The sequence below is a fragment of the Streptomyces sp. SP18BB07 genome, from assembly GCF_036322545.1.
Lineage (GTDB): Bacteria > Actinomycetota > Actinomycetes > Streptomycetales > Streptomycetaceae > Streptomyces > Streptomyces deccanensis.
This window is the reverse complement of the sequence record NZ_JAQYWT010000274.1, coordinates 1-57,671: the sequence shown is the minus strand read 5'-3', so window position 1 is coordinate 57,671 and position 57,671 is coordinate 1. Positions and strand designations below refer to the sequence as shown.

45 protein-coding genes and 2 tRNA genes are annotated in these 57,671 nt (G+C 71.4%); 17 read left to right on the top strand and 30 right to left on the bottom strand.

Annotated features, from left to right (window positions below; genetic code table 11):
* Window positions 1–96 precede the first annotated feature (96 nt).
* The 3 genes from hisN (at window position 97) to PUR53_RS13115 (ending at window position 2,018) form a co-directional block, all read left to right on the top strand.
* Window positions 97–897 carry a histidinol-phosphatase gene (gene hisN / locus PUR53_RS13125; RefSeq protein WP_329898298.1) on the top strand — a complete coding sequence of 267 codons (801 nt, stop codon included), beginning with the start codon at window positions 97–99 and terminating at the stop codon, window positions 895–897.
* A gap of 152 nt (window positions 898–1,049) precedes the next feature.
* Complete coding sequence (locus PUR53_RS13120) at window positions 1,050–1,442, top strand: CBS domain-containing protein (RefSeq protein WP_329898297.1); 393 nt, start codon at window positions 1,050–1,052, stop codon at window positions 1,440–1,442.
* Window positions 1,443–1,601: 159 nt separating this feature from the next.
* Entirely contained in the window at window positions 1,602–2,018 is a 417-nt protein-coding gene (locus tag PUR53_RS13115; protein ID WP_329898296.1) for a Fur family transcriptional regulator, read from the top strand.
* A 115-nt stretch (window positions 2,019–2,133) separates the two neighbouring features.
* Here the strand turns inward: PUR53_RS13115 and PUR53_RS13110 are convergent.
* The 4 genes from PUR53_RS13110 to PUR53_RS13095 form a co-directional block, all read right to left on the bottom strand.
* Window positions 2,134–2,207, bottom strand: a tRNA-Met gene (locus PUR53_RS13110).
* Window positions 2,208–2,472: 265 nt separating this feature from the next.
* The gene (locus PUR53_RS13105) at window positions 2,473–4,485 is read right to left on the bottom strand and encodes a tetratricopeptide repeat protein (protein WP_329908398.1); all 2,013 of its coding nucleotides are present in this window, start codon (window positions 4,483–4,485) and stop codon (window positions 2,473–2,475) included.
* Window positions 4,486–4,656: 171 nt separating this feature from the next.
* Window positions 4,657–4,730: transfer RNA gene (locus PUR53_RS13100), tRNA-Met, on the bottom strand.
* Window positions 4,731–4,774: 44 nt separating this feature from the next.
* The gene (locus tag PUR53_RS13095; protein WP_329898470.1) at window positions 4,775–7,711 is read right to left on the bottom strand and encodes a UPF0182 family membrane protein; all 2,937 of its coding nucleotides are present in this window, start codon (window positions 7,709–7,711) and stop codon (window positions 4,775–4,777) included.
* Window positions 7,712–7,874: 163 nt separating this feature from the next.
* On the opposite strand from PUR53_RS13095, the gene PUR53_RS13090 reads away from it, so the two are divergent.
* Window positions 7,875–8,417, top strand: a complete 543-nt coding sequence (locus PUR53_RS13090; protein WP_329898294.1) for a PPA1309 family protein — start codon at window positions 7,875–7,877, stop codon at window positions 8,415–8,417.
* Window positions 8,418–8,526: 109 nt separating this feature from the next.
* Here PUR53_RS13090 and PUR53_RS13085 read toward each other — a convergent pair whose 3' ends face one another.
* The 4 genes from PUR53_RS13085 to PUR53_RS13070 form a co-directional block, all read right to left on the bottom strand.
* Window positions 8,527–9,624, bottom strand: a complete 1,098-nt coding sequence (locus tag PUR53_RS13085) for a YlbL family protein (protein ID WP_329898293.1) — start codon at window positions 9,622–9,624, stop codon at window positions 8,527–8,529.
* 71 nt (window positions 9,625–9,695) lie between these two features.
* The gene (locus PUR53_RS13080) at window positions 9,696–9,860 is read right to left on the bottom strand and encodes a hypothetical protein (RefSeq protein WP_220646633.1); all 165 of its coding nucleotides are present in this window, start codon (window positions 9,858–9,860) and stop codon (window positions 9,696–9,698) included.
* A 130-nt stretch (window positions 9,861–9,990) separates the two neighbouring features.
* Window positions 9,991–10,452, bottom strand: a complete 462-nt coding sequence (locus tag PUR53_RS13075) for a molybdenum cofactor biosynthesis protein MoaE (RefSeq protein WP_329908397.1) — start codon at window positions 10,450–10,452, stop codon at window positions 9,991–9,993.
* Between the two features lie 45 nt (window positions 10,453–10,497).
* Window positions 10,498–11,610: an SDR family oxidoreductase gene (locus tag PUR53_RS13070; RefSeq protein ID WP_329898291.1), complete on the bottom strand. Its 1,113-nt coding sequence runs from the start codon at window positions 11,608–11,610 to the stop codon at window positions 10,498–10,500.
* 190 nt (window positions 11,611–11,800) lie between these two features.
* Here PUR53_RS13070 and PUR53_RS13065 point away from each other — a divergent pair, with 190 nt between their 5' ends.
* Window positions 11,801–13,237, top strand: coding sequence for a zinc-dependent metalloprotease (locus PUR53_RS13065; RefSeq protein ID WP_329908396.1), 1,437 nt, complete (start codon window positions 11,801–11,803; stop codon window positions 13,235–13,237).
* Window positions 13,234–13,749, top strand: coding sequence for an NUDIX hydrolase (locus PUR53_RS13060; RefSeq protein ID WP_329898289.1), 516 nt, complete (start codon window positions 13,234–13,236; stop codon window positions 13,747–13,749). Before PUR53_RS13065 ends, PUR53_RS13060 begins: the two co-directional genes overlap by 4 nt.
* Before the next feature lie 176 nt (window positions 13,750–13,925).
* Here the strand turns inward: PUR53_RS13060 and PUR53_RS13055 are convergent, their stop codons facing one another.
* The 4 genes from PUR53_RS13055 to PUR53_RS13040 all read right to left on the bottom strand — a co-directional run bounded on the left by PUR53_RS13055 (window position 13,926) and on the right by PUR53_RS13040 (window position 17,849).
* Window positions 13,926–14,678 (bottom strand): AIM24 family protein, encoded by a 753-nt coding sequence (locus PUR53_RS13055; RefSeq protein WP_239757116.1) that lies wholly within the window; start codon window positions 14,676–14,678, stop codon window positions 13,926–13,928.
* A 27-nt stretch (window positions 14,679–14,705) separates the two neighbouring features.
* Window positions 14,706–15,383: an AIM24 family protein gene (locus tag PUR53_RS13050; protein WP_239757115.1), complete on the bottom strand. Its 678-nt coding sequence runs from the start codon at window positions 15,381–15,383 to the stop codon at window positions 14,706–14,708.
* Between the two features lie 8 nt (window positions 15,384–15,391).
* Complete coding sequence (locus PUR53_RS13045) at window positions 15,392–16,999, bottom strand: TerD family protein (RefSeq protein WP_329908395.1); 1,608 nt, start codon at window positions 16,997–16,999, stop codon at window positions 15,392–15,394.
* 253 nt (window positions 17,000–17,252) lie between these two features.
* Window positions 17,253–17,849 (bottom strand): M48 metallopeptidase family protein, encoded by a 597-nt coding sequence (locus PUR53_RS13040; RefSeq protein ID WP_319236687.1) that lies wholly within the window; start codon window positions 17,847–17,849, stop codon window positions 17,253–17,255.
* 218 nt (window positions 17,850–18,067) lie between these two features.
* Here PUR53_RS13040 and PUR53_RS13035 point away from each other — a divergent pair, with 218 nt between their 5' ends.
* A complete protein-coding gene (locus tag PUR53_RS13035) occupies window positions 18,068–19,333 on the top strand; it encodes a TOMM precursor leader peptide-binding protein (RefSeq protein WP_329898287.1) in 1,266 nt (421 codons plus the stop codon).
* On the top strand, window positions 19,326–20,681 hold the full coding sequence (locus PUR53_RS13030) for an ABC1 kinase family protein (protein ID WP_239757108.1): 1,356 nt from the start codon (window positions 19,326–19,328) through the stop codon (window positions 20,679–20,681). Before PUR53_RS13035 ends, PUR53_RS13030 begins: the two co-directional genes overlap by 8 nt.
* Before the next feature lie 34 nt (window positions 20,682–20,715).
* Here the strand turns inward: PUR53_RS13030 and PUR53_RS13025 are convergent, their stop codons facing one another.
* From PUR53_RS13025 to PUR53_RS13005, 5 genes are all read right to left on the bottom strand, one after another.
* Complete coding sequence (locus PUR53_RS13025; RefSeq protein WP_329898286.1) at window positions 20,716–20,925, bottom strand: hypothetical protein; 210 nt, start codon at window positions 20,923–20,925, stop codon at window positions 20,716–20,718.
* A gap of 147 nt (window positions 20,926–21,072) precedes the next feature.
* Complete coding sequence (locus PUR53_RS13020; protein ID WP_033525476.1) at window positions 21,073–21,396, bottom strand: hypothetical protein; 324 nt, start codon at window positions 21,394–21,396, stop codon at window positions 21,073–21,075.
* Window positions 21,393–21,761, bottom strand: coding sequence for a WhiB family transcriptional regulator (locus PUR53_RS13015; RefSeq protein WP_005480495.1), 369 nt, complete (start codon window positions 21,759–21,761; stop codon window positions 21,393–21,395). Before PUR53_RS13015 ends, PUR53_RS13020 begins: the two co-directional genes overlap by 4 nt.
* A 173-nt stretch (window positions 21,762–21,934) precedes the next feature.
* A complete protein-coding gene (locus PUR53_RS13010) occupies window positions 21,935–22,258 on the bottom strand; it encodes a hypothetical protein (protein WP_045559069.1) in 324 nt (107 codons plus the stop codon).
* Window positions 22,259–22,422: 164 nt separating this feature from the next.
* The gene (locus PUR53_RS13005) at window positions 22,423–24,645 is read right to left on the bottom strand and encodes an ATP-dependent DNA helicase UvrD2 (protein ID WP_329908394.1); all 2,223 of its coding nucleotides are present in this window, start codon (window positions 24,643–24,645) and stop codon (window positions 22,423–22,425) included.
* 215 nt (window positions 24,646–24,860) lie between these two features.
* On the opposite strand from PUR53_RS13005, the gene PUR53_RS13000 reads away from it, so the two are divergent.
* Window positions 24,861–25,103, top strand: a complete 243-nt coding sequence (locus PUR53_RS13000) for a mycoredoxin (protein WP_329898283.1) — start codon at window positions 24,861–24,863, stop codon at window positions 25,101–25,103.
* Window positions 25,104–25,116: 13 nt separating this feature from the next.
* Here the strand turns inward: PUR53_RS13000 and nudC are convergent, their stop codons facing one another.
* The 5 genes from nudC to PUR53_RS12975 form a co-directional block, all read right to left on the bottom strand.
* Window positions 25,117–26,064: an NAD(+) diphosphatase gene (nudC, locus tag PUR53_RS12995; protein ID WP_329898282.1), complete on the bottom strand. Its 948-nt coding sequence runs from the start codon at window positions 26,062–26,064 to the stop codon at window positions 25,117–25,119.
* Window positions 26,065–26,159: 95 nt separating this feature from the next.
* The gene (locus PUR53_RS12990; protein ID WP_329908393.1) at window positions 26,160–27,572 is read right to left on the bottom strand and encodes a dipeptidase; all 1,413 of its coding nucleotides are present in this window, start codon (window positions 27,570–27,572) and stop codon (window positions 26,160–26,162) included.
* 10 nt (window positions 27,573–27,582) lie between these two features.
* The gene (locus PUR53_RS12985) at window positions 27,583–31,044 is read right to left on the bottom strand and encodes an ATP-dependent helicase (protein ID WP_329908392.1); all 3,462 of its coding nucleotides are present in this window, start codon (window positions 31,042–31,044) and stop codon (window positions 27,583–27,585) included.
* Window positions 31,045–31,102: 58 nt separating this feature from the next.
* On the bottom strand, window positions 31,103–34,438 hold the full coding sequence (locus PUR53_RS12980) for an ATP-dependent helicase (protein WP_329908391.1): 3,336 nt from the start codon (window positions 34,436–34,438) through the stop codon (window positions 31,103–31,105).
* A gap of 311 nt (window positions 34,439–34,749) precedes the next feature.
* Window positions 34,750–35,115, bottom strand: a complete 366-nt coding sequence (locus PUR53_RS12975; RefSeq protein WP_329898278.1) for an MGMT family protein — start codon at window positions 35,113–35,115, stop codon at window positions 34,750–34,752.
* Window positions 35,116–35,300: 185 nt separating this feature from the next.
* Between PUR53_RS12975 and PUR53_RS12970 the strand changes: the two genes are divergently transcribed.
* The 3 genes from PUR53_RS12970 (at window position 35,301) to PUR53_RS12960 (ending at window position 41,454) form a co-directional block, all read left to right on the top strand.
* A complete protein-coding gene (locus tag PUR53_RS12970) occupies window positions 35,301–38,129 on the top strand; it encodes a lysylphosphatidylglycerol synthase transmembrane domain-containing protein (protein ID WP_329908390.1) in 2,829 nt (942 codons plus the stop codon).
* 128 nt (window positions 38,130–38,257) lie between these two features.
* The gene (locus tag PUR53_RS12965; RefSeq protein ID WP_329908389.1) at window positions 38,258–39,808 is read left to right on the top strand and encodes an alpha/beta hydrolase; all 1,551 of its coding nucleotides are present in this window, start codon (window positions 38,258–38,260) and stop codon (window positions 39,806–39,808) included.
* Between the two features lie 119 nt (window positions 39,809–39,927).
* Window positions 39,928–41,454 carry an alpha/beta hydrolase gene (locus PUR53_RS12960; RefSeq protein ID WP_329908388.1) on the top strand — a complete coding sequence of 509 codons (1,527 nt, stop codon included), beginning with the start codon at window positions 39,928–39,930 and terminating at the stop codon, window positions 41,452–41,454.
* A 113-nt stretch (window positions 41,455–41,567) separates the two neighbouring features.
* Here the strand turns inward: PUR53_RS12960 and moeZ are convergent, their stop codons facing one another.
* The 7 genes from moeZ to PUR53_RS12925 all read right to left on the bottom strand — a co-directional run bounded on the left by moeZ (window position 41,568) and on the right by PUR53_RS12925 (window position 51,320).
* The gene (gene moeZ / locus PUR53_RS12955; protein WP_329898274.1) at window positions 41,568–42,746 is read right to left on the bottom strand and encodes an adenylyltransferase/sulfurtransferase MoeZ; all 1,179 of its coding nucleotides are present in this window, start codon (window positions 42,744–42,746) and stop codon (window positions 41,568–41,570) included.
* A gap of 63 nt (window positions 42,747–42,809) precedes the next feature.
* On the bottom strand, window positions 42,810–43,559 hold the full coding sequence (locus PUR53_RS12950; RefSeq protein WP_329908387.1) for a spherulation-specific family 4 protein: 750 nt from the start codon (window positions 43,557–43,559) through the stop codon (window positions 42,810–42,812).
* Window positions 43,547–44,506, bottom strand: a complete 960-nt coding sequence (locus PUR53_RS12945) for an NAD-dependent epimerase/dehydratase family protein (protein WP_215448875.1) — start codon at window positions 44,504–44,506, stop codon at window positions 43,547–43,549. Before PUR53_RS12945 ends, PUR53_RS12950 begins: the two co-directional genes overlap by 13 nt.
* A gap of 198 nt (window positions 44,507–44,704) precedes the next feature.
* Window positions 44,705–45,952, bottom strand: a complete 1,248-nt coding sequence (locus tag PUR53_RS12940; RefSeq protein ID WP_329908386.1) for a hypothetical protein — start codon at window positions 45,950–45,952, stop codon at window positions 44,705–44,707.
* The gene (locus PUR53_RS12935) at window positions 45,949–48,180 is read right to left on the bottom strand and encodes a DUF3492 domain-containing protein (RefSeq protein ID WP_329908385.1); all 2,232 of its coding nucleotides are present in this window, start codon (window positions 48,178–48,180) and stop codon (window positions 45,949–45,951) included. The genes PUR53_RS12940 and PUR53_RS12935 overlap by 4 nt, the downstream gene beginning before the upstream one ends.
* 213 nt (window positions 48,181–48,393) lie before the next feature.
* Complete coding sequence (locus PUR53_RS12930; protein ID WP_443080302.1) at window positions 48,394–49,752, bottom strand: DUF3152 domain-containing protein; 1,359 nt, start codon at window positions 49,750–49,752, stop codon at window positions 48,394–48,396.
* A gap of 437 nt (window positions 49,753–50,189) precedes the next feature.
* A complete protein-coding gene (locus PUR53_RS12925; RefSeq protein WP_329908383.1) occupies window positions 50,190–51,320 on the bottom strand; it encodes an alpha/beta fold hydrolase in 1,131 nt (376 codons plus the stop codon).
* 281 nt (window positions 51,321–51,601) lie between these two features.
* On the opposite strand from PUR53_RS12925, the gene PUR53_RS12920 reads away from it, so the two are divergent.
* The 4 genes from PUR53_RS12920 (at window position 51,602) to PUR53_RS12905 (ending at window position 53,536) form a co-directional block, all read left to right on the top strand.
* Entirely contained in the window at window positions 51,602–51,820 is a 219-nt protein-coding gene (locus PUR53_RS12920) for a hypothetical protein (RefSeq protein ID WP_329908382.1), read from the top strand.
* Between the two features lie 200 nt (window positions 51,821–52,020).
* Entirely contained in the window at window positions 52,021–52,662 is a 642-nt protein-coding gene (locus PUR53_RS12915; RefSeq protein ID WP_329898267.1) for a TetR/AcrR family transcriptional regulator, read from the top strand.
* A 165-nt stretch (window positions 52,663–52,827) separates the two neighbouring features.
* Window positions 52,828–53,055 (top strand): DUF3107 domain-containing protein, encoded by a 228-nt coding sequence (locus tag PUR53_RS12910; protein WP_045559085.1) that lies wholly within the window; start codon window positions 52,828–52,830, stop codon window positions 53,053–53,055.
* 208 nt (window positions 53,056–53,263) lie between these two features.
* The gene (locus PUR53_RS12905) at window positions 53,264–53,536 is read left to right on the top strand and encodes a hypothetical protein (protein ID WP_329898266.1); all 273 of its coding nucleotides are present in this window, start codon (window positions 53,264–53,266) and stop codon (window positions 53,534–53,536) included.
* A 110-nt stretch (window positions 53,537–53,646) separates the two neighbouring features.
* Here the strand turns inward: PUR53_RS12905 and PUR53_RS12900 are convergent, their stop codons facing one another.
* Window positions 53,647–54,423: a ferritin-like fold-containing protein gene (locus PUR53_RS12900; protein ID WP_391805067.1), complete on the bottom strand. Its 777-nt coding sequence runs from the start codon at window positions 54,421–54,423 to the stop codon at window positions 53,647–53,649.
* Window positions 54,424–54,916: 493 nt separating this feature from the next.
* Between PUR53_RS12900 and PUR53_RS12895 the strand changes: the two genes are divergently transcribed.
* Complete coding sequence (locus tag PUR53_RS12895) at window positions 54,917–57,298, top strand: DEAD/DEAH box helicase (protein WP_443080301.1); 2,382 nt, start codon at window positions 54,917–54,919, stop codon at window positions 57,296–57,298.
* Window positions 57,299–57,671 lie beyond the last annotated feature (373 nt).

Here is a 57,671-nt window from a genome sequence, read left to right as displayed (position 1 = left end):
CCCCGCCCCCTCCGCCCCGCCTGCGGCACCCTTGGGCACCCCCCTACCCCGGCCCCCTATGGCAACGCACCGACCTCGGCGGATACCGTTCGCCACATGGCCGATTACCTCGACGACCTCCGCCTCGCCCACGTCCTCGCGGACGCCGCCGACGCGACCACCATGTCCCGCTTCAAGGCCCTGGACCTGAAGGTCGAGACGAAGCCCGACATGACCCCGGTGAGCGAGGCCGACAAGGCCGCCGAGGAACTCATCCGCGGCCAACTCCAGCGCGCGCGTCCCCGGGACGCCATCCTCGGCGAGGAGTACGGCGTCGAGGGCACCGGCCCCCGCCGCTGGGTCGTCGACCCCATCGACGGCACCAAGAACTACGTCCGGGGCGTCCCCGTCTGGGCCACCCTGATCTCCCTCATGGAGGCGGCGGAGGGCGGCTACCAGCCCGTCGTCGGCGTGGTCTCCGCCCCCGCGCTCGGCCGCCGCTGGTGGGCCGCGAAGGGCCACGGTGCCTTCACCGGCCGCAGCCTCAGCTCGGCCTCCCGCCTGCGCGTCTCCCGTGTCGCCGATCTGCCGGACGCCTCCTTCGCGTACTCCTCCCTCAGCGGCTGGGAGGAGCGCGGCCTCCTGGGCGGCTTCCTGGACCTGACCCGCGAGGTGTGGCGCACGCGCGCGTACGGCGATTTCTGGCCGTACATGATGGTCGCCGAGGGCTCCGTGGACATCTGCGCCGAACCCGAGCTCTCCCTCTGGGACATGGCCGCCAACGCGATCATCGTCACGGAGGCGGGCGGCAGCTTCACCGGCCTCGACGGCCGCCCCGGCCCGCACAGCGGCAACGCGGCAGCCTCGAACGGCCTGCTCCACGACGAGCTCCTGGGCTATCTGAACCAGCGCTACTGAGCCCTGGAACGATCCGGAGTGCCCCGAACTGACCACGCACGCCCTCTTGTTGACCTCCGCTTTGCCTGCCACATTGAGAGTCCCCCCACTTGTGAACTTGTGAATCCTTGAACAATCAGTTCACCGGATTCCCTAGGAGGTGGCTGAACTCCATGCTCGTCCGCGACGCCATGAGCACAGTGGTCCTCACCATCGGCCCCGATCACACCCTCCGCCAGGCCGCCGCCCTGATGGCGGCTCGCCGGATCGGCGCGGCCGTGGTCCTCGACCCGGACGCCGGCGGACTCGGCATCCTGACCGAACGCGACGTCCTCATCTCCGTCGGCCTGGGCCAGAGCCCCGACGCCGAGCGCGCCCACGCCCACACCACCACCGACGTCGTGTTCGCCACGCCGTCCTGGACCCTGGAGGAGGCGGCCCGCGCCATGGCGCACGGGGGCTTCCGCCATCTGATCGTCCTCGACCAGGGCGCCCCCATCGGCATCGTCTCGGTCCGCGACATCATCCGCTGCTGGGCACCCGCCCGACAGCACGCACCGGCATAGCCCCCGGCCTCGGACGCACGAACGGGCCGGAGCCTCCCAAGAGACCCCGGCCCGCCCCGACGGCAGCGGTGAACCGCATTGGACACGATCCAAGTCAAGTCACGTTCTAAAGTCACACCCGTTCGGATTCTGTTTCCGCTTGCTGTTACGCTGGCCGGTATGAGTGACCTTCTGGAGCGGCTGCGCGGACGCGGATGGCGTATGACCGCGCAGCGGCGCGTCGTGGCCGAGGTCCTCGACGGCGAACACGTCCATCTGACGGCCGACGAGGTGCACGCGCGCGCTGTCGCCAAGCTGCCCGAGATCTCCCGGGCGACCGTCTACAACACCCTGGGTGAGCTGGTCTCCCTCGGTGAGGTGCTGGAGGTCGCCACGGACCGGCGTGCCAAGCGGTACGACCCGAACGCGCACCGCCCGCACCACCACCTGGTCTGCGCCCAGTGCGGCACGATCCGCGACGTCCACCCGACCGGCAACCCGCTGGCCGACCTCCCCACCTCCGAGCGCTTCGGCTTCACCGTCTCGGACGTGGAGGTCACCTACCGGGGCGTCTGCCCGACCTGCACCAAGGCGTAGCCCCACCCCCGCACGACGAAGCCCCCGGCGCCACGACGCCGGGGGCTCTTCTTCGCGCGTGCACGAAAACACCGATGGCCCGGAACCTAACAGGTTCCGGGCCATCGGCCTTCAGTAGCGGGGACAGGATTTGAACCTGCGACCTCTGGGTTATGAGCCCAGCGAGCTACCGAGCTGCTCCACCCCGCGGCGATGAACAGAACACTACGTCACCCCGACCGACCAGAGCAAATCCATTAAGCCCGCCCCCTGACCAGCACCTCCACCGGCAAGCGACTCCCACGCGCCGCCTCTGCGCCCGTCCCGAACTGCGGGCAGTCGTGCCGCTGGGGCGGCGCGGGTGGGCGCAGCGGCACCCCGCAAGCGCGGGTGAGCGAAACCCCGCCCCGCCCGGCACGACCCCCGGGCGCCCTCACACCCCCGCACCGCAGAGCCGCCGCCCCGCCCACGCCCCCTACGCCGACAGCTCGTCCCGCAAGGCATCCCGCAACCGCGCCGCCCGCTCCGCCACCTCCGCCGGCCCGAGCGCCACGGCCCGGTCGGCCCACCGCTTCCCCTCCACCAGCTCGCCCCGACGCGCGTAGACGAGGGCGAGCCGCAACGCCGCCCGCCCATGCCCCGCGTCGGCGGCACGGGCCCACCACACCGCGGCCTCCGGCTCACTGCCCTCCCGAGCCAGCAGCAGCCCCAGATTGAACGCCCCGTTCCGCGACCCGGACTCCGCCGCGACCCGGTACCACCGCGCGGCCTCGACCACGTCGCCCCGCCCGGCCGCCAGCATCCCGACCCGCACCTGCGCCCGCCGGTGCCCCTGCGACGCGGCCCGCTCGTACCACTCCTCGCACTCGTTCTTCTCCCGCACCGGCTCCCCCAGCTCATGCGCGGGCGCGGGCGGACGGCGCGCGTCGAGCACGGCGGCCAGCCGGTACGCGGCCTCCGCGCTGCCCCCACCGGCGGCGCACCGCAGATGCCGCTCGGCGGCCCGCTCGTCACCGTCCCGCAGTCGCGCTATGGCGACCTGGAGCGCCGCCTCGGTGTGCCCGGCGGCTGCCGCCCGCTCGTACCAGACCAGTGCCGTCGCGTCGTCGCCCCGCCCGGCGAACAGAATGCCCAGGTTGAAGGCGGCGTCGACGCTCCCGGCCTCCGCGGCCTTGGAGAACCACGGCTCCGCACCGGACGCGTCGCCGACCTGGAGCAGCAGGATGGCCAGAGCGTTCGCCGCCTCCCGGTGCCCGGCGTACGCGGCGCGCCGGTACCACTGCTCGGCCTGCGCGGTCCGCCCCTGCTCGGCGCAGAGCAGCCCGAGGTTGTACGCGCCGTTGACGTCACCGGCGTCCATCGCGGCCCGGTACCAGCGCTCGGCGGTCTGCGTCTCGCCGCGCTCGGCGTGCAGCGCGCCCAGCGCGTTCGCCGCGTTGCCGTCGCCGTCCTGGGCGGCCCTCAGCCACCACACGGCGGCGCTCTCCGTGTCGCCCGCGTCCCGCAGCAGGAACCCGAGCGCGCACGCGGCACGCGGCTCGCCGTGCTTGGCGGAGGTCAGGTACCAGCGCCCGGCCTCCTTGAGCTCCCCGCGCCGCTCCAGGATCGCCCCGAGGTGCAGCGCGGCCCGCCGGTGCCCGCGCGCGGCGGCCTGCCGGTACCACTGCTCGGCCTCTTCGGCGGCGCCCGCCCCGACACCGTTGTCAGCACCACGCTCCCCCGCGCCCACGGCAGAGCCACCGGCACGCGCGACAGCCCGCCCGTCCCGCACGGGAGCTCGGCCCTCGCGGCCGCCGCTCCCGATCTCGAGCGCCGCGCGCGCGATCCTCCGCCCCTCGCGCACGGCGGTGCGCTCCTCCTGCTCCGCGCGCTGGTCGAGCGTCCGTGCGAGCCGGTACGCGGCCTCACGGTGCCCGCGCTCGGCGGCCGCTCTCATCCACCGCTCGGCGGCGGCGTCGCTGCGGTGCTCCAGCAGGTCGGCGAGGGCGTACGCGCCCAGGGCGTGCCCCTGCTCGGCGGACTGGCGCAGCCAGTACTCGGCGGCCGGCTCGTCCCCGCGCTCGCGGTGGTGTCGGCCGAGCGCGTGCGCGGCCGCGGCGGAACCGGCGACGGCCGCGACCCGCCACCAGCTGGCGGCCTCGTCGGCGTACCCACGCTGGTGCAGCAGGACACCCAGGTTGTTGGCGGCCGCGCGGTCCCCGGCCGCGGTGGCACCCCGCAGACAGGGCTCGGCTCCGTCGAGGTCGCCGCGGCGCAGCAGCATGGCGCCGAGGACGCTCATCGCCTCGGTGTCACCGGCTTCGGCAGCGAGCCGCTGGCGCGCCTCCTCGACGGCGTCCGCCGTCTCGTCCTCGTCCCCCGCGCGCACGGACTCGACCGACGAGGCGGACTCGGCGGGCACCACGAAGTCGGCAGGCAGCGCAATGTCGGCAGGCTGCGCAAACCGCCCTGTCTCCAACAGAGTTGCCTTGTCCCCCATAACGTCCATCGTCGCACCACCTGCAACCTGGGTACACCTGGTATACCGCAGCCATTGAGGTCACTACAGCGTTTTGTCGACATGCCCACAGAGCGACAAGTCAAACACAGATCTGCCGACCGTCCCAGGCAACACGTCGAAGGCCCGGATCCTTTGGAGGATCCGGGCCTTCAACTTCAGTAGCGGGGACAGGATTTGAACCTGCGACCTCTGGGTTATGAGCCCAGCGAGCTACCGAGCTGCTCCACCCCGCGCCGTTGTGTTGCAACCGTACCACGGCGCGGGAGGGAGCCTTGCATCAGCCGCTTCCGGAGCCTCCGTCGCCGCTCTGGTCGCTCTCCTCACTGCCGCCGCTGCCGCCGGTCCCGTCGGCCTTGGACTGCGCGTCCTCGGCCCGCTTCAGCGCGTCCTCCAGGTCCTGTTGGGCCCGGCCGTACGCCTCCCAGTCGCCGTCCTTGAGGGCCTGCTGCCCCTCGTCGAACGCCTTCTGGGCTTCCTGCAGGGCCTGTTGGACCGTCGGATCACCGGACGTCGGCGGCTCGTCGGTGCCCTCGTCGGGGTCGTCCGCCGGTGGCTCGGTGGGCGCGCCCTCGGTCTCGAACACCTTGTTGAGCGCCTCGTCGAGGGTGTCCTCGAACGCCGTGTTGCCGCCGTAGGTGACCAAAACCTTGCGCAGCAGCGGGTACTTGAGTCCGCCGCCTCGCACATAGACGGGTTCCACATACAGCAGGCCGCCGTCGAGCGGGACCGTCAGGAGGTTGCCGTACTCGACCTGTGAGTCACCTCTCTTGAGGAGGCTGATCGTCTCGGCGATGTCCTGTTCGGAGTTGAACTGGCTCTGGACCTGTTTCGGTCCGTCGATCGGTTCGCTGGTCGGCAGTTTCAGAATTCTGATCTTGCCGTAGTCCTTGGTACCCGCCTCGGCGTTGACCGCCACGAAGGCACTGAGGTTGTCCCGGCCGTTCGGCGTGAGTGTCGTCGTCAGCGAGAACGCCTGTTCCGACTGGTTCGGGAGCTTCATGCTCAGGTAGTACGGCGGGACCGCGTTGCCCGAGGTGTTGGTCGGGTCGTCCGGGACCTGCCACACCTCGCTGCCGCTGAGGAACGTCTCGGCGTCCTTCACGTGGTAGCGGGTCAGCAGTTCGCGCTGCACCTTGAACAGGTCCTGCGGGTACCGCAGATGGGCCAGCAGCGAGTCGGAGATGTCGTCCTTCGACTCCACCGTGCCCGGGAACGCCTTCATCCAGGTCTTCAGGACCGGGTCCTGGGTGTCCCACTGGTAGAGCTTGACCTGACCCGTGTACGCGTCGACGGTCGCCTTCACCGAGTTGCGGATGTAGTTGACCTGGTTCTGCTGGGCCACCACCGCGCGCTGGCTGTTGTCCGCGGTCAACGAGTCGGCCGTCGTGTCGCCCAGGGTGGTGCGGGAGGCGTACGGGTAGCCATTGGTGGTGGTGTACGCGTCGACGATCCACTGGATCTTGCCGTCGACGACGGCCGGGTAGGCGTCGCCGTCGATGGTCAGCCAGGGGGCGACCGCCTCGACGCGCTCCTTGGGCGTGCGGTTGTAGAGGATCCGCGAACCCTCGCCGATGGCGCCGGAGTAGAGGATCTGCGGCTCGTTGAACGCCACCGCGTACGCGGCCCGGTTGACCGGGCTGGAGAGGTTGACCCCGCTGTTGCCCTTGTAGCTGGTGGTCTTCTCACCGCTGTCGTCGGAGTAGTCGATCTCGTCCTGGGGACCGCCGACGATCGAGTACTGGGTGGTCTTCTCGCCGTAGTAGACCCGCTGCTGGTACTTGCCCAGGTCGCCCTTGGACGGCAGGTCCGACTCGGTGAACACCGGACGGCCGCCGGAGGTGGCCTCGGTGCCCTTGGCGGCGACCACGCCGTAGCCGTGGGTGTAGCGGAAGTGGTCGTTGATCCAGTTGTTCTTCGGGATACCGGCGAGGTTCAGCTCGCGCAGACCGATGACCGTGTCCTGCTCCGCGCCGTCCTCATTGCTGTACCGGTCGACGTCCAGGTTCGTGGGGAACGCGTAGTAGTTCCTCATCTGCTGGAGCTGCTGGAACGTCGGCGAGACGATGTTCGGGTCGAGCATGCGGATGCTGGCCGTGGTGTCGGCGTCCTTGCGGAGCTTGGCCTTGTCCGTGGTGTCGCTCACACCCGAGTACTCCTCGACGTCGGTCCCGTCGATGCCGTAGGCCTGCCGGGTCGCCGCCAGGTTCTTCTCGACGTACGGCGCTTCCTTGGCCTGCTCGTTCGGCTGGACCTGGAACTTCTGGACGATGGCCGGGTACAGCCCGCCGATGAGGATCGCGGAGAGCACCATCAGCCCGAAGCCGATGACGGGCAGCTGCCAGGTGCGCCGCCAGATGGTGGCGAAGAACAGCAGCGCGCAGATCACGGCGATGCAGAACAGGATCGTCTTGGCCGGCAGGTACGCGTTCGCGTCGACGTACCTCAGGCCCGTCCAGTTGCCCGTCGCCTTGAAGTCGCTGGACTTCACGGCGAGCCCGTACCGGTCGAGCCAGTAGGCGACCGCCTTCAGGGCGACGAAGATGCCGAGGAGCACCGACAGGTGCCCGGTGGCCGCGGCGGTGGCGCGCGCACCCGGGGAGGTGACCCTGAGGCCGCCGTACAGGTAGTGCGTGAGCGCGGCGGCGATCACCGAGAGCACGGCCGCGGCGAAGCCGAAGCCGAGCAGGAAGCGGTACCAGGGCAGGTCGAAGGCGTAGAAGGAGACGTCCAGGTGGAACTGGGGGTCCTTCTGCCCGAACGACACCCCGTTCACCCACATCAGCCAGGTGCGCCACTGCCCGGAGGCGGAGGCGCCGGCGATGAGGCCCACCAGGGAGGTGATCCCGAGGAGCAGCCACTTCTTGTAGGGCGCGATGCCCATGCGGTACCTGTCGAGGCTCTGCTGCTCCATCGACATCGCGCTCAGCGGCGGCCGCAGCCGGTGCGCCAGCCAGATGTTGAAGCCGACCGAGGCCGACATCAGCAGACCGAAGACGAAGAAGAGCCCGATCTTCGTCCACAGTGTGGTGGTGAAGACGGACGAGTACTTCACCGACCGGTACCAGAGCCAGTCCGTCCAGAACCCCGCGAACATGACGAACGCCATGCCGAGGACGGCAAGGACGCCCAGCGTCATGAGCAGGGTCCGGACCCGTCGGGACGGTCGGCCCACTCTGATCCGCGGCCCCGTCGGGCCTCCGCCGCGGTCCGGCATCTGGAAAGCCAAGGTGCGCACCTCGAAGTTCGCTGTCGATACGTCAGGCCCGCGTCTACGGACCCTCCAGCGGGCCCCGTGATCGCAGGGGCCTCACCTATGCAACTTACTCACGCTTTACTCGGTTCCCGCTTCCGGGAACGAACGAGGCAGGATTGTGACCATGTCCAACACTCCCATGGCAGCGAACCCCCTCACCCGGGCGGTGCTCGAGATCGACGAGTACGCCTCGGGCCTCGGCTGGGACCAGCCCGCTCGCCTCTTCGCCCTCGTGGATACCGCGCGTCTGCGGACCCAGGAACCCGCCCTCGCGGCCCAGCTCGGTCTGCAGGACGAGTCCGAGACCGTCGGTCTCACCCCGATCGAGCAGGACGAGATTCCCGCGGGCAAGGCGCTGGACGAGTTCCTCGGCACCATCGCCTGGCCCGACGCGGTGGTCGGCTGCGCGCTGACCGTGGAGCGGCTGATGCTGCCGCCGACCGCCGAGGCGTCCGTCCCGGAGAACCTCGACGGGGCCCGCCTGACCAAGTGGGTCGCCTCCCACCCGGACCGCCAGGAGGTCCGGATGACGGTCGCGGTCCTGCGCGACGGCTCCCGCGACTCTGCCCTGCGGCTGCGCGAGAAGGACACCCCGACGGAGGTCCTCACCGGCCCCGAACTGGTCCCGGGCCTGGCAGAGGCCCTTTCCGCGACCTTCGTGGACTGACCTTCGGATCTGCGACGATCCGGTCCACGCCGATCCGATCTACGACTGTGGGGGCGCTCTCCGACCAGGAGGGCGCCCCCACGCGCGCGTGCGCCGTCCCCTGCTCCTGTCAGCCCTTGGTGGTGCACTTCGGCAGGTCGGCCGTGTCGCCGGAGCGGATGTCCTTCAGGGCCCCGAGCGCGTCCTCGATGGTGTCGACCTTGACGAGGGTGAGTCCGTCGGGGATGTCCTTGGCGGCCGCGGCGCAGTTGTCCTTGGGCGTCAGGAAGTACTCGGCACCCTTGTCGCGCGCGCCGACCGTCTTCATCTCGATGCCGCCGATGGGGCCGACCTTGCCCTCGTCGTCGATCGTGCCGGTACCGGCCACGAACGTGCCGCCCGTCAGATTGCCGGGGGTGAGCTTGTCGTAGATGCCGAGGGCGAACATCAGTCCGGCGCTCGGGCCGCCGACGTCGGCGAGCTTGATGTCGATGGTGAACGGGAAGGTGTGGTCGGTCCCGGCGGAGATCCCGACGATCGCCCGCTCCTCGCCCGTGTCGTCGGACTTGGCCGTGGTGATCGTGACCTTCTCGGTCTCGGTCGCCGTCCGGTTCGCCTTCTCGGCGGCGGCCTGCGCCTTGGCGGGCACGATGACGAACTCGACGTCCTCGCCCGGTTTGTGCTTGGTGACCAGCTTCGCGACGTCCTCGGGCGCCTTGACCGCCGTACCGTCGACGGACTTGATCACGTCACCGGCGTGCAGCTTTCCCTCGGCCGGCGAGTCCTTGAGAACGGTGGAGACGATCACCCAGGACTTCACCGGGATGTCCAGCTCCTTGAGGGCGGCGACCTTGGCGCTCTCCTGGGACTGGCTGAACTCCTCGGCGTTCTCCTGGGTCGACTGCTCCTCGGTCTTGCCGTCGGGGTAGAGCGTGTCGTGCGGTACGACCTTGTTGTCGTGTGCCAGCCAGCCGTACACGGCCTCGACGAGGTTCATCCGGTAGTCGGCGCTGGTCACCCGGACCGTGGTCATGTTCAGGTGGCCGGTCGTCGCGTACGTCTTGCGTCCCGAGATCTGCAGCACCGGTTCGCCGTCGTGCTCCCCGAGCGTGTTCACCGTCGGCCCCGGCGACATCTCCGAATACGGCACGGGAATGATCACTCCCGCGCACAGGAGCGCGATCAGCATCAGGGTGGAGGCGAGCATCGTCGCGGTGCGGCGTGGCATGGAACGACAGTACGGGACAGGCCTGTCAGTGCACCGTCGGGGCCGTCCGTCCGGGGGCGACGGCGGGGGCGTCAGCCGCCGGTGTGGGACCGCTCCATGGCCTCGCGGAAGCGCGAGTATCCCGCGAGTTCGGAGCCGTCCTCGATGCTCCTGCGGTTCCGGCTGGCCCAGCCACCCCACAGTCCGGCACCGATCGCGGCCACCAGTGGAATCAGCAACCAGGCGAGCGCCGCCATTCCGGCCTCCCAACCCCTATGAAGCAACCACAACTGACTGATCAGCAGATTATCCGTCCGCCCCGTCAACGCTCTCGCCGGGGGGCGGGTTACGCAACCGGAACGCGCACGGGCGCATTCCGGTCACGACCTAGCAGGCGCCGACCCATTCATCCGTCCCGTCGGAGAACCGCTGATGCTTCCAGATGGGCACCTCGTGCTTGAGATCGTCGATCAGTTTCCGGCACGCCTCGAAGGCCTCGCCCCGGTGCGGACAGGACACGGCGACGACCACGGCCAGGTCCCCGACCTTGAGGTCGCCCACCCGGTGCACGGCCGCGAGCGCCCGGACCGGGTAGTCGGCGACCACCTTCTCCGCGATCCGCCGCATCTCGGCCTCGGCCGTGGGGTGACACGAATAGCCGAGCTCGTCGACATCGGCTCCGCCGTCGTGGTTCCGCACGGTCCCGACGAACAGCGCGGTCCCCCCGGCCACGTCGTCCCCGACCGCCCGGAACACCTCGTCGAGGGAGAGCGCTGTCTCCCGGATCCCGATCAGCTTGATGGGCTCCGCGGCCCCCCGCTCACCAGGGTGATCATCATTCACAGCCATACCCCCATCGTGCCTCACCCGCGCCCCGCACCAGCCGGGCGCCCGTCACCGTCTGCCCCGAGCCTTCCGCGCCCGCCGCACCAGCGCCGCCGTACCCAGCAGCGCGACCGTCGCGCCGGCGGCGCCCGCGGCCGTCGCGTCCTTCCGGCCCAGCCGACGTCCGGCCACGGTGTGCCGCCCGGCGACCTCCTCCAGCAGCTCCGCGAGCACTTCCTCGTTCGTCCACAGCGGCCGCCACCCGGCGTCGTGCAACCGGCTGCCGCTCACGACCCACGGGTACATCGTGTACGCCAGGTCCCCCGCCGGTGACGGCGTGAGCCCGATCCGGTGCAGCCGGGCGGCGGCGCCGAGCGCGACGGCGGAGGGCAGCTCCATGCGCCGGATCCCGCTGAGCTCCTCGACCTCCTCCTGCTCCAGCCAGCCCTCGCATCCGACGGCCAGCTCCCCGTCGACCTTCTCCAGCACGGCGTACTCCAGCGCCCCGCAGAGATCCTCGACGTGACAGAACTGCCAGGCGGGCCGCGACCCGGCCACCACCAGCAGCCGAGGAGACTCGAAGTACCTGGTCAGCGCCGTGTCCGTGCCCCCGACGAGGGTCGCGGGGCGGACGACGGTGACGTTGAGGCCCGGATGGGCGCGCGGCGCCCGGCGCGCGAGCCGCTCGATCTCCAGCAGGTCGCCGACCCCCGTCGCCTCGGCGGTCGCCCGCAGCTCGGCGTCCTCCGAGAGCGGCAGCTCGTTGTCGGGCAGCGCCCCGTAGACCATCGCCGACGTGCACAGCACGACCCGGTGCACCCCGGCAGCGGCGGCGGCCGTGAGGACGGTCTGCGTCCCGCGCACGTTGTACGCGCTGCGGGCCGCCGAGTCCGTGCCCAGGTCGAGGTCGACGGCGAGGTGCACCACCACGTCGGCCCCGCGCAGCTTCTCGGCGATCGCCGGGTCGCGCACGTCCAGGACGTGCCACTGCGCGGCCGCGCACTCGCCGCGCCGCTCGTCGATGGCGATGACCTGCCGGATCTCGTCGGACTCGGCGAGCCGCTCGGTGAGCAGCGCTCCTACGCCGGACGCGGCACCGGTGACCGCGACGACGGGCCCGCGCGCGGCGGGACTGGTTGAGTGGTTTCGCGCTGCGCGAACCTGCGGATCTGGGGAACTCACCGGGCGTCTCCAGCGGTTGTCTTCAGTACGAACGCGGGTGACGCGTACGTACCAGGTGGCATCCATCCTGCCGCAGGCCTTCGGTCGGCGGAGCACCGAGGCCTTAACCCGCCGTGGTGTCTACGCTGGGTGGTGTTCGGGCAGCCGTGCCGTCGGAGAAATCCGATGGCCCTATCAGCCGAGGAATCCCGTGAGTGACACCCCATTCGGATTCGGCCTTCCGCCGGAGGAGCCGGACGACGGCGACGAGGGCAAGAAGAAGGACCAGCAGAGCGGTGGTGGTCAGGGCCCGGCCAACCCGTTCGGTTTCGGGTTCCCCGGGGCCGGGGGCCCCGGCGGCGACAATCCGTTCGCCGCGATGTTCGGTTCCATGAACCCCACCGACCTGGGCGCCGCCTTCCAGCAGCTGGGCCAGATGCTCTCGTACGAGGGCGGCCCCGTGAACTGGGACATGGCCAAGCAGATCGCCCGCCAGACGGTCTCCCAGGGGACCGCCGACGGCACGAAGGACGAGAGCGTCGGCCCCGCCGAGCGCACCGCCGTCCAGGAGGCCGTCCGCCTGGCCGACCTGTGGCTGGACGACGCGACGTCCCTGCCGTCCGGCGCGGGCTCCGCAGTCGCGTGGAGCCGCGCGGAGTGGGTGGAGGCCACCCTGCCCGCTTGGAAGGAACTGGTCGATCCGGTGGCCGAGCGGGTCGGCGGCGCCATGGGCGACATCCTGCCGGAGGAGATGCAGGCCATGGCCGGCCCGCTGATCGGCATGATGAAGTCGATGGGCGGCGCCATGTTCGGCCAGCAGATCGGGCAGGCCGTGGGCGTGCTCGCGGGCGAGGTGGTCGGATCCACCGACGTCGGCCTGCCGCTCGGACCGGCCGGCAAGGCCGCGCTGCTGCCGCTGAACGTGGACGCGTTCGGCAAGGACCTCGGCGTCGGCAAGGACGAGGTGCGGCTCTACCTGGCCCTGCGCGAGGCCGCCCACCAGCGCCTCTTCGCGCATGTGCCGTGGCTGCGCTCGCATCTGTTCGGCGCTGTCGAGGGCTACGCGCGCGGGATCAAGGTCGACACGGCCAAGCTGGAGGACGTGGTCGGCCAGTTCGACCCGCAGAACCCCGAGGAACTGCAGCAAGCGCTCCAGCAGGGCATGTTCCAGCCGGAGGACACCCCGGCGCAGAAGGCGGCCCTGGCCCGGCTGGAGACCGCTCTGGCGCTGGTGGAGGGCTGGGTGGACGCGGTGGTGCACGCGGCCGCGAAACCGCGCCTGTCGTCCGCGGATGCCCTCCGCGAGACCCTGCGCCGCCGCCGTGCCACCGGCGGTCCGGCCGAGCAGACCTTCGCCACGCTGATCGGTCTGGAGCTGCGCCCCCGCCGCCTGCGCGACGCCTCCCGCCTGTGGGCGTCCCTCACGGACGCGCGCGGTGTCGACGGCCGCGACGCCCTGTGGTCCCACCCCGACATGCTGCCCACCGCCTCCGACCTGGACGACCCGGACGGCTTCGTCCACCGCGAGCAGCTGGACTTCTCCGAGCTGGACAAGATGCTCGGTGAAGCCGCGGGCGGTTCCGGTTCCACCGAGAAGCCGGACCTCAAGAAGCCGGACTCGGACAAGAAGGACGACGACACCGAGTGAGCCTGCACGACGACGCGGTCCTCGTACTGAAGAGCTACGAGGACCAGGCCGAGCTGCGCCAGGCCTACCTTGACCATCTCGCGGCCCACCCGGACGGCATGTGGAAGGCGTGCGGCGCCGGGCACATCACGGCGAGCGGCCTCGTGATCGACCCCGAGCGCGGCCGGGTGCTGCTCACCCTCCACAGGAAGCTGCGCATGTGGCTCCAGATGGGCGGCCACTGCGAGCCAGGGGACACCGCCCTCGCGGACTCCGCGCTGCGTGAGGCCACGGAGGAGTCCGGCATCACGGGCCTGTCCCTCCTGCCGGGCGGTCCGGTCCGCCTCGACCGCCACCACACCCCGTGCGCCTGGCATTTGGACGTCCAGTACGCGGCCCTCGCCCCGGCGGACGCGGTGGAAGCGATCAGCGACGAGTCCCTCGACCTGCGCTGGTTCGCCTACGACGAGGTGCCGACCGTCGCCGACGAGTCGGTCGTGCGCCTGCTGGAGGCCACCCGCGCGCGGCTCTGACCTCGCACTTTCGCATGGCGTCGGCGGCCTGTCGGCATGACACCGCCGCACGGTGGGCATGCCCCCGCCGGGGGCACGAACGCGGTAAGGGGCGTCCGCAAGGCGGAACGCCCCTTACACATGGGCCCACTCACCGATGAGCACAGGCCACCGCTCGCCCACCGGGAACCCGTCGATCAGTTGCGGCTGCCCCCGAGGGAGTTCCCGCTCAGTCCGCCCGCGCCCATGCCGAACTGTCCGAGCACCCCGGACGTACGCAGGTGCTGCGGCGGAAGCAGCTCGCTCGGCTGCACCAGGACATGTCCCTGGCCACCGAAGTGCATCTCCCAGCCCTCGCCGGTCGATCCCCTGCGGCGCCACACGGCGGACGTGGAGGTCGGCGCCTGGAGCTGGGTGCGCAGCGAGGTGGACCAGGCGATGACGGCGTCCGAGTCGACACAGATGTTCTTCTCGGGCGTCACCTCCAGGGCGAGCGGCTCACCCGAGGTCATCAGGACGACCTTGCCGCCACCGGACAGCTCCAGGTTGTACGCCCCCGCGGAGGCCACCTCGACGGCGCTGTCCACGGCGACGATGCCGACGTTCAGAGACCCGTCGAAGGCGAGGACGGCGGAGGAGTCGACGGTGATGCCCCTGCCGACCTCCATGATGTGCAGGTACTGCGCGAAGTTGGCGAGATACACGATCCCGTTGCCCTTGCAGCGCATGAGTTCGAGCCGCTCACCGGTCATCCGCTCGGCGTTGCGCCAGCTGCGGTTGCGGTACTGGCTGTCGAACTCGATCTGCCCCTCGAAGGCGACCATGGCGCCCTGGCGGGCCAGGACGGGGCTGCTGCCCATGGTGACATCTGTCTTGAGCAGCTGCGGGTTCTGCAGTGTGTAGCGCTCGGTGTGGTTCACCGGGATGTGCGCGAAGAGTGTGCTGTGCATGATGTGGTGTTCTCCCCTCAGCCCCGGTCAGCCACGGATCTTGAAACGGTCGCCGGTGTCCTCGCTGGGCTGGACGACCACGAAGCCCTGCCCCTTGAACCCGATCTGGAAGGCCTCGCCGCTGCCCCGGCCGATGAGCGCGCCGGCCTTGATGGTGCGGCGGGCCTTCATGTCGAGGCCGTCGGTCCAGGCGATGAGCGCGTCCGGGTCGACATAGGTCTCCCGTTCGGCGCAGTCGAGGGAGATCGGCACGCCCCGGCTGACCAGGGCGACCCATCCGGTGCCCCGGATCACGAGGTTGGTGAGACCGGAGCCGGAGAGCTTGGCGAGGCCCTTGACCGGCTCGATGGAGAGCTGGAGGGAGGCGTCGCAGGCCAGCAGGGTCGGGCCGTTGACCGACAGCGCCTCGTTGTTCAGGTGGAGGATGAGGACGTCGCCGCCGTAGTCGGCGAGGTACAGGTCCCCGTCGCCCCGGCAGAGCATCAGCTTGCCGCCCTCTCCGGTGACCATCTCCTCCGCGCTGCGCCGCAGCGTGGCGGGCGGGCCGTCGAACTGTACGTAGCCGTCGTACGCGATCATCGAGCCGGCCTTGGCCAGGAGGTCCTGGCCGGTGACCATGGTGACCTTGAGCGTCTTGGAGCTGTGCACGCTCATACGGACGCCGGTGGAGGCGGAGCGGTGCGCGTTGAGTGTCTGGAGGTCCATGCTCTGCCTCACACCTCGAAGGGCTGGACGACGACGAAGTTGCCGGGGGCGCCGCGGAACTGGAGGTTGATGGCCTCCTGGGTCTGCCGGGCGTACCCGGAGCGGCGCAGCCTGAGCGAGGTCGTGGTGACGGCCTGTGCGCCGGCGGACCAGGCGATGACGGCGTTGCCGTCGACGTAGGTGGCCGGGCCGACGGGCAGCACGACGGGAACCCCGCGCGTCTTGACGACGACCGCTCCCGTGCCGGAGAAGAGCATGCTGAACAGGCCGCCACCGGGCAGGCCCGCGCCCTCGATGCGGCGGATCTCGGTGTCCAGGGACTCGTCGAAGGCGAGGACGCCGCGTGCGCTGGTGTAGAGCTGCTCGTTCTCCAGGCGGATGACGAAGAGATGGCTGCCCTCGTCGGCGAGGAACACCTCACCGTCTCCGGAACACCGCATCAGGGCCATGCCCTGGCCGGTGAGCTGGCCCGTCAACTTGCCGAGCAGTCCGGAACCCTTGTGGGCGAAGTCGATGTCGCCCTGGTAGGCGACCATGCTGCCCTGCTTGGCGAGGATGTTGGCGCCCTTGGTGAGCGTGGCCCGCACCAGCTGCGGGTTCTGCTCGGTCCAGCGGTCCCCGACGGGAGCCTCGGAGTACTTGGTCAGCACGACTCGCAGCCCTGCCTCCGGCGGCACCGGCGCGAGCTGTGTACCGCCGCCGAAGGGCTGCGCCTGGCCGGGGAAGGCACCGGGTGCGCCCGGGGGCGTGAACGGGCCGCCTTGCGGAGCCGCACCCGGAGGGGTGAAAGGGCCACCCTGCGGCGGGGCACCGGGCGGGGTGAAGGGTCCGCCCTGCGGCGGAGCGCCGGGCGGGGTGAAGGGCCCGCCTTGGGGTGCGGGGGCGGCCGGGGGCGGCACGGTGCCGCCGGGCGGCGTGTTCAGGGGCGCGGCGATCGTCGGGGCGGCGTGCACGGAGGGCGAGGGCGCCGGGGGCGCGAACGGCTGAGCGGGCGCCGGGGCGACGGGAGCCGAGGGGGCCCCGAACGCGGGTGGGGCGAAGCCGGGCGCGGCGTCGGCCTGCGGCTGCTGCGGGGCCGCCGGCTCCTCCTCGGCGACCTCGCCGCCGAAGTTCTTCAGCAGCGCGTCCAGGCCTCCGTCGAAACCCTGTCCGACGGCCGCGAACCGCCACACGTCCTTCAGGTAGAAGTCGCCCAGCATCACGGCGCGCTCGGTGGAGAACTCCGAGCCGTCGAACGGATACCTGGCCACCTCCTCGCCGCCCGCGACGATACGGACGTAACCGGGGGCGATCTGCGACATCTGCCCGTCGCCGTCGATCGTCGCCGTGAAGGACAGCTTCTGGATCTGCGGCGGGATCTTGTCGAGGGTGACGCGGAACGACTCGGTATCACCCGACTGGGCGCCCAGGAGCTGGATCGACTCCTCGGGGGTCTTCGGCTGGTTGAAGAAGACGAAGTAGCGGTCGTCCGAGAGCCGTTCGTCGGCGTCCAGTCCGAAGCAACTGATGTCGAAGGTCAGCCCGGGGCCGGAGATCTGTACGCCTACGTACAGATCCGTACCCGCGGTGAGGTCACTGATCTTGGCCTTGTGGCCGCGTTGGAATTCCCTGGCCATGCGTAACGACCGTCCCCCATCCCGAAAGTGCGTGCGCCTGCGAGTGCGTCGCGCCAGGCTAACCGCAAAGTCCTGAGGCGTACGAGGCTGGTACAGAGACGGTACAAAAGCGCGACTTCGGTCACCGGTCCCACAAACGCACACGCGCGCGTGAAGCGTCCGTTTCGCGGCACTCACGCCCGGGGCACCGGCCTGGCGGCGCCTTCGGGTCGCAGGTCAGGGGCCGTTTCTCGGCGAACGGCCACGCGAGGTGTCACTCGTCCCGCGTGATGGGCAGGTGGGGCAGCCGGTCGGCGGCGACCACCCCTTCGAGGTAGCCGCGAGCACGCTCGGTGCGCGGATAGGCGTCCAGCAGCTGCCAGAAGCGGGGACCGTGACCGGGTACGAGCAGGTGTGCGAGTTCGTGGAGGAGGACGTAGTCGACGACGTACTCGGGCATGCCCTGCAGCCGGTGCGAGAGACGGATGCTGCCCTCGGCCGGGGTGCACGAGCCCCAGCGGGTGTTCTGGTTGGTGACCCAGCGCACGGAGGTGGGCCGGGCGCGACCGCCGAAGTACTGGTCCGAGAGCCGGGCGGCCCGCTCGGCCAGCTCGGTGTCGCCGAGGCGGCGTTTGCTCTCCTGCGCGGCCAGCTTGTCGAGCATGACGGTCACCCAGCGCTGCTCCTCCGCCTCGGACATCCGAGCGGGAATGAGCACGACGGTGCGATCGCCCTCGCGGTACGCGGAGACCGTTCTGCGCCGTCGCGCGCTCCTGCGGACCTCGATCGCGCTCGCCCCCGAGCCGCTCGGCGGCTGGCTCGTCGTGCTGCGCGGTGGCTTTGCGGCGCGGTGCAGTGGGTCGGCGGGCACGCCCCGACGTTACCCGCTGCACACGGGGGAAGTCCCGCCTCCGGGACGGTTCGATATCGATCCGCACTCCGAGCGCCTGATTTGTACGACGAATGCCGTCGCCTGTGGACAACTCTCGACAGAGCTCGTCGCTGTCCGTGCATGCTGGCACTCGTCGGCGGACCAGGCACTCGCACCGTCGACGAACGAGACCGATCTCTGGCTACGGGGGGCCGATCATGCATCCGATGGTGAAGCCCGCGCTACGGCGCGGCTGGCGGGATCTCAACACCGTGCAGTTCGGTCTGGCACCGGCGCACGCCATGGTGCTGGGCCCGATGGACATGGCGACAGGCAGTTTCCTCGCCCTGCTCGACGGCACACGCGGGTTGCCGCTCCTGCGCGAGGAGGGGCGCCGGATGGGCCTGCCGGACGGTCATGTGGACGGGCTGGTGGACCGTCTGTCGCGGTCGGGCCTGCTGGACGACGCCACAGGCGGCGGTCCGGCCGCCGACGACCTGCGCGCCAAACCGACGGTCATGGACCGGCTGCGTCCCGACGCCGCCACGCTCTCTCTGATCGCCTCCGAGCCGGGCGACGCCATGAGTCGTCTGGCCGCGCGCCGGTCACTGAGAGTGCAGGTGCGGGGCGCGGGGCGGGTGGGGTCGATGCTCGCTTCCGTGTTGTCGGGCGCCGGGGTCGGCGAGGTCGACGTCCGCGACGTCGGCCGGGTCGCACCAGGTGACGTGGCGCCGGGTGGGCTGCCGGCCGAGTCGATCGGTGAGCGCAGGGACACGGCGGCCCGTCGTGCCGCTCGCCACGCGGCACCCGATCGCCCGCCCCGGCGTCGCCGCGGCTCCCGGCCACCGGCGGCTCCGCCCGAGGATCTGTCGGTGGACCGTCTCCGCGAGGAGGCCGGCTTCTCGCTGGTGATCCTCGCCCCTCGCGACGGGGCCGACGTCCATGCTCCCCGGCCCATGGCCGCCGAGCCGCTCATCGCTTCGGGCACGCCCCATCTCTATGCCGGTGTGGTCGAGGGGACGGGCGTGGTCGGCCCTCTGGTCCTGCCGGGTGAGACGGGTTGCGCGGGCTGCCTGGAACAGAGCCGTACCGACCGCGACGAGACCTGGCCCCGGCTGGTCGCACAGTGGAGGTCCGGACGCCCGCACCAAGTGGAGGCGTGCGACCTGGCCCTGGCCACGACCGTCGCCGGACTTGCCGCGGCGCACGCGCTCGCCTTCCTCGACGGGCGGACGCCGTCCAGCGCGGGCGCCCGCTGGGAGGTCTCGGTACCGGGGTTCGACTGGCACCCGCGTCCGGTGTGGGCTCACCCTGCATGTTCCTGCACGGCCGCTGAAAATGGCGCCGCCGGGAAAGGTAATGGGGAACACACCCCAAAGGAGGGGGAGGCGCACGAGACAATGGCGGGGCATCAGCGGTCAACGAGGTTGTCCCGCAAGGCACACGCGGTACGGCCTGCTGAGAGTTGGAGGGCGCATGTCTGATCTTCCCCGGAAGGCGGTCACCCGGACCGCCAAGCTCGCCGCGCTTCCGCTCGGCATCGCAGGCCGGGCCACCTGGGGACTCGGCAAGCGGATCGTCGGCGAATCGGCGGAGCTCGTGGGCCGTGAACTCCAGCAGCGCACGGCGGAGCAGCTGTTCAAGGTCCTGGGCGAGCTGAAGGGCGGCGCGATGAAGTTCGGGCAGGCCCTGTCCGTCTTCGAGTCGGCGCTTCCCGAGGAGGTCGCGGGCCCCTACCGCGCGGCTCTGACGAAGCTCCAGGACGCGGCCCCGCCGATGCCGACGCGCACGGTGCACGCCGTGCTGGAGGAGCGCATCGGAGCGGACTGGCAGGAGCTGTTCCTGGAGTTCGAGGACAAGCCGGCGGCCGCTGCCTCGATCGGCCAGGTGCACCGAGCGGTGTGGCACGACGGCCGAGAGGTCGCCGTCAAGGTGCAGTATCCGGGGGCGGGCGAGGCCCTCCTGTCCGATCTCGGTCAACTCAGCCGGTTTGCCCGTCTGTTGGGCCCACTGATCCCCGGGATGGACATCAAGCCGCTCATCGCGGAGCTGCGGGACCGTGTCTCCGAGGAGCTCGACTACGGTCTGGAGGCTCAGGCCCAGCAGGCGCACGCGGAGGAGTTCGCGGGCGACCCGGACGTGGTGGTCCCGGCCGTGGTGCACCAGTGCGAGCAGGTGCTGGTGACCGAGTGGATGGAGGGCACCCCTCTCTCCGAGGTGATCACCGACGGCTCTCAGGAGCAGCGCGACCGGGCGGGCCAGTTGCTGACCCGGTTCCTGTTCTCGGGTCCGGCCCGCACCGGCCTCCTGCACGCCGACCCGCATCCGGGGAACTTCCGCCTCCTGCCGGACGAGAAGAGCGGCTGGCGCCTCGGCGTCCTCGACTTCGGCACGGTGGACCGACTGCCGGGCGGCCTGCCGACCCCGATAGGCGAGGCCCTGCGGCTGACCATCGAGGGCGAGGCCGAGGCGGTCTACGAAATGCTTCGTACGGAGGGTTTCGTGAAGGAGTCGATAGACCTGGACCCGGACGCCGTCCTTGACTATCTGCACCCCATCATCGAACCGGTCCGGGCGGACGAGTTCACCTTCGCCCGCGGTTGGATGCGCAGCCAGGCCGCCCGGATCGCCGACCCGCGCTCCCCCGCCCACCAGTTGGGCAAGCAGCTCAACCTGCCCCCGTCCTACCTCCTCATCCACCGGGTGACCCTGAGCACCATCGGCGTCCTGTGCCAACTCGGCGCGACGGTCCGTATGCGCGACGAGTTGGAGGAGTGGCTACCGGGTTTCCTGTACGAAGAGGAGGAGGGCGAGTCGGCCGCGGAGGCGTAGCGGGTTCGGCGAGGGCGGGTTCGGCGAGAGGGTTTCACCACCAGGCCGAGTCCAGCCTGCCCTCGATCGCGCGCAGATTCTCCCTGGCGCAGGTGTCACAGAAGTAGTGCCGTGCGCCGTTCTCCACGGAACAGATCCACAGAGGTCGAGGGGCTTCGGCGGTGATGCCGCAGCGGGCGCACACGAGGGTCTGGGGTTCCGCGGCGGGGCCGCCCTGGTCATTGTCCCCGGAAAGACTCGTCACCCGGCGACGATATCGCCGCCCTCGGCGGATCCGTGGGCACAACGCACCGCGGGGGCCGGTCCCTTCGAACCGGCCCCCGCGGGGAGCCACTGCTGGTGATGGTGACGTGCCTGTCAAGGCCGGGTCATGCCGGTCGCCGCGTGGCGGCTACTGCATGACCGCCATGGCGAGCGCACGGCGGGCGCGCAGCGAGGCGCGCTCGGCCCTGCGCTGCATCCGCTGAGCGACCGCCAGGCGCATGGCCCGGCGTTCCTGCTCAGCCTGGTGCAGGCGCTCGTGCATATGCGCACGAGCCAGGGCTTCTGGCATGAGATGCATCTCTCGGGTCCTGTTCTGACGCGAGGCGTTCGCGCCGGTGGTGGTGAAATCAGGTGTCGCGGAGCCGACGGGCTCGCTCGTGGACGGCTTCATCGGGGCCTGCTTCTTGGGGTCGTGCGTGAGGGGGCGGTCGATCGTTCCGGTGATGTTCATGCCGTGACCGGGTTCTTGCGCGGGCGACCACGCGGCCGCTTGCGGGCCACGACGACACCCTGGACGAAGAGCTCGCCACCCCAGACGCCCCAGGGCTCACGCCGCTCCTTGGCGCCGGCGAGGCAGGCCTCCATCAGCGGGCAGGTGCGGCAGAGGGACTTGGCGTACTCGACATCGGCCGGCGACTCGGCGAAGAAGACCTCCGGGTCGTAGGAGCGGCAGGGGACGGGTACGCCGAGGTTCTCGATGGCGTCGTCGAGCGCGGTGAGCGCGGTGAGCGGGGTCAAGGTGGAGTCCTCCGTGAGGCCGGGCGGGGGGATCGTTTCGGAAGGCGGTACGGACGGGGCGTGCGCTTCGAGTTGCACGGTTCGTCTTCCTCGTCTGGTCGTTCCGGCCTGTTGGCCGGTGGCGGCTGGTACCGGGTTCTTTTCTTGTCCCGAGGCCCCTTCGCTCTGTAGTCCCCGGTCGGGGACAAACAGAAGGGCCGCGGATCCCGGATGGGGTTCCGCGGCCCTGAAGGCGCCGGCCTGATCGTCGATCAGGCTGGATCACTCCAGGGTTCAGGCCCACGGAAGGCCCACATCAGGTGGTGCTGCGTCGTCTGCTTCCGGAATCCGGCACCGGCCGCCGCGAAGGCATAGGCCTGGGCCTGTGCCTCTACTGCTGCTTCCAGTGCCTTGGTCGGTCGCTCATTGCGCTCACGGACGGGGAGACCCGCCAGAGACACGGAGGACGCCGGACGGCCGCCACTGATGGCGGACAGACCGGTGCCCAGGTTCGAGACGCCGAGCATGCACAGGGAGACGGCCGAGCGATCGGTCATTTTGACCGTGCTGATGTAGCTGGTGTTGATGCTGATCACTGGATTCGCCTCCTCTCGGCGTCTTGGGGGACCGGCGCGAACCAATCCGACGGATATGAAGTACATCACGAAACCAGGGCCTTCGAGAAGGCCGCTGCTCTCGTGCCTAAGAACCTATGGGGATTGCTGGGGCATGCGCAAACTATTTTTTCGACGAGTTCGCATCAGTCGTTCCCGTCCTCGCGCTCAGGCTCCCGACCTGCGCAGATGTCGAGAACATCGGCGCCGTACCGCTGCAGCTTGCGGGAGCGGACGCCGGGGATGCGACCGAGTTCAACCGGAGTGCTCGGCCCCGCTTCCGCGATCGCCATCAGTGTCCGGTCCGTGAAGACACAGAAGTCGGGTTGGCCACTGAGACGGGCCTGGATCGCGCGCCACTCCCGCAAGCGCTCGTACAGGCCCTCGTCCATGTCGGAGGGGCAGTCCTCGCAGCGCATCAGCTTCATCTCGCCGGCGTCCCGCAGGGTGCGCCCGCAGACACGACAACGCGCCGGGGTGCGGCTGGTGCGACGTGGTGCCCCCTCTGTGCCGCTGCCCGCGAGGTCACCCGTCCGACGGCCCGGGGAGCCCAGTTCGACGCTTCCCGAACCGCCTGTGCCAGTGCGGCCCACGGTGGCGGTGGATCCTGGGCGCAGCCCGTTGAGGAATCTGCTGGGGCGGCGGTTGGGGAGGCTGCCGGGTGAGCGGGACAGTGCCCAGGAGACGGAGAGCTGTTCGCGCGCGCGGGTCACGCCCACGTAGAGGAGGCGTCGCTCCTCCTCGATCTGTTCGTCCGTTCTCGCGTAGGTGATCGGCATCATGCCCTCGGCGACCCCGACGAGGAAGACGACGTCCCACTCCAGGCCCTTCGCGGAGTGCAGCGAGGCGAGGGTGACGCCCTGGACGGTCGGGGCGTGCTGGGCGCCTGCCCGTTCGTCGAGTTCCGCGACCAGGTCGCCGAGCGTGGCGTCGGACTTGGCGGCGGCGAAGTCGTGGGCCAGGTTCACCAGGGCCGCCAGCGACTCCCAGCGTTCCCTGACCGCTCCGGAGCCGGCCGGTGGCTCGCCGGTCCAGCCCTCGCCGGACAGCACGGCCCGTACCTGTGAGGGCAGGTCGACGGCGTCCTCGAGGAGGGTGTCGTTGCCCCCGAACCGCGCGGCCGCCCTCAGCGCGGCCCCCGCCTTGCGCACCTCGGGTCGGTCGAAGAATCGTTCCGCGCCGCGCAGCTGGTACGGCACTCCGGCGTCCGCGAGGGCCTGTTCGTAGGTCTCGGACTGGGAGTTGGTGCGGAACAGGATGGCGATCTCGCTCGCGGGGACTCCGGAGGCGATGAGGTCGCGGATGCGGCGGGCGGCCCCCTCGGCCTCGGCCGGCTCGTCCGCGTACTCGGTGTACCGGGGCTCGGGGCCCGGGGGGCGCTGGGAGATCAGTTCGAGGCGGTGGTCGGCGGCGCGGCCTCGGGCCTGGGAGAGCAGGCCGTTGGCGAGGTGGACCACCTGCGGGGTGGAGCGGTAGTCGCGGACGAGCTTGACGACGGTGGCCCCGGGGTGGCGGTGGCGGAAGTCGAGCAGATGGTCGGGAGTTGCGCCGGTGAACGAATAGATCGTCTGGCTGGCGTCGCCCACGACGCACAGGTCGTCCCGGTCACCGAGCCACAGTTCCAGCAGGCGCTGCTGGAGGGGGCTGACGTCCTGGTACTCGTCGACCACGAAGTGCTGGTACTGGGAGCGGACCTGCTCGGCGATGTCGTGGCGGTCCTGGAGGATACCGACCGTGAGCAGGAGGACGTCCTCGAAGTCGATGACGGCACGCTCACGCTTCAGGTCCTCGTACGTGGCGTAGATCTTGGCGATCTCCGCGGGGTCACGGGGGGCCTCGCGGCCGTGCTTGGCGGTCGCGGCGGCGTAGTCGGCGGGGACGGTGCGGGTGACCTTGGACCACTCGATCTCGGCGGCCGCGTCGCGCAGTTCGTTGCGATCGAGACGGATGTGGCAGGCCGCGGCGGCGTCCGCGACGAGCTGGATCTTGCGGTCGACGATACGAGGCATGCCGCCGCCGACGGCTTTCGGCCAGAAATACTGGAGTTGGCGCAGTGCGGCCGAGTGGAACGTCCGGGCCTGAACTCCGGCGGCGCCGAGCTGGCGGAGACGGCCGCGCATCTCTCCGGCGGCGCGGTTGGTGAAGGTGACGGCCAGCACGCTGGCGGGCTGGAGCATTCCGGCCCGCACTCCGTAGGCGATGCGGTGGGTGATCGCCCGGGTCTTGCCCGTACCGGCGCCGGCCAGCACGCACACCGGACCGTGCAGGGCGGTGGCGACCGCGCGCTGCTCGGGGTCGAGCCCTTCGAGCACCGCGTCGGCCGAGTCGGGGACCCGCGGGAAGAGGGTGGAATGCGTTGCTGCTGTCACACGGCCATGCTGCCAGGTCGCCGGAGACGGCTGAGCAAGTTGTCCACAGGCAGGGCCTCGCAGTCGTACTAATGAGGCAGGCGCCTTGGGTTCTGGTGCGTCGGCGCGGGGCAGCGGTGGTGGACGCCACCCGTACAGGGGAATGGCTGGCCCGTCGCGTACGTTGCACTCACTGCGACGACGCACCCCTCAGACCGTGAAGGAGCGCCAGGGACATGCCGGGCACTGTGACGATGTACAGCACCACGTGGTGTGGCTACTGCCGTCGGCTGAAGAGCCAGATGGACCGTGAGGGCATCACGTACAACGAGATCAACATCGAGCACGACTCGGAGTCCGCCGCGTTCGTGGAGAAGGCGAACGGCGGGAACCAGACGGTCCCCACCGTTCTCTTCCCGGACGGTTCGACACTCACGAACCCTTCGCTGGCGCAGGTCAAGCAGAAGATCGGCGCGTAAGCACGGACGGGCTCTAGCCGATGTGACCTCGTGTCGGCAGGGGCTTGCCGTACCAGAGTTCGATCAGTCGGGCCGCGATCGAGATGCCGTAGGGAGGCAGGACCTCCCCGGACTCGAACGCGGCCCGCAGCTCTTCGCGGGAGAACCAGCGGGCCTCGTGTATCTCGTCGCCGTCGACGTCCACGGTGGTGGAGGTGGCCCGGGCCATGAATCCCAGCATCAGGCTGGAGGGGAAGGGCCAGGGCTGGCTGGCGACGTACTCGACCTGGCCGACAGTGATGCCGACCTCTTCCTGGACCTCGCGTCGCACGGACTGCTCGATCGACTCGCCGGGCTCGACGAAGCCCGCGAGGGTGGAGAACCGCCCCTCGGGCCAGTGCACCTGGCGGCCGAGCAGGATGCGGTCCTCGTCGTCCGTGACCGCCATGATCACCGCTGGGTCGGTGCGCGGGTAGTGCTCGGCACCGCAGGCCGGGCAGCGCCGGATGTGACCGGCCGCCGCGATGACGGTGCGCTCGCCGCAACGGGAGCAGAAGCGGTGGGTGCGCTGCCAGTTCTCCAAACCGACCGCGTGCACCATGAGGCCCGTGTCACGCGGTGAGAGCAGCATGCCCGCCTCACGCAGCCCGGCCGGGCGGGCCGACTGGTCCATGCGGCCGGGCAGCGCGTCCTTCTGGAGTGCGAAATAGCTCACACCGTCGGCGTCGGTGCCCAGGAAGTAGCGGTGTGCCTCGGTGAGCGGGGCTTCGAAGGAGGGCGTCATGACGAGTTCGGTGGTGCCGTCCGGGGTCTCGTCGATGAGGACCTGACCGCCGGAGACCACGAAGCAGCGGGTCGTGGGGTGACTCCAGGCCGCCGCGAGCCAGGCCTCGTCGAGCCGGTGGTGGGCGGCCCGGTCGATGCCGCTGGGGGCGGTGAGCGCGATGGGGCGGTCGGCGGTGTGGTCGGTCCAGGTGGTCACGGGTGCTTCCAACTCCCCCGGTGAAACGGTTGATTGGGCGGGCGGTTCGGCGTGGCGGGCGGCGGGCGGGCGCGCTGGGGCGGGCGGGGCCTTCTTCAGTGTGCCTCGTGGGTGCTTTCTGCCAGTTCGCCCCAGAGGTACGCGCTGGTCTCGACGCCCTTGAGCAGCAGATCGAGTTCGACCTTCTCGTTGGGGGCGTGCCAGCCGTCGGAGGGGACGGAGATGCCCAGGAAGAGCACGGGGGCGTCGAGCACTTCCTGCAGGTCGGCGGCGGGGCCGGAGCCGCCCTCGCGCGTGTGGCGGACCGGCTGCTGGAAGGCGCGGCCCATGGCCCGTACGACCGCCCGTAGGGCCGGGTGGTCCAGGGGCGTCAGGCAGGGGCGGGTGGAGCCGCTGAACGTGATCTCGTGGCGGATCCCGGCGGGGATCAGCTCGGTCGCCCAGGCGGTGACGGCCTTCTGGATGTGCTCCGGGTCCTGTCCGGCGACCAGGCGGAAGGACAGCTTGACCATGGCCGAGGAGGGGATGATCGTCTTGCTTCCGGCGCCCTGATAGCCGCCGCCGATGCCGTTGACCTCGGCGGTCGGGCGGGCCCAGATGCGCTCCAGGGTGGTGTGACCGGCTTCACCGTGCGCCGCGGTCGACCTGGCCGTGCGCAGCCATCGCTCCTCGTCGAAGGGCAGTTCGGCGAAGAGTTCGCGCTCGCGGTCGGTGAGCTCGACGACGCCGTCGTAGAAGCCGGGGATCGCCACGCGCGCGTGCTCGTCGTGCAGGGCGGCGACGAGACGGGCGATCTCGGTGGCCGGGTTCGGTACGGCGCCGCCGAAGGAGCCGGAGTGGATGTCCTGGTCGGGGCCGTACAGCCGGATCTCGCACTCGGCGAGGCCGCGCATGCCGGTGCAGACGGTGGGGGTGTCCTCGGCCCACATTCCGGTGTCGGAGACGACCACCGCGTCTGCGGCGAGCCGTGCGGCGTGCTCCTCGACGAGGGCGCGGAAATGCGGCGAACCGGACTCCTCCTCGCCCTCGATCAGCATCTTGAGGTGGACCGCGGGAGCGGTGCGGCCGGTGGCGGCGAGGTGGGCTCGGACACCGAGTGTGTGGAAGAACACCTGCCCCTTGTCGTCGGCCGCCCCGCGCGCGTGGAGCCGGTTCCCACGGATCACCGGGTCGAACGGCTCGGTGTCCCAGCCGTCCTCGCGCGCCGCGGGCTGCACGTCATGGTGTCCGTAGACCAGGACCGTGGGGGCGTCGGCGTCCGTGGAGGGCCATTCCGCGAAGACTGCGGGGGCTCCCGGCGTCTCCCAGACCTCGGCGGTCGGGAAGCCGGTCTGCCGGAGCTTGGCGGCCAGCCAGTCGGCGCTGCGGCGTACGTCCGTCGCATGCTCGGGCTGGGCCGAGACCGACGGGATGCGCAGCCATTCCACGAGGTCGTCGAGGAAGGCGTCACGGTGGTTCTCGATGTACGTACGGACGACGCTGACGTCGCTGTCAACGGGCTGGCTCATGCTCACGAGCCTATCGGCCCGCGCCGACATGCTCGTCCGGCGGTTCGTCCGTGACCACCTCCGGTCCCTCTTCGGTACCGGGTTCCTCCAGGAGCAGTCGCTCCAGTGCGTCCCTGCCGGGGAGGTTCCGGGGCCGTACGACGTCCCCTGTGCGGACGTACAGGAAGGCCGCGTCGACGGACTCCAGGGGCACGTCCTGCTGCTCGGCCCAGGCCAGCCGGTAGACGGCGAGCTGGAGCGGGTCGGCGGCGCGCGTGCGGCTGGTCTTCCAGTCGACGATCTCGTACGTCGTCGTCCCGTCGCCGCCGTCGGCCCGGTAGACGGCGTCGATGCGGCCGCGTACGACACGGCCTGCGATGTCGATCTGGAACGGGGCCTCGACCCGGTGCGGGGTGCGGTGCGCGTACGGCGTGCGTTCGAAGGCCTCCTTGAGGGCCTCCAGGTCCAGTTCGTCGGCGATCTCGGCCTCGCCGCCGGGCAGTTCCTCGGGCTCCAGCATGGGCAGCCGCAGCTCTTCGAAACGGGCCTCGAGCCAGGCGTGGAAGCGGGTGCCGCGACGGGCCGCGGGCTGCGGGGGGCGCGGCATGGGGCGGGCGAGCTCCTGTGCGAAGCCGTCCGGATCGGCGGCCAGACGCATCAGCTGCGAGGCGGTCAGCGACGCCGGCAGGGGTACGTCGGTGACCTTCGCGCGGGCCCGCATGAGCTCTCCGGTGAGGGCGTCCAGGTCGCGGTCCCACGAGGCGACGGTGCGGGCCTCCTCGGGGGTGAGTCCGGAGGCGGCGGGGTGTCTGCGGGCGTGCGGCACGGACGGCGGGCGCTCGTCCGGTGCGGGGTGGTCCACGCGCGCGTGGGGGCTTTGCGCGGGGCGGTCCGACGACCAGGAGTCCCAGTCGTCGGTGTCCTCCTCGACGGAGGGGTCCTCCGGGAAGTCCTCGTCGGCGGGACCCTCATCCGTGTCGTCGGGGGAGGCTGCCGCGTCCAGGTGGGCCAGTACGGTCCGCGCGGCCGCGCGGCGGCGCGTCAGGGCCATGTCGTCGAGCGGGAGCGGCCAGGCGTGGTCGGCCGCCCTCTCTTGGAGGGCGGGGTTCTCGGCATCCTCCTCCGGCTCGTCGGCCCAGGCCTCGATCTCGCCGTGCCCGGCGACGCAGTGGTCGTACAGGGCGGTGAGGAAGTCGGACGGCCCGCGCGGGCGTTTCTGGGAGGGGCCCCACCAGTGGCCGGAGCCGAGGAGCAGGGAGCGGGGGCGGGTGAACGTGACGTAGCCGAGGCGGAGTTCCTCGGTGTGCTGGTGGTCCTTCATGGCCTCCTGGAAGGCCTTCAGGCCGCGCGAGTCCCAGGCCTCCACGTCGGGGAGGGTGTCGGCGTCACCGCGCAGCTCGTGCGGCAGGACCTTGCCCTGGGCGGTCCACTTCTCGCGGCCCTGGGTGCTGGGGAAGGTGCCGGTGACCAGGCCGGGGACGGCGACGACGTCCCACTCCAGGCCCTTGGACTTATGGGCGGTGAGCACCTTGACGGTGTTCTCTCCGCCCGGCAGGGCGTTGTCGAGGCCCTTCTCGTACTGCGCGGCCGTACGCACGAAGCCGAGGAAGGCGAGCAGGGTGGCCTCTCCGGCGCTGTTGGCCGCGAAGGAGGCGGCGACGTCCAGGAAGTTGGACAGGGTCTCGCGGCGGCGGGCGGCGAGCGCGTGGGGGGACGCGGAGAGTTCCACCTCCAGGCCCGTGACGGCGAGGACCCGGTGGAGGACGTCCATGAGCGGGTCGGCGAGCGAGCGGCGCAGGTCGCGCAGTTCGGCGGCGAGCCGGGCGAACCGAACGCGCGCGTCCGGCGAGAACGGCAGCCCGTCGTCCTCCGCCTCGGCTTCGAGGGGGAGTTCCAGGAAGGTGTCCAGCGCGTCGGCCAGCGAGATCACCTCGGAGGGGTCGACGCCCTCGACGGCCGCGGCGAGCCGGCGGTCCGGGTCGGCGTCGGCGTCCACGCGCGCGTGGGACACGAGCAGCCTGGCCCGGCGCCCCAGCAGGGCGAGGTCGCGGGGTCCGATCCGCCAGCGCGGGCCGGTGAGGAGGCGGACGAGTGAGGCGTTGGCGCCGGGGTCCTGGAGGACCTCGCAGACGGCGACGAGGTCGGCGACCTCGGGGAGGTGGATCAGCCCGGAGAGACCGACGACCTCGACCGGGATGTCCCGGGCGACGAGCGCGCCCTGGATCTCGGCGAAGTCCGTGGCGGTGCGGCACAGGACGGCGATCTCGCCGGGTTCCTTGCCGGTGCGCACCAGGTGGGCGATCGAGTCGGCGATCCAGTCCAGTTCCTCGGCGTGCGTGTTCAGGAGGGCGCAGCGGACCACTCCGTCGCGTTCGGCGCCGGGCGCGGGCCGGAGGGCCTCCACGCCCGCGTGCATGGCCCGCAGGGGCTCCGCGAGACCGTTGGCGAGGTCGAGGAGCCGGCCGCCGCTGCGGCGGTTCTCACTGAGCGCCTGGCGGGTCGCGGGGCGGCCGTCGGGGTGGGCGAAGTGCTCGGGGAAGTCGTCGAGGTTGGCGACGGAGGCGCCGCGCCAGCCGTAGATGGCCTGGCAGGGGTCGCCCACGGCGGTCACGGGGTGGCCGGTGCCGCCGCCGAACAGGCCGGCCAGCAGGACACGTTGGGCGACGGATGTGTCCTGGTACTCGTCGAGCAGCACCACTCGGAACTCGTCCCGCAGGATGCGCCCCACCTCGGGGAGTCCGGCGAGGCCGGCGGACAGGGCGATCTGGTCGCCGAAGTCGAGGAGGTCCCGCTCGCGTTTGGCCGCACGGTAGCGGCCCACCAGTTCGGTGAGTTCACGCCGGGCCGCGGCAGCCTCGGGGACCTTGCGGAGGTCCGCGTTGGTGAGCTTGGCGTCCTCCAGTTCGCGCAGCAGTTCGGCGTCGTACGCGCGCAGGTCCTCGGGTCGTACGAGGTGCTCGGCGAGTTCGGAATCGAGGGTCAGGAGGTCGCTGACCAGATCGGGGAAGGAGCGGGTCAGCGCCGGGTACGGGCCCGGGGAATCCCGCAGGACTCTTGCGGCGAGCTGATAGCGGGTGGCGTCGGCGAGGAGCCGGGAGGTGGGCTCCAGGCCGATGCGCAGGCCGTGGTCGGTCAGCAGGCGGCCCGCGAAGGCGTGGTACGTGGAGATGACCGGTTCGCCCGGCGGGTTGTCCGGATCGATCACGTCCGGGTCGGTGATGCCCGCTTTGACCAGGGCCTTGCGTACGCGCTCGGCGAGTTCGCCCGCCGCCTTGTTGGTGAAGGTCAGGCCGAGCACCTGTTCGGGGGCGACCTGTCCGGTGCCGACCAGCCACACCACGCGCGCGGCCATCACGGTGGTCTTGCCCGAGCCTGCTCCGGCCACGATCACCTGCGGTGCGGGCGGCGCGATGATGCAGGCCGTCTGCTCCGGGGTGAACGGGATGCCGAGGAGCTCCTTGAGCTGCTCGGGATCGCTGATACGGGCGGACATTCCAGAGAGGCTAACGCCGGCCACTGACAGCGGCTGCGGGGCCGCCGGGCGGGCGCTGTCACTCGACCACGTGACGGCCTTCGGGGCGGGCACTGCACGACGCCCGGAAAGCGCAGTGTGCACAGTGTTGTCCGGCGGCGGGGGAGAAACGTTCGTCCAGGACCTTGCCCGCGGCGGTGGCCAGAAGATCTCCCACCCACTCCCCCTCCGCTCCCTCAAGGGGGCCCTGCGCCTGCACCTTGGGGACGGTCTCGCCGCCGTTCTTCTTGGCGGCACCCTGCCGCAGCTGGACGAGTTCGGCGCCGCCCGGCTCCGGGCGCACGCCGCCGAAGGGCTCGTCGACGGCGCCCTCGCGGACCGCGAGCTGGTACACCGCGAGCTGGGGGTGGCGGGTCACCTCGGCGGAACTCACGGACTGCTTGCCCGTCTTGAAGTCCACGACGTAGGCACGGCCCTCGGTGTCGGTCTCGACGCGGTCCATGGAGCCCCTGATGCGCACCTCGTAGTCGCCCGCTTCGAGGGTGACGTCGAAGTCGTGCTCGCTGGCCACCGGGGCCCGCCCCGCCCGGTCCATCACATGCCACTTCAGGAAGCGTTCGAGCGCCACGCGCGCGTGCTGCTTCTCCTGCTCCGACTTCCAGGGCGCGTCGAAGGCGAGCGCGTTCCACACGGAGTCGAGGCGCTCCATGAGGACGTCGAGGTCGGCCGGGGTGCGTCCGGAGGCGACCTCGTCGGCGAGCACATGGACGACGTTGCCGAAACCCTGGGCCGCGGTCGCGGGCGCGTCGGCCTTCACCTCACGCCCCAGGAACCACTGCAGGGCACAGGTGTTGGCGAGTTGGTCGAGGGCGCTGCCCGACAGCACGACGGGCTGGTCGCGGTTCCTGAGCGGCACCTTGCTCTCGGTGGGCTCGAACATGCCCCACCAGCGGTAGGGGTGCGCCGAGGGCACGAGCGGACGGCCGTCCTCGTCGCTCAGCGCTGCCAGCCGGGCCAGCCGCAGGGCAGCCGCCTCGCGGAGGGTCTCCGACACGCGCGGGTCCACCGTGGTGGCGCGCAGTTCGGCGACGAGGGCGGCCACGGACAGCGGGCGGCGGGGACGGCCGGTGACGTCCTTGGGCTCGACCCCGAGCTCGGTGAGGAAGCGGGAGGGCTGGTCGCCGTCGTCGGCGGGGGCCTTCACCGCGGTGACGACGAGGCGTTCACGCGCGCGCGTGGCGGCCACGTAGAACAGCCGGCGTTCCTCCGCGAGGAGCGCGCCCGGCGTGAGCGGTTCGGCGAGACCGTCGCGGCCGATGCGGTCGGCCTCCAGGAGGGAACCGCGACGGCGGAGGTCCGGCCACAGGCCCTCCTGGACACCCGCGACGACGACCAGGCGCCACTGGAGGCCCTTGGCGCGGTGCGCGGTCATCAGGCGTACGGCGTCGGGGCGGACGGCGCGCCCGGTCAGTGTGTCGGCGGCGATGTCCTCGGCCTCGATCTCCGCCAGGAAGTTGAGGGCGCCCAGGCCGCCGGTGCGCTCCTCCGCGCGCTCCGCCGTGGCGAACAGCGCGCACACGGCGTCGAGGTCACGGTCCGCGTTGCGTCCGGCCGCGCCGCCGCGCCGGGCGGCCCGCTCCAGGCGCCTGGGCCACGGTGTGCCGTCCCACAGCTCCCACAGGGCCTCCTCGGCCGTACCGCCACCCGCGAGGCCTTCACGGGCCTTCCTCAGCAGCGCGCCGAGTCGTTGCGCGCCCCGCGCGTACACCGGATCGTGCGCCACCAGCCGCTCCGGCTCCGCCAGCGCCCGTGCCAGCAGTTCGTCCGAGGGCGGCGGTGCGGGATTGCCGCCGGCCCGCTCCTCCTCGCGCAACGCGCGGCCGAGGCGCCGCAGATCGGCGGTGTCCATGCCCGCCAGGGGGGAGGCGAGAAGGTCCAGCGCGGTCTCGGTGTCGAGCCAGCAGCGCTGCGGGTCGTGGGACTCGTCGGGTTCCTCTGCCGAGGCCCTCGGCGACTCGCCCAGCTCCGCCCGTGCCACCGCCCGTAGCGCCGTCAGCAGGGGCTGTACGGCCGGTTCGTGGCGCAGGGGCAGGTCGTCGCCGTCGATCTCCAGGGGAACGCCGGCGGCGGTGAGGGTGCGCCGGATGGAGGGGATGGTGCGTGCGCCGGCGCGCACCAGGACGGCCATCTCACTCCAGGGGACGCCGTCCTCCAGATGGGCCCGGCGGAGGACGTCCGCGATGTTGTCCAGTTCGGTGCCCGGCGTCGGGTACGTGTAGACCTCGACGCGCCCTCCGTCCTGTACGGGACGCAACTCGCGGTGGGCGCGTACCTTCTCGGCCGGGAGACGGGTGAGGGGCATGCGCTGGGTGAGCAGGCGGGTGGCGCCGAGGAGGTTCGCTCCCGCGCGGCGGGAGTTCCTGAGGACCGCGACCGGTGCCGGGCGGCCGTCCGCGCGCGGGAAGGCCTGCGGGAACTCCAGGATGCCGTTCACGTCGGCACCCCGGAAGGTGTAGATGGACTGGTCGGGATCGCCGAAGGCGACCAGGGTGCGGCCACCGCCGGCGAGGGTCCCCAGCAGCCGTACCTGCGCGGGGTCCGTGTCCTGGTACTCGTCGACGTAGACCGCGTCGTACTGCGCGGCCAACCGCTCGGCGACGTCGGGGCGGCCGGCCAGGAGCACCGCGCGGTGGACCAGCTCCGCGTAGTCGAGGACGCCCTGCAGGTCGAGGACGTCGAGGTACTCGGCGAGGAAGGCGGAGGCCGCGAGCCAGTCCGGGCGACCGATGCGCGCGGCGAAGGCGCGCAGGTCCTCGGGGGCCAGACCCAGTTCGCGACTGCGGGCGAGGACGGCGCGGACCTCGTCGGCGAAGCCGCGGGTGGTCAGGCAGGCGCGCAGTTCGTCCGGCCAGCGCACGTGCGCGAGACCCAGGCGCTCGAGGTCGGGCTGGCCCGCGAGCAGTTCACGGACCGCCACGTCCTGCTCCGGGCCGGACAGCAGACGCAGAGGCTCGACGAACAGGTCGCTGTCCTGGTGGGCGCGGACCAGGGCGTAGCAGAACGAGTGGAAGGTGGTGGCCTGGGGAGCACGTGCGGCGCCCAGGCGCAGCGCCATGCGGTCGCGCAGTTCCACGGCCGCCTTGCGGCTGAAGGTCAGGACCAGCACGCGCGCCGGGTCGGCCCCGCGGGCGACGCGGGCACCCACCGACTCGACGAGCGTGGTCGTCTTGCCGGTGCCCGGACCTGCGAGGACGAGCAGGGGCCCCTTCTCGTGGTCAACCACGCCGCGCTGCTCGGCGTCCAGACGAGGGGGGTCCGTCCGGGCCGGTGGGGTACGCACCAGTCGGTAAGCGCCACGGCTCCCCTGTCGCACCTGGGTGTGCGACAGGCGCCTGGTGGAGAAAGAGGAGCTCACGTGGTTCGCCGGTCCTGGTGGGTGTGCGAGGTGTCACTGTCGACGCGGTGCGCCGATGTCGAGGGGTGGTGGTCGGGAAAGGGGTGCGCGGCGCGCCGCTCGTCGAGGAGGGTGGCCGGGGGGTGAGGGGGACACGCGCAGCCGACGCTACGCCGACGGGTGGTGCGGAAGCAGGGCTTCCCGTGATCGCCTCCCGACTCGCGCGGCACGTGCGTCCCTCGCCCCACGAACGTACGGCATGGCACCGACGTGCCCTGCGTCCCCCGTACGGACCAGGGGTCGCACCGAGGTCCGTCGGATACCGGAAGCTGTCAGGTGTGACCCTCCGAACCCCCACCGCCGTCCCAGCGCGCCCGTCTCATGTCGAGGCGCGGCACATGGCCCTCGGTGGCCCGGCTCGCTTCGCGCAAGGGGGTCGCCTCCGCGCGGTAGTGGTCCAGAGCTCTCAGTTCGTGGCCGGGCAGCAGGGCGCCGTCGGCCCGGACGACCCGCCACCAGGGAACCGCGCCCCCGTAGAGGGCCATGACACGGCCCACCTGGCGCGGACCGCCCTCCCCCAGCCATTCGGCGACGTCCCCGTATGTCATGACCCGCCCCGGCGGGATCAGGTCGGCGACCTCGAGGACCCGCTCCGCATACTCCGGCAGGGCGTCCGCCGGAAGGCTCTCCTCGCTCATCCGTCCCATCCTGCCCCACCCCACCGACAATGGGACGTGGTGGCCCACGCGTGCGTCCCTCGCTCCGGGGGCGGTCTTCGGGCAGACTGTGCGCCCCCGCATTGCACCCTGATGCCCCTGTGTGCCCACCCGGCATGCCACCATCGTGCGGGCGGTGACTGGTGATACGAGACCAAGAAGAGACGATGAAGCAGCAGAGCGTGCACCCCGATGACGCGGCGGGCACCTCTGACGCCTCGTCGCGCCCGAACGCCTCCGAGGGAGGCGGCGAGAGCACGGACGACGTCCCGAAGAAGGCCTCCGGCACCACCCCTCCCTCCGCCGAAGAAGAACCCCCCACGACGCACGAGGACGAGAAGCGACAGGACAAGCAGGGGGCACAGGACCAGCGGGACCAGCGGGACGATGACGACCTCGAGGAAGCGCACGCCGAGGAGGTCGAGGGCGACGAACCACTGCTCCCCGCGCGCGTGCACCGTCCCTCCGACCTCATGCGGCTGTCGGTCGGCATCCTCGGGATCATCGTCCTGCTGGCGATCGCCGCGTTCGCCCACGGCACCACCTCCGGACTCGAACAGGACATCAGCAAGGGCACGGGACAGGCCCCCGATCTTCTGATCAAGCTCGCAGGCCTGGGATCGAGCATCGCGATCCTGCTCGTACCGGTCGCCTTCGCGATCGAACGGCTGATCAAGCGGGACGGTCTGCGCATCGCCGACGGTGTGCTCGCGGCGGTCCTGGCGCACGGAGTGACGCTGGCGACCGACCTGTGGGTGGCCAGGGCCGCCCCGGACTCGATCCAGGAGGCGCTCACACAGCCCTCCCCCGGCGACATCCACGCCCTCACGGACCCCGTGCACGGCTACCTCGCGCCGGTCATCGCGTACATGACCGCCGTCGGCATGTCGCGCAGACCTCGCTGGCGGGCCGTGCTGTGGATCGTGCTCCTGCTGGACGCCTTCTCGATGCTGGTCACGGGCTACACGACACCGTTCTCGATCATCCTGACGGTGTTGATCGGCTGGACCGTCGCCTACGGAACGCTGTACGCGGTCGGCTCCCCGAACGTACGCCCGACCGGCCGGACCCTGATGGCCGGCCTCCGGCGGGTCGGCTTCAAGCCGGTCAGCGCCGCCCGGGAGGAGATCCCGGAGACGGCGGAGGGCGGGGACCGGGGCCGCCGGTACTTCGTGACGCTGGAGGACGGTCCACCGCTGGACGTCACCGTCGTGGACCGGGAGCAGCAGGCTCAGGGCTTCTTCTACCGTGTCTGGCGGCGGCTGACGCTGCGCGGCATCACCACGCGCCGCAGCCTCCAGTCGCTGCGCCAGGCGCTGGAGCAGGAGGCCCTCCTCGCGTACGCGGCCATCGCGGCAGGTGCCAACGCGCCGAAGCTGATCGCCACCTCCGAACTGGGACCGGACGCCGTGATGCTCGTCTACGAGCACACCGGCGGCCGCACCCTGGACTCCCTGGCGGACGACGAGGTCACCGACGAGCTGATGTCGGACACCTGGCACCAGGTGAAGGCGCTGCAGTCGCGGCGCATCGCGCACCGCAGGCTCGTGGGTGACGCGATTCTGGTGGATCGTTCCGGCACGGTGATCCTCACCGATATGCGCGTCGGCGAGATCGCGGCGGGCGATCTGGTGCTGCGCATGGACGTCTCCCAGCTGCTGACGACTCTGGGGCTGCGGGTGGGCGCGGAACGCGCCGTGGCCTCGGCGGTCAGCGTCCTCGGCCCCGACGCTGTGGCCGACTGTCTGCCGATGCTCCAGCCCATCGCCCTGTCACGCTCGACCAGGGCGACCTTGCGCAGACTCGCCCGGGAGCGCGCCGAACGCGAGCGCGAGGCGGTCCTGGAGGCGTCCCACCTGGCCAAGCAGGCCCGTGCGGAGGAGCACAGCAGGGCCACCGAGCCGGGCAAGGCCGACAAGAAGGCCGTACGGGCCGAGCAGCGGGCCGAGAAACGGGCGATCGACGAGGCTCTGGAGGAGGCCCGCGAGGAGGACCTGCTCACCCAGATCCGCCACCAGGTGCTGCTGATCAGGCCCCAGGCACCGGTCGAACCGGCACGGCTGGAGCGGGTCAAGCCGCGCACCTTGATCAGTCTCATCGCCGGTGCGATCGGCGCGTACTTCCTGCTGACCCAGCTCACGCACATCGAGTTCGGGCCGCTCATCGAGAACGCCGAGTGGGGCTGGGTCGCCGCGGCGGTGTTCTTCTCCGCGCTGAGCTATGTCGCGGCGGCGATGAGCCTGCTGGGGTTCGTGCCGGAGCGGGTGCCGTTCCTGCGGACGATCGCGGCGCAGGTCGCCGGATCGTTCGTGAAGATCGTGGCGCCGGCCGCGGTGGGCGGTGTCGCTCTCAACACACGCTTCCTGCAGCGGGCGGGGGTGCGGCCGGGGCTCGCGGTGGCGAGTGTCGGCGCGTCGCAGCTCTTCGGGCTCGGCTGCCACATCCTGATGCTGTTGGCCTTCGGCTATCTGACCGGCACCGAGAAGACCCCCTCCCTGTCGCCGTCCCGCACCGTCATCGCGGGCCTGTTGACGGTCGCGGTGCTCGTGCTGGTGGTGACGTCGATCCCGTTCCTGCGGAAGTTCGTCGTCACGCGCGTGCGGTCGCTCTTCGCCGGCGTCGTGCCCCGCATGCTCGACGTGCTGCAGCGGCCACAGAAACTGGTCACCGGCATCGGCGGCATGCTGCTCCTCACGGGCTGCTTCGTGATGTGCCTGGACGCCTCGATCCGCGCGTTCGGCAACGAGGACGTGTCGATCAGCATCGCCAGCGTCGCGGTCGTCTTCCTCGCGGGCAACGCGCTCGGTTCCGCGGCACCGACCCCGGGCGGTGTCGGTGCCGTCGAGGCCACCCTGACGGTCGGTCTGATCGCCGTCGGCCTCCCCAAGGAGGTCGCCGCGCCCGCCGTGCTGCTGTTCCGGCTGCTCACCCTGTGGCTGCCCGTGCTGCCGGGATGGCTGGCCTTCAACCAACTGTCGCGCAAGGGCGCTCTGTAGGGGATCACGCGCGCGTGGGCCCCCTTTCCGGCTCACGCCGTCCACGCGCGCGTGGCGAGACCCCGGGGGCTCACCCGCACGGCCCGCGCCCCGAGCGCATCGCTCCGGGCGCCTCCAGGATGAGTGGCATGCCCCTCTCGCCCCGATCGCGTGCCGTCGCCATGACCGCCGTCGCCGTCCTGCTGTCCCTGACGGCGGCGGGCTGCGGCGACGACGGCCCGGGGAACGACGAGGACCTGACGACGCAGAAGCTGAGCTGGAAGGCCTGCGAGGCACCGTCGGAGGCCCAGGGCGGTGGGCCCGCACCCCCACCGCTGCCGGACGGCGACGTCTGGCAGTGCGCCATCATGAAGGCACCTCTCGACTGGGACGAGCCCGACGGCGACACGATCGGTGTCGCACTGATCCGGGCCCGATCCAGTGGCTCCGCGAGTCAGCGCATCGGCTCGCTCGTCTTCAACTTCGGCGGCCCCGGCCTCTCGGGCGTCAAGACGCTGCCCTCCTTCGGCGAGGACTACGCGAGACTGCGTACCCGCTACGACCTGGTGAGCTTCGACCCACGTGGCGTGGGACGCAGCGCCGGCATCCAGTGCGAGGACGACGAGGCACTCGACGAGTACTTCCAGCAGGACATGACACCGGACGACGCGTCCGAGCGGACGGAGTTCCTCGACAGCACGAAGACGTTCAACTCCGCCTGCGAGGAGAACTCCGGCAGGACGCTCCCGCACGTGCCCACCACGGACGCGGCCCGCGACATGGACCTCATGCGCCGCCTCCTCGGCGACGACAGACTCCATTACTTCGGCTTCTCGTACGGCACCGAACTCGGCGGCGTCTACGCCCACCTGTTCCCCGAGAACGTCGGACGCGCCGTGTTCGACGCGGTCGTCGACCCGACCCAGACCGCGGAGCAGGGCGCGCTCGCACAGACCAGGGGCTTCCAGCGGGCGCTCGACAACTACGCCCGGGACTGTGTCTCCCAAGAGGCGGACTGCCCGGTGGGCGACACCGAACAGGACGTCGAGGACCGGATCGTCAAGCTGCTCGAAGACCTCGACAGAAAGCCGATCACCGGGGTCTTCCCCCGCGAACTGACCGAGTCCGAGGCGAGGAACGGCATCGCCCAGGCCCTCTACTCCCAGGATCTCTGGCAGTACCTCACAGAGGGCCTGGAGCAGGCGTACGACGGTGACGGCCAGGTGCTGATGCTGTTGTCGGACTCGTTGAACGGGCGCAGCGAGAACGGCGAGTACAGCAACATCACCGCGGCGAACGTCTCCATCAACTGCGCGGACGACAAGCCGCGCTACACCACCGAGGACGTGGAGAGGAGGCTGCCCGAGTTCCGGGCGGCCTCGCCCGTCTTCGGTGAGTGGCTCGGCTGGTCCATGCTCAGTTGCACCGACTGGCCGGTCGCCGGCGCGGCCGACCATCCCGATGTGCGGGCCCCGGGCTCGGCGCCGATCCTCGTGATCGGCAACACGGGCGACCCGGCCACACCGTACGAGGGCGCGCGAAGGATGGTCGAGGCGCTCGGGCCGGGGGTCGGCGTGGGAGTGACGTACAAAGGGCAGGGCCATGGCGCGTACGGCAGCGGCAATGCGTGCGTCCAGAGTGCCGTGGACGGCTACCTGCTGTCGGGGAAGGTACCGAAAGCGGGCACTGTCTGCTCGTGAATATGCAGGTCAGAACGTTATCCACAGGCCATCTCGGCACTCGTCGCGGTCCGCATACCATGGCATGACCGCCATTCGGGACAACCGTCGGGCGGTATCGCGAGAGGGGGGAAGTGTTCATGGCGCGTTTCCCACGGGGGGCGGCTCTGGCTGCTGCCGTGCTGCTGGTCGCCGGCTGTAGCGGCGGCACGGACGACCGGGCCGACGACGAGAGGAACGACGGGAAGGCCTCCGCATCCGCACCGACGCCTTCGTCCGCGTCCCAGAAACTGGACTGGGGGCCCTGCAAAGCGACGTCGGAGGGCCCTGCGCCGGGCGACGACTGGCAGTGCGCGACGCTGAAGGTGCCGTTGGACTACGCCGAACCGGACGGCACGACGATCGGACTCGCGCTGATCCGCAGCAAGGCGACGGGCGACGCCGACGAACGTGTCGGCTCCCTCCTGTTCAACTTCGGCGGACCGGGCGGCTCGGGCGTCTCCACCCTGCCGTCGTACGCGGGCCTGACGAGCGAACTGCACAAGCGGTACGACCTGGTGAGCTGGGACCCGCGCGGGGTGGCCCAGAGCGACGGGGTGCGCTGCCGCAGCGACAAGGAGATCCAGGCGGGTGAGTCGGTGGACGCCACACCGGACGACAGGGCCGAGGAGACGGCCTTCTTCGAGGACGCGGCCGACTTCGGCGCGGGCTGCGAGAAGGCCGCGGGGAAGCTCCTGTCGCACGTGTCGACCACCGAGACCGCCCGCGACATGGACGTCATGCGCCAGGTCCTCGGCGACGAGAAGATGCACTACTTCGGCATCTCCTACGGCACCGAACTCGGCGGCGTCTACGCCCATCTGTTCCCCGAGAAGGTCGGACGCCTGGTCCTGGACGCGGTCGTCGACCCGACCGCCGACACGGTGGGCCACGCCAAGAACCAGGCCCTGGGCTTCCAGCGCGCCCTCGACAACTATCTGGAGTCCACGGGCCAGGACCCCGAGGAAGGCACCCTGAAGATCGGGAAGCTGCTGGAGCGCATCGACGCCGAGCCGCTGAAGACGACATCCGGCCGCGAGCTCACCCAGACCCTGGCGACCACCGGGATCGTCCTGCCGCTCTACAGCGAGCAGAGCTGGCCCACACTGACCAGCGCGCTCGACGCGGCCGAGGACGGCGACGGCACCGAGCTGCTCGCGCTGGCCGACGGGTACAACGAGCGTGACCCGTCGGGCCACTACGGCACGACGACCCACTCCCAACGGGTCATATCGTGCTTGGACCAGAAGCAGCGGCCGACTCCGGAGGAGACGAAGAAGCTGCTGCCCGAGTTCCGGAAGATCTCTCCCGTGTTCGGCGAGTTCCTGGGCTGGGACACGGCGGGCTGGTGCCACGACTGGCCGGTGCCCGGTCTCACGGACTCACCGGAGGTGAGCGCCCCCGGAGCGGAGCCCGTCCTGGTGGTGGGCAACACCGGGGATCCGGCAACGCCCTACGAGGGCGCGCGGAAGATGGCCGGGGAGCTGGGCGAGGGCGTCGGTGTGATGCTCACCTGGGAGGGCGAGGGCCATGGCGCGTACGGCAGCGGCAGCAGCTGTGTCGACTCGACGGTGAACGCGTATCTGCTGGACGGGAAGGTGCCCGAGGACGGCAAGGTCTGCGCGTAGGCCGGTGCGGTCACCGGCTCGCGCCTGTCCGGTGGGCGACGGAGAGGGGCTCGGCACCCGTGGCGCCGAGCCCCGTCCGGAAGGACGCTCGTCCGGTGAACGTGCCCGTTCGGCTAGTAGACCGGCTTGCTGGGCTCGATCTGGTTGACCCAGCCGATCACGCCACCGCCGACGTGGACGGCGTCGGAGAAGCCGGCCGACTTCAGGACCGCGAGGACTTCCGCACTGCGGACACCCGTCTTGCAGTGCAGGACGATCTTCTTGTCCTGCGGGAGGGCCTCAAGGGCGGTGCCCATGAGGAACTCGTTCTTCGGAATCAGCTTGGCGCCCGGAATGGAGACGATCTCGTACTCGTTGACCTCACGGACGTCGATGATCTCGATGTTCTCGCCGTCGTCGATCCACTCCTTGAGCTGCTTGGGAGTGATCGTCGAGCCGGCGGCCGCCTCCTGTGCCTCCTCGGATACGACGCCGCAGAAGGCCTCGTAGTCGATGAGCTCGGTGACGGTGGGGTTCTCGCCGCACACGGCGCAGTTGGGGTCCTTGCGGACCTTGACCTGGCGGTACTGCATCTCCAGGGCGTCGTAGATCATCAGACGGCCGACCAGCGGCTCGCCCGTGCCGGTGAGGACCTTGATGGCCTCGGTGACCTGGATGGAGCCGATGGAGGCGCACAGCACACCGAGGACGCCGCCCTCGGCGCAGGAAGGGACCATGCCCGGCGGCGGGGGCTCCGGGTAGAGGCAGCGGTAGCAGGGACCGTGCTCGGACCAGAAGACGGAGGCCTGGCCGTCGAAGCGGTAGATCGAACCCCAGACGTACGGCTTGTTCAGCAGCACGGCAGCGTCGTTGACCAGGTAGCGCGTCGCGAAGTTGTCCGTGCCGTCGACGATCAGGTCGTACTGGCTGAAGATGCCCATCACGTTCTCGGCCTCGAGCCGCTCTTCGTGGAGGATCACGTTCACGTACGGGTTGATGCCGAGGACGGAGTCACGCGCGGACTCGGCCTTGGAACGGCCGATGTCGGCCTGGCTGTGGATGATCTGGCGCTGCAGGTTCGACTCGTCGACCTCGTCGAACTCCACGATGCCGAGCGTCCCGACGCCCGCCGCGGCCAGGTACATCAGCGCCGGCGAGCCCAGGCCGCCGGCGCCCACACAGAGCACCTTGGCGTTCTTCAGCCGCTTCTGCCCGTCCATCCCGACGTCGGGGATGATCAGGTGGCGGGAGTACCTGCGGACCTCGTCTACGGTGAGCTCGGAAGCGGGCTCGACCAGGGGTGGCAGCGACACGGGGACTCCGTTGGTCGGTCAATCACTACAGTTGTTCTCCCCGTAACACTGCCACGCCCTTTTTCATTCCGAGACACCCGTCCCAACCATCGAGACGATGTCGTCCCAGTAGCCGGGCAGCGTCTCCCAGGGGTCGATCCTGCCGTCGCGGTCCGTGCGGTCGGTGAAGTAGATCGTGGCGGCGCCCTGCCAGCGGGCGATGCGCAGCGCCTCGTCGAGGTGACCGCGCGGGACACCGTGGACGAAGTGGCAGAAGCGCTCGGGTGGATGGTCGGCGGTCCATTCGGCGACCTGCGACCACCGGTAGTCGCTCCAGGGGCCGGAGAAGGTCACCAACTGGTCGGCAGTCTCGACATATCCGGGGTGCGGATGGGTGCCGTGGCCGAGGACGATGTGGCCGCCGCCGAGGAGGGCACGGAGGGTGGTGACCGTGCGGCCGGTCTCGCCGAGGGCGCCGCGTTCGGTGGGACAGCGGTCCAGGAGGAAGCCGTCGACCAGGTACCAGTCGAGATAGCGGCGGGCGTCGGCGGTGATCTCGGCGAAGGCGCGCGCCCCATAGGTCATGTTCAGACGGCCGAGGACCTGGACGCCCGCGTTCCGCAACCGTCCGGCGGCCTCGAGGCAGTGCGGGTCGGGGCGGGTGCCGGGGCCCTCGGAGACGTCGAGGGCGACCCAGTGCAGAGGAGTGCCGGGGCGGGTGAGCTCGCCCCATTCCAGTGGAGCGACGAGGGGGTGGGCATAACCGGGGACTCCGATGCCCAGGCTTAAGCCGGTGCGGGCGATGCCGGACGGGGCGGGGGTCAGATACGGCATGCCGCCTCCATCCAGATGTCGGCCAGGGACTCCTCCAGGTTGATGCGGGGCCGCCAGCCGAGCCGGTCGCGGGCGGTGCGCACATCGGCCTGCTGCCAGCTGCCGCAGCCGTCCGGGTAGGGGTAGGAGACGGGAGCGGCGTGGTCGGGTTCGGGGCGGGGGTGGCCGATGGTGGACCGGAGGGGGTTGGGTGGGGCGTCCAGTTCGTGGAGGGCACCGCCGTAACCGGCGACGCGGGCGAGCACGGCCGCAGCGTCACGGAGGCGCACGGCTCGACCCGAACCGATGTTGATCACACCCTGGGCCGCGGAGAGCGAGGCGGCGTGGACGGCGCGGGCGACATCGCGTACGTCGACGAAGTCGCGTTGGACGCCGAGGCCGCCGAGTTTGAGTTCGCCGTCGCCCGACTGCATGGCGCGGCGCATCGCCTCGGCGAGGCGGCCGAGCGGGGAGCCCGCGGGTGTGCCGGGTCCGGCGGGCGAGAAGACGCGCAGGACCACGGCGTCCAGACCGGAGCCGAGGACGAGTTCGGTGGCGGCGAGCTTGCTCACACCGTACGGACCGCCGGGGCGGGGCACGGCGTCCTCGGCGGTGGACGAGCCGGGCTGGCTGGGCCCGTACTCGGCGCCGCAGCCGAGCTGCACCAGGCGCGCCCCGCAGCCGCTTCGGCGCAGGGCCTCGCAGACGGTGGCGACGGCGACGGTGTTGTGCCGGGTGAGTTCGCGGGCGCCGCCCCGGGTGGCGCCGGCGCAGTTGACGACGACTCCGGGGTGGACGGCGTCCAGGAAGCGGGTGAGCGCGCCGGGGCTGCCGGTGGCGAGGTCGAACCGTACGTCGGCGTCGTCGCCACGGCCGAGCGCGGTGAGCTGGACGGCGGGGTCGGCGAGCAGACGTTCGGCGACGAAGCGGCCGAGATATCCGTTGGCTCCGATCAGCAGGACCCTCATCGGGCGGCTCCCGGGGCGGGCTCTCCGGTTCGGGAGGTGATCATCTGGCGTTCTCCTTATGGGGTGGTGCCGTGGGTGACGAGGTGGGCCCGCGGTGTCGGCCCCGCGGGTGGGGAGGCCCGGGACGGAAGCCCCGCGCATCGATCGGGCTCGGGCTTCGCGCGGCGGTACGAGGCCGGCGTGCGAAGCCGGAGAAGGTCAGGTCGCCCCGGAGGGCAGGGCGTGGGCCGAGGCCCGGGTCAGCGTGCGGGTGGTGTGGACGAGCAGGGCGAACGCGGCGGTGCCGCACACGAGGGCGGGCACGGCCTCGGGCCCCCAGGTGTGTGTGACCGTCTCCACGGGGACGGCCAGGAAGGAGCAGCCGGGCAGGCGGCTCGCGAAGACGGTGCCCAGAGCGAGCGCCTCGGCCAGGGCTGCCGCGCGGAGGGCGATCACCGGGGCCTGGGCGAAACCGTGGGCGGTGAGGAGACGGGCAAGCATGAGGAGCGCTCCGAGGGCCGCGGCGCCCGTTTGCCCGGTGGGCTCGTCCAGGATCGTGCCGCACAGGGTGAGCAGGGCGATCAGGGCACCGAGGTGGAGTGCGAACACACCGAGGATCAGGGGCTTCATGGACTCGGCGAACTCCGCGAGGCCCCGGCTGGCGGTGAGTTTGCGGCGGGCCCGCGCGGAAAGGAGGTGGGCGCACCAGACGGCGGGGGCGCAGGACAGGGCGAGCGCGAGCGCGGGTGCGACGGCCAGGGGCCAGAGACCGTGGGGCCCGCCTTGGAGTCCGGCGGCGAGCAGGCCGTCGCCGAGCAGGGCGTACGCGATCAGCCAGCAGGTCCAGGTGCGGGCCCGGTGCGCCGCGCCGGTCGGGGCACGCAGTGGTCCCCGGTCGACTGCCGCGCGGAGGCCGAGCGCCACCGCGAGGGCGCCGAGAGCCGCGGCCATGAGACGGGGTTGGCCGTCGCTGAACCGCACCCCGACGACACCCGCCGCGCACAGGGTGCCCGGCAGCAGGGCGAACACGGCCCATCCACCGCGTGCGCCGGGCGCGCTCGGCACCGGCTCGCGCTCCGTGGATTCGTCCCCGTCACGCGACACGCGCGCGTACATCTCCTCGGCGAGCGAGAACACGTCGCGGTGCCGGAAGCGGGCGGCCGTTCGGTCGGTCACCCCGTGTGCCTCCAGCCCGGCGGCGATCTCCAAGGGGTCCACCGCCCGCTCGCACAGCTCCCGGTGCCGGTGCATCAGGGCCTTCACGGGGTCCACGGCGCGGCGCCGGGGAGCGGACTTGGGGTCGGCCTCGGGTAGGGCCAGGCCGTCGCCGGCCGCCCGTGGGACAGGGTCGGGCGGATCGACGAGGTCCCGCGAGGCCAGGGGGTCGGCCGGAGTCATGGCATCTGGCAGGAGCTTCGCGTCGAACCCGTCCCACTCGTCCAGCCCGTCCAACCGCAGCCCGCTCATCGCGCCCCCTCCTTCGCGGGGGCCGGCTTGCTGATGACGTTGCCCGAGGGCTTCTCCGCGGCCGGGGCCGGAGAGGGGACCGCCGCAGAAGCGGTAGCGGTAGCGGTAGCGGTAGCGGTAGCGGTAGCGGTAGCCGCGGGCGTGGCCACCGCCGAGGTGGAGACCGAGTCCGGGCCCAGAGCGGCACCCGCCGCATGCGCCGAGGTCGGGCGGACAGCATCACCCGGTACAAAAGCCGAGCCGACCGCAGAACCCGCCCCAGCCACTGAACCGCCAGCCGCCGTCCGGCCCTCCGCCGAAGCCTCCCCCAGCACAGACACTCCGCCCCGCAGAGCCGCCCCATCCCGCCCCTGCACCGCATCCCGGACCGGCTCCGTAGGCCGAACCGGCGCCGTAGCCCGCACGGTTGTCGCCGTCCGCGCAGGGGAGCCGACCGCCCAGCGCGGCCTCCCGGCGGCGCCGCCACCCGGGCCCGTCACATCGGTGCCTGCGGCAGCCCCGGCCCTCCCCGCCAGCCCGGCGGCCCCCCTGCCCCCCGCAACTCCCACGACCCCAGCGACCCCGGCGACCCCCGCGACACCGACGCCGGCCGCCGCATGCCGGGGCTCGGTCCAGCGGCCGGGGATGTGGGCCTCGGCGGGGGCACCAAAGGGCAGTGGTGCACCGGCGTCGTCGAGGACGATCTTGTGTACCGGGGCGTGGGAGACGATCTCCAAATAGATGCCACGAAATGCCGCGACGTTCTGCTCCACCGTGAAGAGTTCGAGAGCGCGGGCGCGGGCGGCCGCACCCAGGCGCGCACGGCGCTCGGGCTCCCTCAGGAGCGCCACGCACGCTTCGGCGAGCGCCCGCGGATTGCGCGGAGGGACGACCAGCCCGGTGCCGCCGATGACCTCCACGACCGCTCCCACATCGGTGGAGACCGTGGGCCGGGCGCAGAACATGGCCTCGACCAGACTGATCGGGAAGCCCTCGACGACACTCGACAACACGACCACCGCACCGGCGGCGTAGGCCTCGGCGAGGTCGGGAACGGCCGGGTCGCCGATCTCCTCGAAGGAGACGGGGTTGTCTCCGACCGCGTGGACGCCGTCCGCCTCGTCGGGGAAGAGCTGCGCGGCAAGGGCCTTGCAGTGGCCCAGGTAGGCGGTGGCCTCGGCTCCCGCGGCCGCTCCGACGATCCTGAGCCGCGCCTTGGGATCCGCCCGACGGATCTCGGCGAAGGCGTGCAACAGCGAGATCAGGTCCTTGGCGGGCTCGATGCGGCCCACCCACACCAGCGTGTGCGGATCCGCACACTCGGGCGACTCGCCCACCCCCGCGAACCGGGCGGCGTCCATGCCGGGGTAGACCGTGCGGATTCGGGCCCGGTCGGCGCCGCAGCGCTCCTGCCAGCGGCGGGCATGGGTGTTACCGGGGGTGAGGCAGGCGGCCTGCCGGTACACCTCTGCGGTGAGCTGCCGGTGGAAGGCCGCGAGGAGCGCGCGCACCGGCGCCTCTCCCGAGGCCCCCAGGTAGTGCGCCCGCAGCGGCACTCCGTACTCGGTGACCAGGAGCGGCACCCCGTGGAAGTGGCGGGCCAACAGTCCGGGCAGCGCGGCCGACCCGCCGGCCGCCGCATGGCACAGGTCGACCGAGCCGAGCCCGTCGTCCTCGTACCAGTCGAGTGAGAGGGGGCGCAGGGCGCGTTCGAGCTGGGAGGCGACAGTCAGCAGATCCGGCACGCGAGCCTCGCGCGCCCCTCGCAACGCGCCGGGCGCACGACAGGCGCGCTCCAGTGTGCGGACAGCGGCCTCGGAGCGCAGCGCGCCGACCAGTCCGCCCTCGTCCCGGGCCAGCTCGGCAAGCCCGTACAACGCGTTGCCGAAACGGTCCGCCTCAGCACCGGCCGAGCCCTCGAACACCTTCCCAGCCGCACCGTCACCCCCGCCCGTCCCCCCCGAACAGACGGCCGCGACCAGCTCCCCGTACGCCTCCGCAAAGCGCCTTCGCGCGCGGCGCCCATGGACGACCCCGTCGTCCTCGGCCGTCCACAGCGGTGCCGTGCGGACGCGGCTGACCTGTGGCGGCAACGGGATCCAGCCCTCGTCCTCCTGCCGCTCACTCCGGCTGAGCGCGTAGATGTCGAACTCGTGTCGCTCCAGCCCACGTACGAGTCGGTCGCACCAGAGCCTGGCGTCACCGCTCACATACGGATAGCCACCCTCCGTAAGCAGTCCGATGCGCACGCGTGCACCCCCGATCTCCCGTTTGAGGAGCCGCCGTTCGCCCGGCGGCCCGCAGCGGGACGAACGTATGCGGACAAGGCGGTGGCGCGACGGACGGTTGTCCATCGCGCCACCAAAAGGGGTGAACGGTCGTAACTTTCACTAGCGGGACGCGTTTCGTCGCGCTAAGGGTTCACCTGATCACGCTGAGTCGGTCGACAGTGTGAGCTGCCGTCAACTACCGGGGTAGGGCCAGGGATTGGCCTTGCAGGTGATCCCCCGGTAGGTCAGGAACTTGCTCTGCTGCTGCATGACGGGCGCGAGGTCGCCGTTCTTGTCGCAGGTCACATGGGGGTACTTGAGGCGGTGGCCGATCTCGTGGTTGATCAGCATCTGCCGGTAGGCGTGGATCTCGTCGCCGTACGTCTCCGAACCCTGGGCCCAGCGGTAGGCGTTGATCATCACGCGCTCGGTGGCGGCCGAGTCGCACGAGACGTTGTCCACGGTGGTGTCGAGCCCCGACTTGGCACACCAGAACGCGGTGGTCCCCGGACTCGCCAGCGTGATCACGAAGTCGGGTGTGCCCGAGGAGATCCGCTCGAACGTACGGCCACCGGCGTGGGCCCAGCTCCGGTCGTCGTTCAGGGTCTTCTGCACAGCGTCCGCGAACAGCTCCGCATCCAGGCCGAGCCCCTTCTCGACATCGACCCGGTAGCGGTACTTCTGCCCCGTCCCCGGCGCCTTGTCGAAGCCCCCGACCGCCTCGAACTCCCCGCCGCCCTCCAGATCCGCGGCGAGCGCGTACTTCTTGTCCATCTTCTGCTCGTACGTCAACGGGGTCGCGCTCGGGCTGGGCGGGACGGACGGTGTGGGCCGGTTGTCGCTGCGCGAGGCGTCGCGCACGGCACGCTCGCCGGCGTCGGCGGCCTGCGGCCGAGTGGCGCTGTCGTCCTCCCCGACGGCCATCTGTCCGCCCACGACCACCACGAGCACGGTCGTGACGGCGGCGGCCGCGATCCCGACGAACGCCCGCCCCTTGCCGCCCTTCGCCGTCCCGGCGGACTCGGTCCCGTCGCCCGGCGGCTGTTCGTGCGGCTCCTGTCGCGGCGACCGCCCGCGCAGTGGCTTCTCTTGGAGGGCCGTCTCGACCCGGCCGTCGTCGTCGGCACCCGGCGCGCCACGATGTGTCCGGCCGGGTGCGAGGACGTCGTCGACCTCGTCGAAGGCGTCCAGATAGGCCTGGCGGGGGCCACCGGGGGGCATGGTCTCCTGCCGCTGCCGGGGAATGGGGATACGGCGGCCCGAACTCTCCGGAAGCACGCCGTGCGGGGCGCCATGGGGTGACACCTCGCCCGGCCCACCATACGGAGCCCCCGCAGGAGCCCCTTGCGCCACGCCGTGTCCGGCGCCCTGCCGACGCCCACCACCACCCAGGTGGCCCCAACCCCCGCCCGCTTCACGCTGCTCGGGGTGTTCACCACGACTCGGCGGATAACCGCGAACCTGGGCCCCGTCCGGAAGACGCGGGAAGCCATGCGCGGGCGTGCCGTCGGACGAACGCGGCACCCCGTGCGCGGGCGTGCCGTCAGGCAGGCGGGGGAAGCCGTGCGCAGGGGTGCCGTCCGCGAAGCGCGCCCCCTGCTGCCCGGCCGCACCACCGCCGAACCCCGGCCCGCCCCGCCCGGGGGCCCCTTGCCCCGGCGTACCGACGTACCCCGGCGTACCGGCGTACCCCGGCGCCCCGGCGTACCCGCGAGGCTGCGGCGCGCCACCCGGCGGCTGTGCTCTCGTCTGCGCCACCGAGGCGCTCACAGCGCTCCCGGAACCCGGCCCACCCGGCCCACCCGGGCCCATGGTCCTCGCGCCCTCGACTTCCTCGGCGCCCCGCGCTCGCGGCGCCGGCGCACGGTCGCCCGCCCCCGTCCCCGCCGCCTCCGACCCCATCGACGTGGCCGTCCGAGCTGTCCTTATATCGCTTGTGTCGCCTTTCGGCGCCCGCCCCTTGCGGCTGTGCCGTCCCACGCCGCGCCTCAGCTCCCCACGCCGGGCAAGCCCTTGGGCGGCCCCTCGGCGACCGAGTCACCCTCGTCGGCGCCGACCGAGCCACCACCACTCACCGAACCACCCTCACCCGAAACATCGACCGACCCCGGCTCCGAACCGCCCGGCTCCGAACCCACCGGCATCGCCTCCACCCCGCTCCTCGCCCTCCCCGCATCCGCGAGCAGTTCACGGAACGCGGCGGCGACCGCCTCCGGGTACTCCATCATCGCCACGTGCCCCGCGTCCGGCAGGGAGACGAGGCGGGAGTCCCGGAAGGAACGGGCGGCGCGCTGGGCCATGCGGTAGCCGACGAGTTGGTCGCGTCGGCCGTAGACGAGGAGGGTCGGGGCGAGGACACGCTCGGCCTGGCGCCAGAGCGAGTGCTGCCCACCCAAAGTGTAGGCGTCCACGAGCCCTCGGGCCGAACGCGTCAAGGCGTCCCACATGTACGGCAGTTGCAGGCGCCGCTCCATCTCCTCCACCGCGTTGCGAAAGCCCTCGTCCGTGACGCGGCCGGGGTCGCCGTAACAGAGCGCCGTGACGCCCCGCACGCGCTGCTCGGCGGTCCAGCCCTTGGTGAAGCGGGTGAAGAGCGCCGACATGCCCGGCAGGGCTAGCATCGCGGTCGGCACGGCGGTCCGCTGCACGCGGAGCTCCGGCAGAGCGGGCGACACCAGGGTCAGGGTGCGGACGAGGTCCGGGCGCAGGGCGGCGACGCGGGTCGCGATCGCGCCGCCGAGGGAGTTGCCGAAGAGGTGCACCGGGCCGCGCCCCGCGGAGTCGAGGTAGCGGATGACGGCGCGGGCGTGTCCCGTGACGGAGTAGTTGCCGTCGTCCGGCGGCGGCGAGTCGCCGAAGCCGGGCAGATCGAGCGCCTCGCTGTCGACGAGCCCGTCGAGCAGCAGCATCAGCGCGGACCAGTTCTGCGAGGAGCCGCCCAGGCCGTGCACGTACAGCGCGGGCGGCAGTCCTTCGCGGGCCGGCGGTCTCGACCGCACCGACAACGTGATCCCCGGCAACCGGACCGACCTCAGCCGCTCACCGGGTGCCACACGCACGGCACTCGTCTTCGGCGACGCGGTGGCGGTCAGCAGGGACGGCAGCTCGGTCGAAGACATGCGGGCAATGTTACGAGACGATCACGCAGTGACTCATGTGTTCGCCGTCACAGACCACACCACAAATCAGCCACCTTTGCCGGGGTACCGGGCGTCGGGTACTCACCGCCGGAACCAGTCGCACCGGACGACCGCGTAGCGCCACGATGACCTGTCTCCTAGGCTCGGAAACGTGCTCTCGGGCAGCGCATCCGGGCTCGCGAAGAGGGCACCCGTACGTGGCCCCCGCCGCCGTCGACGTTCCGGCGGCACCAGGGCAGCACCAGGAAGGGGAACCCACGATGGCCGTTGATCCGACCGATCCCGAGACCTTCGTCGAGGAGGACTCCGTTGAGCTCGACGATGTCGAGGCCCCCGAGGCCGATGCCGCCGAGCAGCACGCGGACGTCGCCCAGCACCGGGACGACCCGTTGACCGACGTCGACACGGGCGCGGCCAATGAGGCCGATCTGGCGGAACAGGCCCGCGTGGTCTCCCTGGACGAGGACGACTATCGGTAACCCGACCCTCACCAGGGACGACGACCGGTGACGAGAAAGGGCTTCCTTCTGCCCACCCTGCCCCTGTTTGGCATGGTTGGCGGCACTTTCCCAGCCGTCCGGTCCGTGAAATTCTGCGCTCGCACCGCGCACACCCGGGTTACCGAAAAGTACGATGGCGGCGCGGCGCACACCGCATGTGGACGATCTTGGGAGGCGGCGTGACAGCCATCGAGCAGACAGAGGCGGCGCGCCCGCGGGGCACACGCCTGCCGCGCCGAGCCCGACGGAACCAGTTGCTGGGCGCCGCCCAGGAAGTCTTCGTGGCCCAGGGCTATCACTCGGCCGCGATGGACGACATCGCCGAGCGCGCCGGAGTCAGCAAGCCGGTGCTCTACCAGCACTTCCCCGGCAAGCTCGACCTCTATCTGGCCCTGCTGGACCAGCACTGCGAGGCCCTGATCCAGGCGGTGCGTGGCGCGCTGGCGTCGACGACCGACAACAAGCAGCGGGTCCGGGCGACGATGGACGCCTACTTCACGTACGTCGAGGACGAGGGCGGCGCCTTCCGGCTGGTCTTCGAGTCCGACCTGACGAACGAGCCCGCCGTGCGCGAGCGCGTCGACAAGGTCACCAACGAATGCGCCGAGGCCATCTGCGACGTCATCGAGGAGGACACCGGCCTCTCCCGCGCGGAGTCGATGCTCCTCGCCTCGGGTCTGGGCGGCCTCTCCCAGGTGGTGGCGCGGTCGTGGCTGCACAGCGACCGCAGCGTCCCGCGCGAGCAGGCGGTCCAGTTGCTGGCCTCGCTCGCCTGGCGCGGTATCGCGGGCTTCCCCCTGCACGGCATCGACCAGCATTGACCCCACCCGCCGGTACGCCGCACCCCGGGTCCGCGGATTTGTTCCCGCCCCCTGTTCGCTCCTGGCGTTCTCAGGCGGAGCGTGCAGGTCCCCTCACCGGGCTAATGTGTGCTGCGTACGGCGCGGAAGCCCGCGCATCTCATTGACCGTCGGAGGGACATAGCCGTGGAGGTCAAGATCGGCGTGCAGCACGCGCCCCGCGAGATCGTTCTGGAGAGCGGTCAGAGTGCCGAGGAGGTCGAGCGTGCGGTTGCCGAGGCGCTGACCGGCAAGTCGGCGCTGCTGAGCCTCACGGACGAGCACGGCCGCAAGGTGCTGATCCCGGCCGACCGTCTCGCCTACATCGACATCGGTGAGCCGACCGTCCGCAAGGTGGGCTTCAGCGCGCTGTAGTCGAGAGGCACAAGAGGCGTACGGAGGGGGCCCGGTGGTGTGAAACCACCGGGCCCCCTCCGTACGCCCACGTCTCAGGGCCACCACGGGGCGCGCCCCCGGAACGCCCACATCTCGCCCACGGACGATGATTGCGTCCCACGCCACGCGGGTAGTACCGGCTACGACCGATTTGCCCAGGCCAGGCCGTGCGGGAGGGAACCCGATCATGTTCTTGGAAGCACTCGGATCCGCACTCCTCGGTTTCGCCCTCGCCTGCGCCGCCGCCTACCGTCTGCCGCACCGTCTGCCGGCCCGCACCCTGGTCCTGCCGACCGGCACCGCCGGCGGTCTCTTCGGCGCCTTCCTGACGCACACGGCGCTCGGCTCCGCCAACTACCTGCTCGTCCTCACCGGCGCCCTGGTGGTCGCAGCGGCCTCCCTCTCCCTGCTCCTGCGCCCGACGGAACGCTTTCGACGCAGCAGCTCGGCGACGGCGTGAGGAGCCACGGATAGGGGCGAAGCCCCATCCAGGGGCGCGGGGACCTGCGCGACCAGCCACGAAGCACCCGCACCCGCCGGACGACAGCTCACCCCACGGCGACTAGGCGCTCACGCGGCCAAGCCCAGCGCGGCCATCCGCTTGGTGTGCGCCTCGGTGATCCGCGAGAACATCCGCCCCACCTCGGCGAGGTCGAACCCGTCGGCCACCCCGCCCACGAGCATCGTGGACAGGGCGTCCCGGTCGGCCACCACCCGCTGCGACTGCGACAGCGCCTCCCCCATCAACCTCCGTGCCCACAGCGCCAGTCGACCGCCCACGCGCGGGTCCTCGTCGATCGCGGCGCGCACCTTCTCCACGGCGAACCCGGCGTGCCCCGTGTCGTCGAGCACGGCGAGCACGAGCGAGCGCGTGTCCGAGTCGAGGTGCGCCGCGACCTCCCGGTAGAAGTCACTGGCGATCGAGTCGCCGACGTAGGCCTTGACGAGCCCCTCCAGCCAGTCCGAGGGCGCGGTCTGCTTGTGGAAGCCGTCGAGCGCGTCGACGAAGGGCTCCATGGCGCGCGTCGGCTCCTCGCCGATCTCGGTGAGCCGGCCGGCGAGCCTCTCGAAGTGGTGGAACTCGGCCGCCGCCATCTTCGCCAGCTCCGCCTTGTCGACGAGGGTGGGCGCCAGCTTCGCGTCCTCCGCGAGCCGCTCGAACGCCGCCAGCTCCCCGTACGCCAGCGCGCCCAGCAGATCCACCACGGCGGCGCGGTACTGCGGGTCGGCGGAGGCACGCTCCCAGTCCTGGGCGGCGATCCCGGTGACCTCCGTGGTGTCGGCGGCGTCGGCGGACTCGCCGCCGGTGGCGTTCTCAGGCTTGTCAGACGTGGTCATGCAGCGCACAATAGCCCGCTCCGCGCAAGGCGGAAGGGCCCGGTCATTCGGTGCGCCATTCAGTGTGACGACGACTACGTGACCAAATCGGCCATCGCATATGCGCGATTCCGGGGTATGGTGGTAATGCGCCTGCTGGTACCACGACGTAGTTCGACGGTGTCTCGACAGGCCGCACGCATGAGGATGCCCGGTCGGTGGCCCGATCGGCTCCGACCCGACAGCCCTCCTTTTCCGTACGGCACTCCGCGTACGGCGTCCGGAGGGAACCCCTCAGCGGTATGAGCGCTAGAGCGTCGGCAGTGGTCCCGTGCCACACGGCCCGCCCGTGCGGTGGCCGACGTCCCCGGCACGGTCCGACACGACCCCCGCGCTCGCCTCACACCGCGTACACAGAAGAGGCAGCACCCTGACTACGACTTTCCGCGATCTCGGCATCTTTCCCGAGACGGCCGAGGCCCTCGAGGCCGTCGGCATCATCAACCCCTTCCCCATCCAGGAGATGACGCTCCCGGTCGCCCTCTCCGGCACCGACGTCATCGGCCAGGCCAAGACCGGTACCGGCAAGACGCTGGGCTTCGGTCTCCCGCTCCTCGAGCGCGTCGTCGTCCCCGCCGACGTCGAGGCCGGCCGCGCCAAGCCCGAGGACCTCGTCGACTCGCCGCAGGCGCTCGTCGTCGTCCCGACGCGCGAGCTGTGCACCCAGGTCACCAACGACCTGCTGACCGCCGGCAAGGTGCGCAACGTCCGCGTCACCGCGATCTACGGCGGCCGCGCGTACGAGCCCCAGGTCGAGGCCCTCAAGAAGGGCGTCGATGTCGTCATCGGCACCCCCGGGCGGCTCCTCGACCTCGCCGGCCAGAAGAAGCTGAATCTCAAGCACGTCAAGTGCCTGGTCCTCGACGAGGCGGACGAGATGCTCGACCTGGGCTTCCTGCCCGACGTCGAGAAGATCATCAACATGCTTCCGGCCCGCCGCCAGACGATGCTGTTCTCGGCCACCATGCCGGGCGCGGTCATCGGCCTCGCCCGCCGGTACATGTCGCAGCCGACCCACATCCGCGCCACGTCTCCGGACGACGAGGGCGCGACGGTCCGCAACACCTCGCAGCACATCTACCGCGCGCACAACATGGACAAGCCCGAGCTCGTCGCGCGCATACTGCAGGCCGAGGGCCGGGGCCTGGTCATGGTCTTCTGCCGTACGAAGCGGACGGCCGCCGACCTCGCCGACCAGCTCAAGCAGCGCGGCTTCGCCTCCGGCGCGGTGCACGGCGACCTCGGCCAGGGCGCCCGCGAGCAGGCCCTGCGTGCCTTCCGCAACGGCAAGGTGGACGTCCTCGTCTGCACCGACGTCGCCGCGCGCGGCATCGACGTCGAGGGTGTCACCCACGTCATCAACTACCAGTCCCCCGAAGACGAGAAGACGTACCTGCACCGCATCGGCCGTACGGGCCGCGCGGGCGCCAAGGGCATCGCGATCACCCTCGTCGACTGGGACGACATCCCGCGCTGGCAGCTCATCAACAAGGCGCTGGACCTCGGGTTCAACGACCCGCCGGAGACGTACTCCACGTCCCCGCACCTCTTCGAGGAACTGAACATCCCCGCTGGCACCAAGGGTGTCCTGCCGCGTTCCGAGCGCACCCGGGCCGGGCTGGACGCGGAGGAGCTGGAGGACCTCGGCGAGCCGGGCGGGCGTGGTCCGCGCGGTCGTGGTGGCCGTTCCTCCGGCCCGGCGTCCGCCGAGCGCGAGCGGGAGCGGGAGCGTCCGGCGCGTACGCCGCGTCGCCGCCGCCGCACGCGTAGTGGCGCCACCGTCGACGGGGCTTCCCCGGAGGCCGCCGCGGTCACGGAGCCGTCGGAGTCCACGCCGACTCCGGGCACCGACACCGACGTGTCCGAGCCTCGTACGCCGCGCCGTCGCCGCCGCACGCGGGCCGGGGTGAACCCCGCCGCCGAGACCGGGACCGAGACCGTCGAGAGTGCGCCGGTCGAGTCGGCGGAGGTCGTGGTCGACACGGTCGCGGGCGTGCCCGCCGAGTCGGTGGAGGAGGCCCCCAAGCCGCGTCGCCGCCGGACCCGTAAGTCGGTGGAGGCCGCTGCCGCCGCCTCTGTGACGGAGGCCGCGCCGGGCGCGGATGCCGCGCTGGACACGGCGGAGGGCACGGCCGCCGCCGAGCCGGCCGCCGAGGTCGAGGCCGAGGCCAAGCCGCGTCGTCGTACGCGCAAGACCGCCGCGCCCGCCGAGGTCGTGAGCGAGGAGGCCGCCGCCGAGGAGGCACCGGCCAAGCCCCGCCGCCGGACCCGCAAGACCGCCGAGCCGGTCGTCGAGGCGACGGACACCGCCGCCGAGGCCGCCGTGGACACCGCCGAGGCGCCCAAGCCGCGCCGCCGGACCCGCAAGGCCGTGGCGGAGGCCGCCGAGACCGTGGTGGAGGCTGTCGCCGAGGAGGCGGTGGTCGAGGCTCCGGCCCCGCGTCGTCGGACCCGTAAGGCCGCGGCGGCCGTCGTGACGCCTGCCGCCGAGGCCGCTGTCGACACGGCTGAGCGGGCTACCGGCGCCGAGCCGGCCGCCGAGGTCGAGGCCGAGGCCAAGCCGCGTCGTCGTACGCGCAAGGCCGCCGCGCCCGCCGAGGTCGTGAGCGAGGAGGCCGCCGCCGAGGAGGCACCGGCCAAGCCCCGCCGCCGGACCCGTAAGGCCGTGGCTACGGCTGAGGGGGCGGTTCCCGCGCAGCCGACGGAGGAGCAGGCCACGAAGCCGCGTCGTACGCGGAAGGCCGCGGCCTCTGTTGCCGTAGAGGAGGCGGGGGCTGAGGCTCCGGCTCCTCGGCGGCGTACGCGGAAGGCTGCTGTGGCTGTGGTGGAGGGCTCGGAGGGCTGAGGCCGTTCGTGCCGACTGGTGAAGGTCCGGTCCCCTTGGTGGGGCCGGGCCTTCGGCCTTTTCTCGCCCCCGCCGCCCCTACCCGTCCCTCCCCCACTCTCGGCTTCGCTCGAGCGGGAGGTGCCCCCACCAAGGGGCTGCGCCCCTTTGACCCCCAGCGTCCGTCCGGTGGGGGCTGGTCGCGCAGTTCCCCGCGCCCCTCAAAAAGCAGGTGCTGCGCCCCGTGCTTTTTGCCTTTAGGGGCGCGGGGAACTGCGCGAGAAGCCCCACCCACCCGCACCCGACCACGCACCCGTCCCGACCCCGCACAGGCTTCGGCGGCCGGTTACTCTCGCCCCATGAGCCGTCCCCCCTCATTCACCCCGCCTCCCGG

Coding starts and splice junctions, on each gene's coding strand:
- hisN (WP_329898298.1), top strand. CDS start 97: ATGGCCGATTACCTCGACGACCTCCGCCTCGCCCACGTCCTCGCGGAC.
- PUR53_RS13120 (WP_329898297.1), top strand. CDS start 1,050: ATGCTCGTCCGCGACGCCATGAGCACAGTGGTCCTCACCATCGGCCCC.
- PUR53_RS13115 (WP_329898296.1), top strand. CDS start 1,602: ATGAGTGACCTTCTGGAGCGGCTGCGCGGACGCGGATGGCGTATGACC.
- PUR53_RS13105 (WP_329908398.1), bottom strand. CDS start 4,485: ATGGACGTTATGGGGGACAAGGCAACTCTGTTGGAGACAGGGCGGTTT.
- PUR53_RS13095 (WP_329898470.1), bottom strand. CDS start 7,711: ATGCCGGACCGCGGCGGAGGCCCGACGGGGCCGCGGATCAGAGTGGGC.
- PUR53_RS13090 (WP_329898294.1), top strand. CDS start 7,875: ATGTCCAACACTCCCATGGCAGCGAACCCCCTCACCCGGGCGGTGCTC.
- PUR53_RS13085 (WP_329898293.1), bottom strand. CDS start 9,624: ATGCCACGCCGCACCGCGACGATGCTCGCCTCCACCCTGATGCTGATC.
- PUR53_RS13080 (WP_220646633.1), bottom strand. CDS start 9,860: ATGGCGGCGCTCGCCTGGTTGCTGATTCCACTGGTGGCCGCGATCGGT.
- PUR53_RS13075 (WP_329908397.1), bottom strand. CDS start 10,452: ATGGCTGTGAATGATGATCACCCTGGTGAGCGGGGGGCCGCGGAGCCC.
- PUR53_RS13055 (WP_239757116.1), bottom strand. CDS start 14,678: ATGCACAGCACACTCTTCGCGCACATCCCGGTGAACCACACCGAGCGC.
- PUR53_RS13050 (WP_239757115.1), bottom strand. CDS start 15,383: ATGGACCTCCAGACACTCAACGCGCACCGCTCCGCCTCCACCGGCGTC.
- PUR53_RS13045 (WP_329908395.1), bottom strand. CDS start 16,999: ATGGCCAGGGAATTCCAACGCGGCCACAAGGCCAAGATCAGTGACCTC.
- PUR53_RS13035 (WP_329898287.1), top strand. CDS start 18,068: ATGCATCCGATGGTGAAGCCCGCGCTACGGCGCGGCTGGCGGGATCTC.
- PUR53_RS13030 (WP_239757108.1), top strand. CDS start 19,326: ATGTCTGATCTTCCCCGGAAGGCGGTCACCCGGACCGCCAAGCTCGCC.
- PUR53_RS13020 (WP_033525476.1), bottom strand. CDS start 21,396: ATGAACATCACCGGAACGATCGACCGCCCCCTCACGCACGACCCCAAG.
- PUR53_RS13000 (WP_329898283.1), top strand. CDS start 24,861: ATGCCGGGCACTGTGACGATGTACAGCACCACGTGGTGTGGCTACTGC.
- PUR53_RS12990 (WP_329908393.1), bottom strand. CDS start 27,572: ATGAGCCAGCCCGTTGACAGCGACGTCAGCGTCGTCCGTACGTACATC.
- PUR53_RS12985 (WP_329908392.1), bottom strand. CDS start 31,044: ATGTCCGCCCGTATCAGCGATCCCGAGCAGCTCAAGGAGCTCCTCGGC.
- PUR53_RS12975 (WP_329898278.1), bottom strand. CDS start 35,115: ATGAGCGAGGAGAGCCTTCCGGCGGACGCCCTGCCGGAGTATGCGGAG.
- PUR53_RS12970 (WP_329908390.1), top strand. CDS start 35,301: ATGAAGCAGCAGAGCGTGCACCCCGATGACGCGGCGGGCACCTCTGAC.
- PUR53_RS12965 (WP_329908389.1), top strand. CDS start 38,258: ATGCCCCTCTCGCCCCGATCGCGTGCCGTCGCCATGACCGCCGTCGCC.
- PUR53_RS12960 (WP_329908388.1), top strand. CDS start 39,928: ATGGCGCGTTTCCCACGGGGGGCGGCTCTGGCTGCTGCCGTGCTGCTG.
- PUR53_RS12950 (WP_329908387.1), bottom strand. CDS start 43,559: ATGCCGTATCTGACCCCCGCCCCGTCCGGCATCGCCCGCACCGGCTTA.
- PUR53_RS12945 (WP_215448875.1), bottom strand. CDS start 44,506: ATGAGGGTCCTGCTGATCGGAGCCAACGGATATCTCGGCCGCTTCGTC.
- PUR53_RS12940 (WP_329908386.1), bottom strand. CDS start 45,952: ATGAGCGGGCTGCGGTTGGACGGGCTGGACGAGTGGGACGGGTTCGAC.
- PUR53_RS12925 (WP_329908383.1), bottom strand. CDS start 51,320: ATGTCTTCGACCGAGCTGCCGTCCCTGCTGACCGCCACCGCGTCGCCG.
- PUR53_RS12920 (WP_329908382.1), top strand. CDS start 51,602: ATGGCCGTTGATCCGACCGATCCCGAGACCTTCGTCGAGGAGGACTCC.
- PUR53_RS12905 (WP_329898266.1), top strand. CDS start 53,264: ATGTTCTTGGAAGCACTCGGATCCGCACTCCTCGGTTTCGCCCTCGCC.
- PUR53_RS12895 (WP_443080301.1), top strand. CDS start 54,917: ATGACGCTCCCGGTCGCCCTCTCCGGCACCGACGTCATCGGCCAGGCC.